Annotated in this window: 42 protein-coding genes and 1 pseudogene (1 of these 43 only partly in view); 13 read left to right on the top strand and 30 right to left on the bottom strand. The window is 53.1% G+C overall.

Annotation, left to right across the window (positions count from 1 at the left end; translation table 11 throughout):
- Window positions 1–226: the beginning of a tRNA/rRNA methyltransferase gene (locus V6944_RS12590; protein WP_185668276.1), read on the bottom strand. The gene continues 461 nt to the left of window position 1, outside the view; 226 of the gene's 687 nt are visible here — the first part of the coding sequence; the start codon lies at window positions 224–226; its stop codon lies off the left edge, out of view.
- Window positions 227–626: 400 nt separating this feature from the next.
- Window positions 627–768, bottom strand: a pseudogene (gene yjjY / locus V6944_RS12595) (protein YjjY).
- 96 nt (window positions 769–864) lie between these two features.
- Between yjjY and arcA the strand changes: the two are divergent.
- Entirely contained in the window at window positions 865–1,581 is a 717-nt protein-coding gene (arcA, locus tag V6944_RS12600) for a two-component system response regulator ArcA (protein ID WP_333499198.1), read from the top strand.
- Window positions 1,582–1,626: 45 nt separating this feature from the next.
- Here arcA and creD read toward each other — a convergent pair whose 3' ends face one another.
- The 4 genes from creD to creA are packed head-to-tail and all read right to left on the bottom strand — an operon-like array spanning window position 1,627 to window position 5,636.
- Entirely contained in the window at window positions 1,627–2,979 is a 1,353-nt protein-coding gene (gene creD / locus V6944_RS12605; RefSeq protein ID WP_333499199.1) for a cell envelope integrity protein CreD, read from the bottom strand.
- A 57-nt stretch (window positions 2,980–3,036) separates the two neighbouring features.
- A complete protein-coding gene (creC, locus tag V6944_RS12610) occupies window positions 3,037–4,461 on the bottom strand; it encodes a two-component system sensor histidine kinase CreC (RefSeq protein WP_333499200.1) in 1,425 nt (474 codons plus the stop codon).
- Entirely contained in the window at window positions 4,461–5,150 is a 690-nt protein-coding gene (gene creB / locus V6944_RS12615; RefSeq protein WP_333499201.1) for a two-component system response regulator CreB, read from the bottom strand. The genes creC and creB overlap by 1 nt, the downstream gene beginning before the upstream one ends.
- Before the next feature lie 12 nt (window positions 5,151–5,162).
- Window positions 5,163–5,636 carry a protein CreA gene (gene creA / locus V6944_RS12620; RefSeq protein WP_333499202.1) on the bottom strand — a complete coding sequence of 158 codons (474 nt, stop codon included), beginning with the start codon at window positions 5,634–5,636 and terminating at the stop codon, window positions 5,163–5,165.
- 211 nt (window positions 5,637–5,847) lie between these two features.
- Here creA and robA point away from each other — a divergent pair, with 211 nt between their 5' ends.
- Entirely contained in the window at window positions 5,848–6,717 is an 870-nt protein-coding gene (gene robA, locus V6944_RS12625; protein WP_333499203.1) for an MDR efflux pump AcrAB transcriptional activator RobA, read from the top strand.
- Here the strand turns inward: robA and gpmB are convergent.
- Complete coding sequence (gene gpmB / locus V6944_RS12630; RefSeq protein ID WP_333499204.1) at window positions 6,714–7,361, bottom strand: 2,3-diphosphoglycerate-dependent phosphoglycerate mutase GpmB; 648 nt, start codon at window positions 7,359–7,361, stop codon at window positions 6,714–6,716. The genes robA and gpmB overlap by 4 nt on opposite strands.
- Window positions 7,362–7,414: 53 nt before the next feature.
- Between gpmB and yjjX the strand changes: the two genes are divergently transcribed.
- A complete protein-coding gene (gene yjjX, locus V6944_RS12635; protein ID WP_333499205.1) occupies window positions 7,415–7,933 on the top strand; it encodes an inosine/xanthosine triphosphatase in 519 nt (172 codons plus the stop codon).
- Between the two features lie 16 nt (window positions 7,934–7,949).
- On the opposite strand, the gene trpR is transcribed toward yjjX, so the two are convergent.
- On the bottom strand, window positions 7,950–8,273 hold the full coding sequence (trpR, locus tag V6944_RS12640) for a trp operon repressor (protein ID WP_333499206.1): 324 nt from the start codon (window positions 8,271–8,273) through the stop codon (window positions 7,950–7,952).
- Window positions 8,274–8,336: 63 nt separating this feature from the next.
- Complete coding sequence (sltY, locus tag V6944_RS12645) at window positions 8,337–10,274, bottom strand: murein transglycosylase (protein ID WP_333499207.1); 1,938 nt, start codon at window positions 10,272–10,274, stop codon at window positions 8,337–8,339.
- Window positions 10,275–10,495: 221 nt separating this feature from the next.
- Here sltY and ettA point away from each other — a divergent pair, with 221 nt between their 5' ends.
- From ettA to V6944_RS12670, 5 genes are all read left to right on the top strand, one after another.
- A complete protein-coding gene (ettA, locus tag V6944_RS12650; protein ID WP_333499208.1) occupies window positions 10,496–12,163 on the top strand; it encodes an energy-dependent translational throttle protein EttA in 1,668 nt (555 codons plus the stop codon).
- Window positions 12,164–12,654: 491 nt separating this feature from the next.
- Window positions 12,655–13,710 carry a capsule biosynthesis protein gene (locus V6944_RS12655; protein ID WP_442910739.1) on the top strand — a complete coding sequence of 352 codons (1,056 nt, stop codon included), beginning with the start codon at window positions 12,655–12,657 and terminating at the stop codon, window positions 13,708–13,710.
- 30 nt (window positions 13,711–13,740) lie between these two features.
- Window positions 13,741–15,414, top strand: coding sequence for a polysaccharide biosynthesis/export family protein (locus V6944_RS12660; RefSeq protein WP_333499210.1), 1,674 nt, complete (start codon window positions 13,741–13,743; stop codon window positions 15,412–15,414).
- Window positions 15,415–15,481: 67 nt separating this feature from the next.
- Complete coding sequence (locus V6944_RS12665; protein ID WP_333499211.1) at window positions 15,482–17,503, top strand: capsular polysaccharide biosynthesis protein; 2,022 nt, start codon at window positions 15,482–15,484, stop codon at window positions 17,501–17,503.
- Window positions 17,504–17,518: 15 nt separating this feature from the next.
- Window positions 17,519–18,784, top strand: a complete 1,266-nt coding sequence (locus V6944_RS12670) for a capsule biosynthesis protein (RefSeq protein WP_333499212.1) — start codon at window positions 17,519–17,521, stop codon at window positions 18,782–18,784.
- Here V6944_RS12670 and V6944_RS12675 read toward each other — a convergent pair.
- From V6944_RS12675 to serB, 7 genes are all read right to left on the bottom strand, one after another.
- Window positions 18,781–20,295, bottom strand: a complete 1,515-nt coding sequence (locus V6944_RS12675) for a stealth conserved region 3 domain-containing protein (protein WP_333499213.1) — start codon at window positions 20,293–20,295, stop codon at window positions 18,781–18,783. The genes V6944_RS12670 and V6944_RS12675 overlap by 4 nt on opposite strands.
- A complete protein-coding gene (locus V6944_RS12680; RefSeq protein WP_333499214.1) occupies window positions 20,288–21,307 on the bottom strand; it encodes a galactosyltransferase-related protein in 1,020 nt (339 codons plus the stop codon). The genes V6944_RS12675 and V6944_RS12680 overlap by 8 nt, the downstream gene beginning before the upstream one ends.
- Before the next feature lie 3 nt (window positions 21,308–21,310).
- Window positions 21,311–21,976: an ABC transporter ATP-binding protein gene (locus tag V6944_RS12685; protein ID WP_333499215.1), complete on the bottom strand. Its 666-nt coding sequence runs from the start codon at window positions 21,974–21,976 to the stop codon at window positions 21,311–21,313.
- Window positions 21,973–22,749, bottom strand: coding sequence for an ABC transporter permease (locus V6944_RS12690; RefSeq protein WP_333499238.1), 777 nt, complete (start codon window positions 22,747–22,749; stop codon window positions 21,973–21,975). Before V6944_RS12690 ends, V6944_RS12685 begins: the two co-directional genes overlap by 4 nt.
- A 480-nt stretch (window positions 22,750–23,229) precedes the next feature.
- Complete coding sequence (gene nadR / locus V6944_RS12695) at window positions 23,230–24,456, bottom strand: multifunctional transcriptional regulator/nicotinamide-nucleotide adenylyltransferase/ribosylnicotinamide kinase NadR (protein ID WP_333499216.1); 1,227 nt, start codon at window positions 24,454–24,456, stop codon at window positions 23,230–23,232.
- A gap of 118 nt (window positions 24,457–24,574) precedes the next feature.
- Window positions 24,575–25,957: a DNA repair protein RadA gene (gene radA / locus V6944_RS12700; protein WP_333499217.1), complete on the bottom strand. Its 1,383-nt coding sequence runs from the start codon at window positions 25,955–25,957 to the stop codon at window positions 24,575–24,577.
- A 10-nt stretch (window positions 25,958–25,967) separates the two neighbouring features.
- Window positions 25,968–26,939, bottom strand: coding sequence for a phosphoserine phosphatase (gene serB / locus V6944_RS12705; protein WP_333499218.1), 972 nt, complete (start codon window positions 26,937–26,939; stop codon window positions 25,968–25,970).
- 106 nt (window positions 26,940–27,045) lie between these two features.
- Between serB and V6944_RS12710 the strand changes: the two genes are divergently transcribed.
- Both V6944_RS12710 and lplA read left to right on the top strand, forming a co-directional pair.
- Window positions 27,046–27,678: a YtjB family periplasmic protein gene (locus V6944_RS12710; RefSeq protein WP_333496063.1), complete on the top strand. Its 633-nt coding sequence runs from the start codon at window positions 27,046–27,048 to the stop codon at window positions 27,676–27,678.
- A gap of 18 nt (window positions 27,679–27,696) precedes the next feature.
- On the top strand, window positions 27,697–28,713 hold the full coding sequence (gene lplA, locus V6944_RS12715) for a lipoate--protein ligase LplA (protein ID WP_333499219.1): 1,017 nt from the start codon (window positions 27,697–27,699) through the stop codon (window positions 28,711–28,713).
- 5 nt (window positions 28,714–28,718) lie between these two features.
- Here lplA and yjjJ read toward each other — a convergent pair whose 3' ends face one another.
- From yjjJ to deoC, 5 genes are all read right to left on the bottom strand, one after another.
- Window positions 28,719–30,047, bottom strand: coding sequence for a type II toxin-antitoxin system HipA family toxin YjjJ (gene yjjJ / locus V6944_RS12720; RefSeq protein WP_333499220.1), 1,329 nt, complete (start codon window positions 30,045–30,047; stop codon window positions 28,719–28,721).
- 229 nt (window positions 30,048–30,276) lie between these two features.
- Window positions 30,277–30,996 (bottom strand): purine-nucleoside phosphorylase, encoded by a 720-nt coding sequence (gene deoD / locus V6944_RS12725; protein ID WP_035894565.1) that lies wholly within the window; start codon window positions 30,994–30,996, stop codon window positions 30,277–30,279.
- 57 nt (window positions 30,997–31,053) lie between these two features.
- Window positions 31,054–32,277: a phosphopentomutase gene (deoB, locus tag V6944_RS12730; protein WP_333496065.1), complete on the bottom strand. Its 1,224-nt coding sequence runs from the start codon at window positions 32,275–32,277 to the stop codon at window positions 31,054–31,056.
- Window positions 32,278–32,329: 52 nt separating this feature from the next.
- Entirely contained in the window at window positions 32,330–33,652 is a 1,323-nt protein-coding gene (gene deoA / locus V6944_RS12735) for a thymidine phosphorylase (protein ID WP_333499221.1), read from the bottom strand.
- A gap of 137 nt (window positions 33,653–33,789) precedes the next feature.
- Window positions 33,790–34,569 carry a deoxyribose-phosphate aldolase gene (gene deoC / locus V6944_RS12740; RefSeq protein ID WP_333499222.1) on the bottom strand — a complete coding sequence of 260 codons (780 nt, stop codon included), beginning with the start codon at window positions 34,567–34,569 and terminating at the stop codon, window positions 33,790–33,792.
- A gap of 258 nt (window positions 34,570–34,827) precedes the next feature.
- Between deoC and V6944_RS12745 the strand changes: the two genes are divergently transcribed.
- Complete coding sequence (locus tag V6944_RS12745; protein ID WP_333499223.1) at window positions 34,828–36,378, top strand: YjjI family glycine radical enzyme; 1,551 nt, start codon at window positions 34,828–34,830, stop codon at window positions 36,376–36,378.
- Window positions 36,350–37,213 carry a YjjW family glycine radical enzyme activase gene (locus V6944_RS12750; RefSeq protein WP_333499224.1) on the top strand — a complete coding sequence of 288 codons (864 nt, stop codon included), beginning with the start codon at window positions 36,350–36,352 and terminating at the stop codon, window positions 37,211–37,213. The genes V6944_RS12745 and V6944_RS12750 overlap by 29 nt, the downstream gene beginning before the upstream one ends.
- Here the strand turns inward: V6944_RS12750 and V6944_RS12755 are convergent.
- From V6944_RS12755 to V6944_RS12795, 9 genes are all read right to left on the bottom strand, one after another.
- Window positions 37,208–38,485 (bottom strand): NupC/NupG family nucleoside CNT transporter, encoded by a 1,278-nt coding sequence (locus tag V6944_RS12755; RefSeq protein WP_333499225.1) that lies wholly within the window; start codon window positions 38,483–38,485, stop codon window positions 37,208–37,210. The genes V6944_RS12750 and V6944_RS12755 overlap by 6 nt on opposite strands.
- Before the next feature lie 147 nt (window positions 38,486–38,632).
- The gene (locus V6944_RS12760; RefSeq protein WP_333499226.1) at window positions 38,633–39,412 is read right to left on the bottom strand and encodes a metal-dependent hydrolase; all 780 of its coding nucleotides are present in this window, start codon (window positions 39,410–39,412) and stop codon (window positions 38,633–38,635) included.
- Window positions 39,409–40,467 (bottom strand): patatin-like phospholipase family protein, encoded by a 1,059-nt coding sequence (locus tag V6944_RS12765; RefSeq protein WP_333499227.1) that lies wholly within the window; start codon window positions 40,465–40,467, stop codon window positions 39,409–39,411. The genes V6944_RS12760 and V6944_RS12765 overlap by 4 nt, the downstream gene beginning before the upstream one ends.
- A 121-nt stretch (window positions 40,468–40,588) precedes the next feature.
- Window positions 40,589–40,750 (bottom strand): DUF1328 domain-containing protein, encoded by a 162-nt coding sequence (locus V6944_RS12770; RefSeq protein WP_064547200.1) that lies wholly within the window; start codon window positions 40,748–40,750, stop codon window positions 40,589–40,591.
- A 128-nt stretch (window positions 40,751–40,878) separates the two neighbouring features.
- Complete coding sequence (osmY, locus tag V6944_RS12775) at window positions 40,879–41,475, bottom strand: molecular chaperone OsmY (RefSeq protein ID WP_333499228.1); 597 nt, start codon at window positions 41,473–41,475, stop codon at window positions 40,879–40,881.
- A 402-nt stretch (window positions 41,476–41,877) separates the two neighbouring features.
- Window positions 41,878–43,467: a peptide chain release factor 3 gene (gene prfC / locus V6944_RS12780; RefSeq protein WP_333496073.1), complete on the bottom strand. Its 1,590-nt coding sequence runs from the start codon at window positions 43,465–43,467 to the stop codon at window positions 41,878–41,880.
- 93 nt (window positions 43,468–43,560) lie between these two features.
- Complete coding sequence (gene yjjG / locus V6944_RS12785) at window positions 43,561–44,241, bottom strand: pyrimidine 5'-nucleotidase (protein WP_333499229.1); 681 nt, start codon at window positions 44,239–44,241, stop codon at window positions 43,561–43,563.
- 14 nt (window positions 44,242–44,255) lie between these two features.
- Entirely contained in the window at window positions 44,256–44,702 is a 447-nt protein-coding gene (rimI, locus tag V6944_RS12790) for a ribosomal protein S18-alanine N-acetyltransferase (RefSeq protein ID WP_333499230.1), read from the bottom strand.
- A complete protein-coding gene (locus V6944_RS12795) occupies window positions 44,671–45,084 on the bottom strand; it encodes a DNA polymerase III subunit psi (protein ID WP_333499231.1) in 414 nt (137 codons plus the stop codon). The genes rimI and V6944_RS12795 overlap by 32 nt, the downstream gene beginning before the upstream one ends.
- Before the next feature lie 102 nt (window positions 45,085–45,186).
- On the opposite strand from V6944_RS12795, the gene rsmC reads away from it, so the two are divergent.
- Entirely contained in the window at window positions 45,187–46,218 is a 1,032-nt protein-coding gene (gene rsmC / locus V6944_RS12800; RefSeq protein ID WP_333499232.1) for a 16S rRNA (guanine(1207)-N(2))-methyltransferase RsmC, read from the top strand.
- Window positions 46,219–46,497: the final 279 nt, after the last annotated feature.

The raw sequence follows: 46,497 nt of genomic DNA on the forward strand, positions 1-46,497 counted from the left end.
CAACAGTGAAGTCCACGTCGTGCAGCGCTTCCGCAAGCGTTGGGTAGCAAGTGATGTCATCAATGATATCGGTCGAACCGTGAGCCACCCAGCGGGTCGCTGGCTCGAGGTGCGCAACGCTATCCACGATCCGTAAATCGTGGAATCCCATGGTCTTCATTGCTCGGGCGGCAGCGCCGATATTTTCGGCTCTTGCTGGAGAAACCAGCACAATAGATAAGCGCATTTAAAGTTCTCTTAATTTCCTGTCATCGGGCAATAATGTGATGTACTTCAACATATTGCGCAGCGCGAATTTACAAAAATGCAACAAAAATCAATGAAATGATGTTTCATAACACATAAAAGAAGCTAAACTATTCAGGGCGAAATTATCAATTAGTTATGTTAACAGAAGTGATATATCTCTATGTTTATACGAACTATTTCCATTACCATTGAACAATAACAATTGGATTCACCACATTTATCAGTTAACCTGTGCAACTACTTGAGTTGTGGAAAAAATGTGATAGGCGTTATCATTCCGGAGTGATGATTTCACCGAACTGTTAACGTGCTACAATTGAACTTGATATATGTCAACGAAGCGTAGGTTTATTGGCGGTCTGGTGCCTCTTTACCTGTTATGTTGCTGTTAAAATGGTTAGGATGACAACCGTTTTTGACACTGTCGGGTCCAGAGGGAAGAGTACCCACGACCAAGCTAATGATGTTGTTGACGTTGATGGAAAGTGCATCAAGAACGCAATTACGTACTTTAGTCATGTTACGCCGATCATGTTAATTTTCGACATGCATCAGGCAGGTCAGGGACTATTGGTACTTCCTGTTTCGATTTAGTTGGCAATTTAGGTAGCAAACATGCAGACCCCGCACATTCTTATCGTTGAAGACGAGTTGGTAACACGCAACACGTTAAAAAGTATTTTCGAAGCAGAAGGCTACGATGTGTTCGAAGCGACCGATGGCGCGGAAATGCATCAGATCCTGTCTGAACATGACATCAACCTGGTGATCATGGATATCAACCTGCCAGGTAAAAACGGCCTTCTGCTGGCGCGCGAACTGCGTGAACAAGCGAACGTCGCTCTGATGTTCCTGACCGGTCGCGACAATGAAGTCGACAAGATCCTCGGTCTGGAAATTGGTGCAGATGATTACATCACCAAACCGTTCAACCCACGCGAACTGACTATCCGTGCGCGTAACCTGCTGTCCCGTACCATGAACCTGGGTACCGTCAGCGAAGAGCGTCGTAGCGTAGAAAGCTACAAGTTCAACGGTTGGGAACTGGACATCAACAGCCGCTCTCTGGTGAGCCCGAACGGTGAGCAGTACAAGCTGCCGCGTAGCGAATTCCGCGCAATGCTGCACTTCTGCGAAAACCCAGGCAAAATTCAGTCTCGTGCTGAACTGCTGAAGAAAATGACCGGCCGTGAGCTCAAGCCACACGACCGTACGGTTGACGTAACCATTCGTCGCATCCGTAAGCATTTCGAGTCTACGCCGGATACCCCGGAAATCATCGCCACTATCCACGGCGAAGGTTACCGCTTCTGCGGCGAGCTGCAGGACTAAGACAACAAAACGGCGCATTCAGCGCCGTTTTTTTATGTCTCCGTTTTACTTCCAGATACGAAGCTCATCATCCTTCGGTTGAGCTTTCTCGGGCGCGTCAGGTGGAGTGGGTTTAGCGACAGAAAGCGCATACCAGTCCAGATGACGCGTCAAGAACATCACCGCACAGAGCGCCAGCAGTAATATCCCCGATCCCATCAGCAGCGAACTCTCCTCAGAGCGTAGCAGCCCCCACATTACGCCATCCAGTGCCAGAAGAGCCAGCGTAAACGGCACCGCGCGCTGCCACCCTTTGAATACCGCCTGCAGATATACGCCGTTCATCAACGCCCCGACCAGGCTTGCCACAATCCAGGCGGGCGTAAAGCCAATATGCTCGGACAGCGCCAGCAGCAGCAGGTAAAACATCACCAGCGAGAGCCCCACCAGCAGGTACTGCATGGCATGCAAACGCAGCCCCGTCAGCGTCTCAAAGACGAAGAAAGAGACGAACGTGAGTAAAATCAACAGGACAGCATATTTTGTTGCCCGGTCGGTCAGCTGATACTGGTCGGCCTGAGTGGCAACGGCCACGCTGAATGAAGGCAGCGCACGCCAGGAAGCTTCCTGCTCGAAGCTGTCGCCCAGGTTATTGGCAAACCAGCTGCTTTGCCACTGCGCCTGGTATCCCGTTTCGCTGATTTCACGTTTACCGGGCAGGAAGTCCCCTAGGAAGTTTGGATGCGGCCAGTTGCTGGTCAGCCGCATTTCGCTGCTGCGTCCTACGGGTACCACCGAGAAGCTGCCGGTGCCGCTTAAATTAAGCGACATGCTCAGATCCAGATTCTGCCGCCAGTTATCCGGCAGCGGGATGTGAATCCCCTCTTTGTTTTGTGCCAGCCCCGTTCCCGGTTCGGCAACCAACGTCGTCCCATTCATCTGTGGCGCCTTCACCACGCCAATACCTCGCGCATCGCCAACGCCCACCACCATGAACGGCTTACCAAGCGTGATACCCGGCTTATCCAGTTCACTCAGGCGGGATGCGTCAAATTTGGCGTTGATGACCGTATCGGTATGCCACACCTGGCCTTGATAAATACCAATCTGCCGCGCTTCTACGTTCTGATGACCTTCCACCATCAGCGACTCCGGCAGCCAGAAATGGATAACATTACGCTGTCGCGTCACCTCTTTATCATCTTCCATTCGGGTGTACAGCTCGGTGGCAGGAATCGCAATCAGCGGCCCCACCACTTTTTGCGGCCCGCTGGTGCTTTGGCGGATCGAGTCCTCCACTTCACCGCGGTAATCAGCCCGCTCGACGATAACCTGTCGAATCATCATCAACGGAATTAACAACAGCACCATCGCGCCACCCAGGGTGACAATTTTCCAGAACAGGGGGGATTTCAACATAGCCTTCTCCTTTGCAATAATCGCAAAGTACGTCAGCTATGTGGGGATAATTTGAAGCTATGTGAAGTGACGGTGAAGTCTTAAAGCGGCTTCTGTCCCTCCTTCCGGGCGGTTACGTAGGGTGATTTCACCGTTGAAGAGCCGGGCAACTTCACGAACGAACGCCAGACCAAGGCCGCTGCTTTTCAGGCCATTTTCGCGCGGTAGCGAATAGAATCGTTCGAAAATACGCGGCAACGCGTAGTCAGGAATACCGCTGCCGCTGTCGGTCACGAGAAGCAGTACCTGCTCACCCTGCGGCTGTACGCTCAGGGTGATAGTGCCGTTTTCTGGGGTAAAGTCGATGGCATTATCCAGTAGGTTCCCCAGCGCCTGCTCCAGCAAGGCGGCGTCCGCCGCCACATGCAGCGGCTGGGCATCAATGGTCACGGCAATGTGCTTCTCCGCAAGCTGCACGGTACGCGCCTCAACAATTTTCGCCAGCAGCGCCTCGACGGCTACCGGCACCAGCACGACCTCCTGGCGATTCTCCAGTCGCGCCTGGCGCAGCAGCGTTTCCACCAGAAGCTGCATACGGGCATTCTGACGCAGAATATTATCGGTAAAACGTGCCACCACGCTGGGTGGTGGGCCTTCTCGCAGAATCTCCGCCGCGCCGCGAATCGCCGCCAGCGGGCTTTTCAGCTCATGGGTCAACGCATAGACGTACTGCTCAATATAGTTCTTCCCCTCCAGCTTCAGGCGCATGCTTTCCAGCGCCTGCGCCAGCCGACGGAGCTCACTGCTGCCAAGCGACGGCAGCGCCACCGGCTGGTCTTCGGTGATGGCGTCAGCGTAGCGGGTGAGTTTGGCAATCGAGCGGTTAATCCACCAGACCATACCGGCCCCAATCACCAGCGCGATCCCTAATAATACTGTGCTCGCCCACAGGATCCGCCGCTCACTGCGTTTGATCACCGGCGCCATCGCGGCGTTCGGTTTCCCGACGCTCAGTACGCCGATAGTCTTTCCGCCGTCAATAATCGGCGCGGCGACATACATCACCGAACTTTCAGGATCGGCAGGATCCCGCAGCGTGCTTCGCGCACCGTATTGCCCCCGCAGCGTAAGCCAGACATCATTCCAGCGAGAATAGTCCTGCCCTACGGCTTGTCCCGCAGAATCAAACAGCACCTTCCCCTGCGCATCCGTCATATAGACATGGTATTCGTTACGAACTTTGCTAATACCGCCGATATTGGCACGAAACGGAGAGTTATGCAGACGCGCAAACGCCCTGGCCAACTGGCCATGAGCCGCATCTTCAGAGAGCAAATCGTCGCGCGCTACCGATGCCAGCAGCGTAGCGGTATCGATAAGCGTCCCTTCCGTGGCGCGACGAACTCCTGGCTTAATTTCCTGGACAAAGATCGACAGCACAAACCAGGCGGCCACGGCAACAATCAGAAAGTAGCCCAGCAGCAGCCGCATGCCTATGCGCATCAGAGGATCCTCAGACTGTATCCCATGCCGCGATGGGTATTGATCGGCGAAAGATCGGGGTTCACGGCGCGTAACTTAGCGCGCAGCGTTTTGATATGGGTATCCACCGTTCGATCGAAGCTCTCCTGCGCGTCGGCCCAGACGATGTCCATTAGCTGCTGGCGGGAATAGACGCGCCCTGGAGAGGCCAGCAGCGTTTTCAGCAGCAGAAATTCGTAGCGCGTCAGCGGCAGCGGCGTATCAAACCAGCTCACCAACGCCGCCGGTTCGTTAAGCTCAAAATGACCGGCGCGCATCACCGGCGAGGGAGTAGAAAACTTGGTCACGCGCCTGAGCAGCGTGCGGACTCTGGCGCACACTTCGCGGGGGGAAAACGGTTTGGCGACATAATCATCCGCGCCAATCTCCAGCCCCAGCAGGCGATCGACCTCGTCGCTGCGGGCGGTAAGAAACAGAACAGGCAGCGCCGGAAACCGTGCCAACAGCTGTCGGCACAGTTCAAACCCACTGATATCCGGCAACCCAACGTCGAGAATCACCACGTCAGGCTGGCAGTGGCGCGCTTTTTCCAGCGCGGGCAGGCCGCGCTCAAATGCTTCAACGCTAAATCCTTCCTGTTGCAGCATGTAGATAAGCGTATCTGCAATTCCCTGTTCATCTTCAACTAACCAGACCACTGCCTGTTGCATATAGCGTCCCTGTTATTCGCGCCACGGCATAATAGGCACTGCGCTGATGGCATTTTTCGGCGATCCGTCAACCACCTTGTCGGAATAGGCAAGGTAAGCCAGCGTATTACGTTTTGCATCGTAGAAACGAACGACCTGCAGTGATTTAAACACCAGCGACGTCCGCTTCTTAAAGACCACCTCACCTTCCGCTTTGCCGTTCTTAATTTTATCGCTCAGCTCCACCGGCCCAACCTGCTGGCAGGAGATAGCAGCATCGGAAGTATCTTCCGCCAGACCCAACCCGCCTTTGATGCCACCGGTCTTGGCACGGCTGACGTAGCAGGTCACGTTTTTGACATCCGGATCGTCAAAAGCTTCCACCACGATTTTATGATCGGGGCCAAACATTTTGAAAACCGTATCAACAGAGCCAATCTGCTCAGCGTGAGCGCCCAGGCTAGAGAGACTTAATAACAGGCCTGCCATTAATTTCTTGTATTTCATATTGTTACCATTTTCATCGATTGCATTGAAGAATTATTCAACATCAGCCAGGAAAGTATTTAAAGATCACAGCTTTACAAAAATCAGCCTTATTTCTAATGTAAAAACGCACTTATGCATAAAAAAAACACTGAATGCTAAAACAGCAAAAGATGCTATTATCCGCTACTTTGGTAACAGGCACCTACGAAATTAAGGATGAGGGCATTTTATGGATCAGGCTGGAATTATTCGCGATCTCCTCGTTTGGCTGGAAGGGCATTTAGATCAGCCTTTATCGCTGGATAATGTGGCGGCAAAAGCGGGTTATTCCAAGTGGCACCTGCAACGTATGTTCAAGGACGTGACTGGCCATGCTATCGGCGCTTATATCCGCGCTCGCCGTCTGTCTAAATCTGCCGTTGCGTTGCGTCTGACCGCGCGCCCTATCCTTGATATTGCGCTGCAGTATCGTTTTGATTCCCAGCAAACCTTTACCCGTGCGTTTAAGAAGCAGTTTGCATTGACGCCCGCGCTGTACCGCCGTTCTCCGGACTGGAGTTCGTTCGGGATGCGTCCGCCGCTGCGTCTGGGTGAGTTTGCGATGCCGAAATACGAGTTCATCACGCTGCCGACCACCCACCTGGTAGGGGTAACCCAGAGCTACACCTGTAAACTGGAAGAGATTTCCGATTTCCGCCAGCAGATGCGCGTTCAGTTCTGGACCGACTTCCTCGGCAACTCGCCGTCAATTCCGCCAATGCTCTACGGCCTGCATGAGCCGCGCCCAAGCCTGGAAAAAGACGATGAGCAAGAGGTGTTCTACACCACGGCGCTGACGCCGGAGCTGGCAAACGGCCATATCAACAATGCGCATCCGGTGACCCTTGAGGGCGGCGAATACGTCATGTTTACCTATGAAGGGCTGGGAACAGGCCTGCAGGAGTTTATCCTGACCCTGTACGGCACCTGCATGCCGATGCTGAATCTGACGCGCCGTAAAGGCCAGGATATCGAGCGCTTCTTCCCTCAGGATGAAGCCCGGAATCAGGAACCGCCGATTATGCTGCGCTGCGAGTACCTGATCCCGATTCGTCGTTAACGCTGTAGCTCATCTAACGCAGGGGTATCCAGATGCGAGATATCCCCTGCCGTTTCAACCACCCATCCCGGCGCCAGCCACAGGCTTTCCTGATAATCCACCCTTGAGATAGAGCAGTTACGCAGGCGTAGGCGGCGTTCCGCATGGGCAGGCAGACCCAGGATCGTACCAACCAGGCAGCCAAGCGCAATGCCGTGACTCACCAGCAGCGGTCGACTGCCAGCAGGCAGATCGAGACAAGCGTTCAACGCGGCGCGCATGCGCACGCTCAACTCCTGCATCGACTCGCCTTCAGGAATACGTCCGTCCGGCGTACCGTTGACCACCAGCCGACGCCACGCTTCTTCTTCCGCACTTAGCGAGTCGAGATGACGCTGCTCCAGCACGCCCATATCAAGCTCACGCAGACGCGCATCGAACGTCACGCCACAACCACAGGCATCCGCAATGATCTCGGCGGTACGGCGCGTACGGCCCAGATCGCTGGCAATGACATGCGTAATGCCGTAGGTGCGTACGCGGTCGCCGACCTGTACAGCTTGCTGTTCTCCTTTAGCCGTCAGCGGGCTATCGGACTGGCCTTGAATACGCCGTTCGGCGTTCCACTGCGTTTCGCCATGGCGAACAAGATATACCTGTAACATGTTTTTTATCCGTTATACTGCGATGACATTTTTTTAGCTGAGTTGTGTAGATTATGCATCAAGTTGTCGCTGCTACCACCAATCCTGCCAAAATTCAGGCGATTCTTGCCGCATTTGACCAGATTTTTGGTGAAGGATCCTGCCAAATCACTCCTGTTTCCGTCGATACCGGTGTACCCGAGCAGCCGTTCGGAAGCAGTGAGACGCGTGCCGGTGCACGTAACCGCGTCGCCAACGCACGCAAAGCACATCCGAACGCGGAGTTTTGGGTTGCCATTGAGGCCGGAATCGATGAAGGCGCCACCTTTAGCTGGGTGGTGATTGAGAATGGCGAACAGCGTGGGGAAGCCCGCTCCGCCACCCTACCGCTGCCAGAAGCTATTCTTGAGCAGGTTCGCGCCGGGGAAGCGCTGGGGCCGGTGATGTCGAAGTACACCGGCATTGATAAAATTGGTAATAAAGAAGGCGCTATCGGCGTATTCACCGCGGGCGTACTGACGCGCAGCAGCGTCTATCACCAGGCGGTGGTGCTGGCGCTTAGCCCCTTCCATAACGACCTGTATCGTCGGTAACCTGCCGGATAGCTGATTAGGTTTTTGGCAGGGTTTGTTCCAGCCACTGGCGCAATTCTACCGGCGCCGATTTCAGGCTGTTCGATCCGCGGGTGATCGTCGCGATCCCCGCGCCCAGCTCATTTTTCAGCTCACGCTGGCTCATCTCACCGCGCAGTAGCTCTTCAATAATGCGCACGCGGGTTCCCAGGGCTTCACGCTCGTCCGGGGTCATCATCAGATTGAGTAACGGCAGCGCAAGCTCATCGGTATACGCCTGACGCAGAAGCTCCACAAAGCGAAGCCACTCCTGGTTGCGCTGCTCCGCCGCCGTGGCGGAATAAGGGGATTGTTGGGTCATGTCGGGCCACCATGTTATGCTTGTACTCTTAAACGAGTACAAGCATAACACAGGTCTTACGCATCAGTAACGTCGTTGCCACTCATTGCTGCTGAGCACATCCTCTTTTTGCCCCATAAAGTGACGATAGTAAGCGTCATAGGCCAGCACGTTCTTCACGTAGCCGCGAGTCTCAGAGAACGGAATGCTTTCGATAAACGCCACCGCATCGATCCGCCCAGCGCTGTTGCCAAGCCAGGTTCGTACTCGTCCCGGCCCGGCGTTATAGGCCGCAGAGGCGAAGATACGGTTGTTTTCAAACTGCTGATAGACGTACTGCAGATAGCTGGTACCAATATTGATATTGGTTTCCGGGTCCAGCAGTTGCACCGGATTACTGTAGCCCGGCAGGTTAAACATCTTCACCGTATGGGTCGCGGTACCCGGCATAATCTGCATCAGGCCACTCGCCCCGACCGGGGATTTTACCTTCGGATTCCACGCGCTCTCCTGGCGAGCAATCGCCATCGCATAGCTTTGAGGCACGTCTTTCCCCGACGTGTAGCGAACAAACAGGTCGTTATAGGCTAACGGGAAACGTTCCTGCAGATTGTCCCATAGCTTGCCAGCAATGGTGGCCTGCACGCTGAGATCCCACCAGCGCTGATCGAACGCATAGCGCGCCAACTGGGCCTGCTCGGTCTGGCTGCGACTACTCACCAGGTTCGCCCATTCGCTACGAGCGGTGTTGTCCTGATTCCAGTACATCAGCTCACGCACGCGTGCCATTTCCGCGCCACCGGTTAGCGTCGACGAGATAGTGCCCGGCGCTTTCTCAACTCGTAGCGGGTAAGGTTCACCCAGACGTTGCGCAGCGACCATCGGGTAGAAACCACGCTGCTGCATTAACGCAAGTAGGATAGATCGCGCTTCATCATCGCGTCCGCGCTCCATCAGCAGGTCGGCCTGCCAGTAGCGCCACTCATCTTTATCTTTGGCCTCCATCGGCAGCCGCGCCAGCCAGGTGTTAAGCCCACTGCGGTCGCCCGTGCCTAACGCCATGCGCACACGGCGTTCAACCAGCGACGTTGACTGCGAACGCATGATGGCATCATCACGCCAGCGCGCCTGCTCATCGGTCACGTCGTTGCCCATCAAGCGCCAGGCGACGATATCGCGCAACGCCTGCGTCTGATCGTCATTAAGCTGCTGCGCCTGCACCAGCACGGGGATCATCAGGCGTGCATTTTCAACGTCCTGACGCGCCACGCTGCTGAAGGCGACCGCCGCCAATTGACGGGTAAAATCGGTCGCGCCGGTGGTACGGGCAAAGTTCAGCACGTTATTCGGATTATTGGCGAGATCGGTAATTGCCGAAGCAATGGTCTGGTACTGCGACGGCATTTGCGACGCCAGCGCTTTCACCAGGCTGGTGTTTCCCGCCGTCATCGCGAGTCGAATACGTTCAAGGTAAGCCAGAGGATCCTGAGTACCGGAAGCACGCCAGGCACCAAACAGCTTATCGCAGGCGTTCGGTCGGTTTTGCCCCGTCAGCCACAGCGTTTTTGCGCCATCCCAGGCGCCCTGAGTATCGCCCACGGCGTATTTGGCATAGTAGTAGTTACACTGGGCTTCCACCGTACCCGGCTTCTCCGGGCTGAACGCCAGCAGCCCACGCCAGTCTTCCCGGCGGGCGAGTTCATTCACAAAGCGGTTTCTTAAGGTGCGCGCTGGCGGAAGCGTAGGGTTAGCCTGCACGAAGTTGGTCACCGCCAGCGCCGGCGTATTCATCAAGTCGCCCGACAGCTGCCGATACTCCAGATAGGGGTACAGCGGGTAATCACGTAGGGTCGGCATCAGTTGATCGACCACATCCATCTGGCGGTTATCCCAGGCCTGCTTGATTTGCGCATAGCGGCTACGCTGCTGATCCAAGGTATCTGCGCGGGCTACGCTGCTCACCGTCAGCAAACAGACTCCTGCCGCCAGCAGACGCCACGTCATTTGTTTGGCTTTTTGCACAAGCTCTTCCTCGTTGTCACGTTACGTCAGTACAGCATCATGCCGCGTAATAAATTGATGCTAACGACTGATCGGCGAATACGCCACGCCATGAACACTTTTTTACGTTTTATATGCGACGTAGCACACCTGAATTTGCCTGCTGGGATTGAACGTTGAAAACAGCTACACTTCGCCTTTGAAAAACTCTATTCACCACTATAAAAGAGGCGAAGTCCAACGTGGCTCAATTCGTTTATACCATGCATCGTGTCGGCAAAGTGGTTCCGCCGAAACGTCATATTCTTAAAAACATCTCGCTGAGCTTCTTCCCTGGCGCAAAAATTGGTGTTCTGGGTCTGAACGGCGCGGGTAAATCTACCCTGCTGAAAATTATGGCCGGTATCGATACCGATATCGAAGGCGAAGCTCGCCCGCAGCCGGGTCTCAAGATTGGCTACCTGCCGCAGGAACCAAAGCTGAACCCTGAACATACCGTTCGTGAATCGGTTGAAGAAGCCGTTGCCGAAGTGGTTAACGCGCTGAAAGGCCTGGACGAAGTGTACGCGAAGTACGCTGAACCAGACGCCGACTTCGACAAGCTCGCCGCCCAGCAGGGTAAGTTCGAAGAAATTATCCAGGCGCACGACGGCCACAACCTGAACGTACAGCTGGAGCGCGCCGCTGATGCGCTGCGTCTGCCGGACTGGGACGCGAAAATCGAAAAACTCTCCGGTGGTGAACGCCGCCGCGTCGCGCTGTGCCGTCTGCTGCTCGAAAAGCCAGACATGCTGCTGCTCGACGAACCAACTAACCACCTGGATGCAGAATCTGTGGCCTGGCTGGAACGCTTCCTGCACGACTTCGAAGGCACCGTTGTGGCGATTACCCACGACCGTTACTTCCTGGATAACGTTGCCGGTTGGATCCTCGAACTCGACCGCGGTGAAGGTATTCCGTGGGAAGGTAACTACTCCTCCTGGCTGGAGCAAAAAGATCAGCGTTTGGCTCAGGAAGCCTCTCAGGAAGCGGCTCGCCGTAAATCCATTGAGAAGGAACTGGAGTGGGTACGTCAGGGCGCGAAAGGCCGTCAGTCCAAGGGCAAGGCCCGACTGGCTCGCTTTGAAGAGCTGAACAATACCGAGTACCAGAAGCGTAACGAAACCAACGAACTGTTTATTCCACCTGGCGCACGCCTGGGCGATAAAGTCGTTGAAGTGAGCAATCTGCGTAAATCCTACGGCGATCGCGTACTGATTGACGACCTGAGCTTCTCAGTGCCGAAAGGCGCTATCGTCGGCATTATCGGTCCGAACGGTGCGGGTAAATCTACCCTGTTCCGCATGATGTCCGGTCAGGAACAGCCTGATAGCGGCACCATCACCCTGGGTGAAACCGTGAAGCTGGCGTCCGTTGACCAGTTCCGTGACGCGATGGATAACAGCAAAACCGTGTGGGAAGAAGTCTCCGGCGGGCTGGATATCATGAAAGTCGGCAACACTGAGATGCCGAGCCGTGCGTACGTGGGCCGCTTTAACTTCAAAGGCGTTGATCAAGGTAAACGCGTAGGCGAGCTGTCCGGCGGTGAGCGTGGTCGTCTGCACCTGGCGAAGCTGCTGCAGGTTGGCGGCAACATGCTGCTGCTCGATGAACCAACAAACGACCTGGATATCGAAACCCTGCGCGCGCTGGAAAACGCCCTGCTGGAGTTCCCGGGCTGCGCGATGGTTATCTCGCACGACCGCTGGTTCCTCGACCGTATCGCCACCCACATTCTGGACTACCAGGATGAAGGTAAAGTCGAGTTCTTCGAAGGTAACTTCACCGAATACGAAGAGTATAAGAAACGCACGCTGGGCGCCGACGCGCTGGAGCCGAAGCGTATCAAATACAAACGTATCGCCAAGTAATCTTTATCAGGCGAATAACTTCGGTTATTCGCCGTTTTATTCAGCTTTCATATAAATACTCGCACTTATATTTTCAATCCATTTAATACCACATTCAGATATGATTATTATCATTCACGGCATTTCTTTCTCGCCAGGATTGAGATAGTTTTATAGCTGTGTTAAAAATACCCCTTCGAACAAAATCGATATTTTTATCTTTTATTTATTCACGAAGCAAATCTGCAACAAGAGTACCATTTAAACAATAAATCAATGACATTCATAAGGAATTGACATGTCTTATTTTATCTATATATATCGCTACGCGTGATAGTAAACCTATTATTCATAATAACTATTTTATATCTATTGAAAAGGTTTAAATCAGCAACGCTATGAAAATGATTTCTCCGCGCATATCGGCGATATTACTCACAACAGCAACAGGCTATCGCAAGGTAGTAGGCCGGTTGCAGCATATTGAAATACAGCGTCATCTGTGGCGGATTATGGTCGCTGCTCCCATGTTGCTTCTGCTCGTCTATCTGCTTATTTTTAGCCAGCCACGATTTGTCAGCGAATCAAAAGTAGCCGTCAAACGGCCTGCGGATATTGATAGCGCTAGCCTGAACGTCGGCCTTTTATTAGGCGGCTCCACCTCATCATCCGCTGAAGATTCGCTGTATCTTAAAGAATATATAAATTCTCCAGATATGATGCATATTCTCGATAAAAATCTAAATTTCCATCAGGCATTTGGCGAGAGCGGCTTAGATATTTTTTACCATTTACCAGAACAGACCACGAACGAACGGCTACTGGACTATTATCGCCAGCGTATTTCAGTGAACTATGATGAAAAAAATGGCCTGCTGACCATCCAGACCCAGGGGTTTACGCCTGAATTCGCCCTTCAATTTAACCGTGCGGTGCTGCAAGAGTCGGAGCGTTTTATCAACGAACTGTCTCACCAGATATCCCGCGAGCAGATGACGTTCGCTGAAGAACAGTTACAGCAGGCAAGAACCCGATTAAATGCCAGTAAACAGGCGTTAATCACTTATCAGAATAACCACAATATTTTGGATCCACTGGCCTCTGCGGAAGCCGCCACAACGTTGGTTAACACCCTGCTGGCCAAAAAAATTGAGATGGAGGCGGATCTACGCAACTTGCTGACCTATCTGCGCAGCGATGCGCCGCAGGTCGTTAGCGCCAGAAACGCCATCACCTCGCTGCAATCTCAGATCGATCAAGAACAAAGCAAGATCACCGCCCCTGAAGGTAAAAAGCTCAACAGTATGGCGGCCGATTTTGAAGAGATGAAATCCCAGGCCGTTTTTGAAGGTGACCTGTACGCACTCGCGCTCAAAGCCTTTGAAAAAACACGGGTTGAAAGCGCCAGAAAGTTAAAAACGCTCGCCACCATCAGCACGCCGCAGCGGCCACAAGAGTCAGCATTTCCCAACATCCCTTACCTGCTGATGAGCTGGCTGCTGGTCTGCTGCCTGCTGTACGGGGTAGCCCGATTACTGCTGACCATTATTGAAGATCACCGTGACTGACGCTAACGCCAATACTGAATCGGATTCTCTATGAAACGAGCTACACTCATTTTCTTATCTCTGTTACTGCAATCGGGCTCCTCTTTTGCCGTTGGCGTGACGGCAGACCCTGAACTCACCGGCGCGGCCCCGCTCCCTTCGGTGCTGACACCGCAAAATGGTAGCGCTGCCGACGCCAGTGGTTTTGATAACACCCCGCAGCCGCCGCGGTTACCCACCGACAGCCGGATGTTCGGTGCCCAACTCTTTACCGGCATTTCAGCGGATAGCGGGGCCAGCATCGGCTTTAACCCGAACTACGTCATTGGTCTTGGTGATACCGTGCAGGTTCGCCTCTGGGGCGCGTTTGCTTTCGACGGCGCGCTGACGGTCGATCCTAAAGGCAACATTTTCGTGCCGAATATTGGTCCGCTTAAAGTTACCGGGGTCGCCAACAGCCAGCTCAACAGTCTGGTCACCGCTAAAGTGAAAGAGGTGTACCAATCTAACGTCAACGTATACGCCTCTTTGTTGCAAGCTCAGCCGGTAAAAGTCTTTGTCACGGGGTATGTCAAAAATCCAGGACTTTACGGCGGCGTAGCGTCTGACTCACTGCTCTCCTATCTGAGCAAAGCCGGAGGTGTGGACAGTGAACGCGGCAGCTACGTCGATATCGCGATCAAACGCGGAAAATCCACGCGTACCCGCGTTAATTTGTACGATTTTCTGCTCAACGGCACGCTCGCGCTTTCGCAGTTTGCCGACGGCGATACCATCGTGGTTGGTGCCAGAAAACAGACCTTTAGCGTTGAGGGCGACGTTTATAACGGCTACGACTTCGAGTTTTCGGAAAGCGCGATTCCGGTTCAGGAGGCCCTGCGCTGGGCACGTCCTAAACCAGGCGCCACCCACTTCACCATCGTGCGCCAGCAGGGTACGGTCAAGCGGACAGAATACTACCCGCTAGGAAGCGCCGCCGGGAGAAGCCTGCAGGATGGCGACAAGCTGATCATCAGCTCTGACCGCTATGCGGGCACAATTCAGGTGCGTATTGAAGGTGCGCATTCCGGTGAGCACGCGCTGGTGCTGCCTTATGGCAGCACGATGAAGCAGGTGCTCTCGCAGATCAGAACCAACAGCATGTCCCGAATGGACAGCATCCAACTGTATCGCCAGTCCGTCGCTCTGCGGCAAAAAGAGATGCTCGACCTCTCCTTGCAAAAGCTAGAGGAAGCGTCTCTCTCCTCGCAGTCCGCGACCCAGGAAGAAGCACGTCTGCGCGTTCAGGAAGCACAGCTGGTCAGCCGCTTTGTGGCCAAAGCCCGCAGCGTCGTTCCTAAAGGCCAGGTCGTTCTTAATGGAAGTAATCTCGATTCGGTAATGCTGGAAGATGGAGACATCATCACCATCCCAGAGAAAACGTCGCTGGTGATGGTACACGGTTCGGTGCTGTTTCCCAACGCAGTTAGCTGGCAGGAGAGACTTGATGTCGATGATTACATTAAAAAATGTGGCGGCCTGGCGCAAAAATCCGGGCAGTCGAAAATCATCGTTATTCGCCAGGATGGCGAAGCGTTGAATGCCGACGATGTTGATACCATCAAAGCGGGCGATGAAATTATGGTTCTGCCGAAGTATGAATCGAAGAACATCGAAGTCACACGCGGCATTTCTACCATCCTTTACCAATTGGCCGTTGCGGCAAAAGTCATTTTGGATCTGTAAACCCTATAAGGACGGCGGGCTCCCTCGCCGCCGCGACCTCATCATAGCGATAGAGAATGTAATCAGGATGATTGGCATTTATTCATCAGGCATCTGGAAGACGCCGCACCTTGAGGCGTTTCTCGGTGAACCCGGCATCAAGCTGACGCCCCACAGCAACCTCGCGTCAATCCGCCTTCGCGCCATTGCGGTGTGGGGGGAGCGCCCTTCGGCACAGCGTCCTATCAAGCTGGCTCAGCAGGCCGGCGTTCCCATTCTACGACTGGAAGATGGTTTTACCCGTTCTCTAGGGCTCGGCGTAAATGGCGCACCGCCGCTGGCGATGGTGGTAGATGATTTGGGCATTTACTATGACGCACGCACGCCTAGTCGGCTGGAAAAACTGATTCAGATAGCCGCCGCCGATCCCTATCAGGAAGGCGACGCGCTGCGCGCTATCGCCATGATGGTTAATGACGATCTCTCAAAATATAACCATGCCCCACCCTTTTCAGAGCGTTTAACGGGCAAAGAGATCGTACTGGTTATCGAGCAGACCTTTGGCGATATCTCCGTAAAACTGGGGGGGGCAGACGAGCAGCAGTTTTCAACCATGCTTTCCAGCGCTTGTCGCGAACATCCGCAGGCCGAAATCTTGGTCAAAACCCACCCCGACGTTCTCAGCGGGAAAAAACGTGGCTATTTCAATACGTTGCCAACCAACCCACAAGTCCGGCTGTTCGTCGACGATGTCAGCCCACAGTCTTTGCTACAACACGTCTCCACGGTCTACACGGCAACGTCTCAGTACGGCATCGAGGCGCTGATGGCCGGGAAAAAGGTCGTCTGCTTCGGGCTTCCCTGGTACGCCGGATGGGGACTAACGGACGATCGACACCCCGATGCACCAGCGCTTGCCGCACGGCGTGGTTCTGCACCGCTAACGGCGCTGGTCAGCGCTGCCTGGCTCCGCTACACCCGCTATATTGATCCCGACACCGGCGAGCGAGCCACACTTTTTGACGTGCTGGAGTATCTACACCTTAATCGGACCCATCTGCTTGCTCGACGGGGGCATTTATGGGCACCGGGCATGACGCTCTGGAAAAGCAGCATCGTGAAGCCTTTTTTGCGTACAGCGGATAATCAGGTCAGTTTCTCCCGCCACTGCAAAGCGGCAACGGCGTGTATTGTTTGGGGAATTAAGGGGGAGACTCGCTGGAAACATAAAGCAGCAGAACGCAACCTCCCTATCTGGCGAATGGAAGATGGCTTTCTGCGTTCCTCAGGCCTTGGTTCAGACCTCTTGGCCCCACTATCATTAGTGCTCGACAAAACAGGGATTTACTACGACGCAACTCGTCCCAGTGACCTGGAGCAGTTGCTCAGCCATTCCCTCCTGAGTGTCGAACAGAATCAGCGAGCGACGCAGCTTCATCAGCATCTGGTGGCAAATAAGCTCAGCAAATATAACCTCGGTAAGCGCTGGCAGTGCCCACCGACCGGGAATAAACGCGTACTGCTGGTTCCGGGTCAGGTAGAAAACGATGCGTCGATCGCGACGGGGACGCTCAGCATCAATACCAATCTGGCGCTCCTGCATACCGTACGTGAACGACACCCAGACGCATTTATTATTTACAAACCGCACCCCGACGTACTCACCGGCAACCGTCCCGGGCATATTGCAGAGGAAGAGATGTCGCGCCTGGCAGACTGCGTAGCTCTTGATGCCGATATTATCGAGTGCATTCAGCAGGCAGATGAACTCCACACCATGACGTCGTTATCCGGGTTTGAAGCACTGCTGCACGGTAAGCAGGTGTACTGCTACGGCCAGCCGTTCTACGCCGGGTGGGGGCTGACCGTGGATGAACACCCCAACGCTCGTCGTCAGCGGTCGTTGACGCTGCAGGATCTCATCTACCAGACCCTTATTGCCTACCCAACCTATATCCATCCACATGACCAGCGCGTCATCACGGTCGAAGCGGCTGCCGCATGGCTGATGACGCAAACCCGTCCCGAAATGGCGGCAAAGAAAAAAGCCAACCGCTTGGTACGCCTGGGCCGCAAAGCCATCAATTTTTATCGCGTAAAATTTAAATAAGAATCAGGAGGGTGCATGGAAAGCACCGCAATGAACAACCTGCTGGCAGGTAAGCGCTATTTGCTTTTACAAGGCCCCATGGGCCCCTTCTTTGCTGAACTGGCCAGTTGGCTGGAAAGCAAAGGGCGTGAAGCCGTCAACGTTGTCTTTAACGGTGGTGACCATTTTTATTGCCGCCAGCGTTCCGTGCTGCACTACACCCAAACACCAGCACAGTTTGCCCACTGGTTAAAAGAGGTCTGGCAAACTTATCCCTTTGACACGCTAGTGTGTTTTGGCGATTGTCGGCCTTTGCACCAGGCGGCGCGCCAGTGGGCTAACGCAAAGGGGCTGCGCTTCCTGGCATTTGAAGAAGGCTATCTACGCCCTCACTTCATCACGCTCGAGGTGGGCGGCGTTAACGCCTACTCTTCCCTCCCGCAGGAACCCGACTTTTATCGCCAGTTGCCGGAGATGCCGCCGCGCATGATTCAATCGCTGAAGCCCTCAACGCGCCTGCGTTATTGGCATGCGACCTGGTATTATCTGATTGGCTGGTATCACCAAAAACAGTTCCCGCACTACCGGCACCACAAGTCGTTCTCTCCGTGGTATGAGATGCGATGCTGGATCCGAGCGTGGAGGCGTAAATACTGGTATACCTTCAGTGAACGGCATGTGCTCCCGCGCTTGCAAAACCAGCTGGATAATCGTTATTACCTGGCCATTTTACAGGTCTACAACGACAGCCAGATTCAGCAGCACAGTCCATATAACGACGTACGCGAGTATATTAATGATGTGATTTACTCTTTCGCAACCAAAGCGCCAGCGACAAAATTCCTCGTGTTTAAACACCATCCGATGGATCGCGGCCACCGTTTGTATGCCCCCTTGATTAAGCACCTCAGTAAAAAATATGGGGTGCAGAATCGTGTGCTTTACGTGCACGATTTACCAATGCCGGAAATGCTGAAGCATGCAAAAGCGGTGGTGACGATAAACAGTACGGCGGGTCTGTCCGCGCTGATACACAATAAATCGCTGAAGGTAATGGGCGATGCCCTGTACGACATGAAAGGGTTGACGTATCAGGGACATCTGCACCAGTTCTGGACGGCGGGCTTTCGCCCGGATATGAAGTTATTGGGTAAGTTTCGTGGGTATTTGTTGGAAACGACGCAAATTAATGCAGTATTTTATGGGAAAGAGAATATGTATATCAAGAAGAACATTCTTCCACCGGAAGAAATAGCGAGTAAAAAAATCTCTTTCGACAATAACAGAATATATAAAAATTAATCACGAATTTCTTTTTCCCACGGGGCAGGCTCACTGAATCGCCTATTGAGGTAATCTTTCGTGACAGCCTTATAATTTTTATTCATCGCACTGCCTGCGCCATCATTAAAACACATTATTTTATGAGAAAATGCTTGCCCATCAACAATCCTTTTAATATTGGATGGCCTTATAATGATGTTTTTAATATCACCAGAAACAGACTCTTTAGTTATAAAGGAGTAATGATGATATAAAAAAGATGTTAAATTAACATCAGTATCGCTCCTTATTTTTGAATGTCTTGTTCTATTAATATCAACATTAAAACATTCATCAATACGCTGTAACACAGATTTTTTCAACGCATGAGGAACATGCCTTGTTAAGTTTCTAGCACTATACTCCGGAGCAATTTTTTTTAGCAGTCGACATGAATTTATAGATGCCTTCATATAATCTGGAATATTTTCTCTTATAGATCCATCATAAACCATCCCATAAGACTCGTAATATGAAATAGATCTACCGATATCGTCAAAAAAATCTGATTTAAGACACGGCTGTCCTAAAACGACATCATCATTAAAATAAATAAAATGCTCACTTAAATTATTAATGTTATGCAAGCAACATTCTATTGAATGTGAGTTAAATGTTGGAAGCATATTTTCACTCGGATATATTTCATTATGAAACACCCATTCTATTCGAGGATTATTTTTCAACCAAGAGGGTTTTGAGCAATTAGAAACTATATATATTTTATTTATCCACTTGGCATATTTATTTATTGACCTAAGAGAATATTTTAATTCATCATTATCCGTAAAGCGGTCAGGATCAAACTCACTTTCAGGGAATGTATCTAACCATTTACGTTGCCATTCAAGGTCAGCCTGGTTTACCCACGTATATACAGCATCAACGCTGAATCCATCTCGTTCATTTTTATTATAGATCATATGCATTTCATCTACATGAAATTTTTTCGCCAACACATATCTTGAACGCACAGTAGCCAAACCATCAGAATCTACATCATAAAGATAAACATTAAAAACATAACTCTCATTAATCTGATTAGATAACTCAACCACAAAATCAGATCGTTTTGATAGTGCCAAAATTATTTTCCTAATATTAAAATCAACATCAGCATCCGTTTCCACATGATAACCGCCATTTAATGTGTATATTTTCATAGACATAGATGACATCTTCTTTAATACACTAACTATATTTACAAGTAAGGTTAAGTGTCCACTCCATATAATAACACTATCATAATCATGTTCATTTCTGACACAACACCCTGCATTGAGATTATATCTAAAATAATTCACAATACCATGTTTTACGATTTCATCATAATTTATACTATGCTCAACACTGTATGCCACCTCTAACTTTTGATTACAGGCATTGACTCTATTCCCCAATCTCTTTCTGAATAAATCATAAAAAAAGAGATTTGGATCCTTTATAAGTTTATTAATCTTTTTTATGGAACAAAAATCCAACTTATCCATTTAATAAAAACCTCAATCTTCGTTTAAATGTATCCAATCTATCAACATGACCAGGTTTATTCTCAAAATAAATAGAATAATCATGAATAGAACAATTATTCTCCGATACATAATTGATAAATTCAGAAATCAACGTGTCATTAACTCCACTAACTTCATTTTTAAAAAAAACATAATGTTCACTTTTGAAAAGAGAAAAATTATTCATTTTATGTTCATGATAACTATCATTCTCACACTGGTGTTTATCATGATACATATGAAGCAGTATTTCTTTATTTAACAACTTAGAGAAACATAATCGACCTAGAAATCGTCGATACCCAATAGCAAACAAGGGTGACCTTGATGGTTTGTCGATAAAAGAATCTGTATCTTCAGGTAATATTGAGTAAAACTTACAAAGACGTATTAGAAAATCAAAATCTTCATATCCGTGCCCTATATAATGCTCATTAAACCCACCAATTTCTTTATATGCACTTCTTTTCATTAAAGTAATTGATGATGGGCTAGCTAAATGCAAGAAATACACACGATAAAATAAAAAATATCTCCCCAGCAGATCCGATATGCTAAGTTTATTATTTGTTAAAGATTTACTCCCAAACTTACTCAAATACAAACAAGGGTATATTATAAAATTATTATTTTCATAATACCTATTCTTAATCTCTTTTATGAAAAGACTAAAATCAGGGTAAATATCAACATCCAATAAAACTATATCGTCTGTACTAACATTAGTGAATGCCGCGTTTCTAAGTGAAGATAAATTAACTTCTTTTTTCGACTTTACTAATTCAATAACAACATTTGGGAAAGTGCTCATTTTTTTAATAAATAAGTTTTCATATCTATCATTCGAATAATTAAGACCAAAAGAAATATTTACATCATCTTTCATAGCTGCCATAGAAAGGTTAAAAGCCCTAGATATAATATCTTTTGGCCTTCTTCTTAAATCAATAGGTACAATACAAGTCAGAACCTCATTATTTTTCTCATACATATCTTATATTAACTCTTCATTATTATAACGTTGTATACCGACATTGATATCGTTAAACAAATGAGCATGTCCATTCTTATCAAAATACAACGCTAGATCACAATACTCTTTCAAATTACTCAAACTATGCGACACCATTAAAAAACTCGACTCTTTATGCCGCGCATTAAACATATCCGCACACTTCTGCTTAAACCTGGCATCCCCCACTGCGGTAACCTCATCAACCAGGTAATAATCGAACTTAAACGCCATGCTTAAACCAAACCCCAGTCGCGAGCGCATCCCTGATGAGTAGGTTTTAATTGGCATATCAAAGTATTTCCCTAGCTCGGCAAACTCTTCGACAAAAGCGACCTTCTCTTTCAGTTCGCCTTTTTGTGCATACAGTCGAGCGACAAACTTCACGTTTTCACGTCCAGTCAGGCTTCCCTGAAAACCACCGGAAAGACCCACGGGCCATGAAATGGTGCTATTAGTAACGATCCTACCGCTATCGGGTCGATCTATTCCGCCAATCATGCGTAACAGCGTCGATTTCCCAGCCCCGTTGCGGCCAATGAGCGCCACGCTTTTTCCGCTCGGTAGTTCGATATTGAGGTTTTTAAAGACATAGTGTCGCCCCTGGGGCGTACGATAGGATTTGGTGAGATTCTCGACGCGGATCATGATGTCAACATAGCCTCTTCGCGCAGGCGATACAGCGCAAGCCCGACAAACAACATAAGCAACGTGCAGAAGGCCAGATAAGGCAGACTCACCCCCTGACTCACGTAACCCGCCACCACACATTCGCGGCTCAGTTCAACGATATGCACAATGGGGTTCCAAAGAAGATAGGGCCAATAATCACGCGGTACGGCGTGCAGCGGGAACATGATGCAGGAGACGAAATAGAGCGGTTTTATCAGAATAGGCAGAAACTTTTCCATTTCCGGAAACGTCTTCCCTACCACCATAAACACCATGCCCAGCCCGCAGGAAAAGAGAATCAACAGCAGCCATGTCACCACCAGGGTGATGAGCTGCGTTACGCTAAACGCCTCACCGGCAATACCGACCACACACATCAGGACAATATAGACGCAGCCGTATATCAAGCTTTCGAGCAGCGCTCTGGCCAGAATCGTATCGATTGGCTTTACCGGCCGATAGTTAAAGAGCCCCTGGTTCGCGTCGATTGCGCTGATGGAGCGCGTAGCAATATGGCTAAAAAGGAAATAGGGGATGATGCCGTTTATCAAAAAAACGGGAAATGAAATATCCGGCATCGTGCGGTGCATAACAAAACCAAATACCGCAAGCATGACCAACATATGTGCAGCAGGTTCAAGAATGGCCCAGCAGTAGCCAAGCCGGTACTTGCCGAAACGTGTTTTAATCTCACGTAAAAATAGTGCGCAAACCGCCGCACGTTGGACATCGATACCGCTTCTGGTCATATGATGTAACTTCCATTCAGGCATGCTACCGCCCTGGCCTTGTGCGACCATAGCGATTGAAAAAATCTCAGGGGATGGACATCTTCAGGGAGTGAATAATAGAGAGTGAAACACTAATTAAAGCGAATTATAAAAACCATAAATAAATACAGCTACATCATTCCCTTGATGTATTCCAATGATATAAATTGGAGAGTGGAATTTAGCTTTTAATGATCATAATAACCAGCAGCATCTCATTTAATTAAACTTAAAGATCTATTCAGTATAAATAAAATGAAATGTTTTTCTTTTTAATCATGGCGTTATTAGGGGTAATAAGAAGATAAGAAATACGATTTTATAAAACCATCATTTAAAGCAACAGCAATAAAATAAAAACAAATTTTCTTATTATATTTTCGGAGTGATGACAACCGACAAAAACATTAATCGTAATTATGTAGCAGCACGGCACCACGCAGGCACCGTGCCGAAGGTTTAATCGCCCATAAGATCTTTAACCAGCTCCACGCAGCGCAGGAACCGGGAATCGTAGTCGGATTCTTCAACATGCACGAATTCGATATTGTTCTTTTCTAGCATGGAGACCAGCAAGTTCTGAAACTCCTTGCGATCAACCGAACTGCCGAGGCTACGCAAACCATCAGCAACCCACGGCGTGTTGTTTTCCAGAAGGATAACCAGGTCGAAACGATATTCATCGATCAGCGCCTGCACAAATGGATGCTCACGGCCTTCATACTTCTTACAAAATGCCTGGGTGCTGACAAAATCGGTGTCGATAAACGCGACCTTGTTGGCATACTTCACCGCAAAATCGATGTACTGAGCGTGCCCAAGGGCAATTTTGTCGTAGTCGGAATACTGTAGCGCCATCTCGTCGCCCCCCAGATGCGAGAAGACGTAGTCTCGCCCATATTCCCAGGCACTGGTGGTGTTGAAGATGTTCGCCAGCTTGTTCACCAGCGTCGACTTACCGCTGGACTCACCGCCGAGAATCGCCACCGTACGCACGAAGAACGGCTTTACTTCCGTTGGGATGTAATCCCAGTAGCGGAATGGGTTCTCACGAATCTGCGCCCCGCTGATGCTCATGAAAGTCCGTTTCGGGTCAATCAGTACCGTTTCAATCCCGAGATGCTCGAGATACTGCGGCGCATCGGCTTCTTCAGAGGAGTAAATCCAGTTGGGCTCGATGCCCTTTTCTTCCATAAACGATTTTATGCCCGCGCTCCACACGTCCCAGCCGTGCGGGTACGGTTCCATGCCCTCTTCGTTAAAGGCATGAATGCGAATGTTCTTTTGGTATTTAAAGGTTTGCAACAGCCAACGCAGACGGTCAGATACGGTAGGCTGCTGCGACATGGCGCTATCTTCAAACAGCGCGCGGTCACGTGTGTCGTCATAGCCCATAATGATATGCAGTTCATCAACCTGGCTACAGGCGCGCTGGATCAGGTAGATATGGCCAGTATGCAGCGGATAAAATTTCCCGAACACCACGCCGATATTTTTCTGCTGACGCGGAAACTCCAGCCCGAGAAAGCGGTGCAACGCCTCGAGTTTTTGCGCGCTAGGGCTCTTAATTTTGGCGTTGAGAAGCTGGCTTAAATAACCCTTGGTCATGCCGCTAGCGTCTGCGACCTGCTGCAACGTACAGCCTTTCTGACGAATTGCGGTTTTAAGATAGTCGAACGACGACACAAGAGCCTCCTGCTGAATTGGGGTAAACCATCTACCCATTATACAAAAAACCCGGATGTACTCACGGTACTATCCGGGGAAAGAGACCGGCGACGCAGTATGCCGCCGGGATCGGACATTATAGTTCGTCAAAAACGTTCAGCGCATCGGCAAGTTTCTTAACACCAAATACCTTCATGCCTTCTGGTATTTTCTTTGGCACGTTTGCCGCCGGCACGATAGCACGACGGAAACCGTGCTTAGCGGCTTCCGAAATACGCTCCTGCCCGCTAGGTACCGGACGAATTTCACCAGCCAACCCCACTTCACCAAAGACCACCAGATCCTGCGGCAGCGGCCTGTCGCGCAGGCTGGAGACCATCGCCATCAGCAGCGCCAGGTCGGCGCTGGTTTCGGTCACCTTCACGCCGCCCACCACGTTCACAAACACATCCTGGTCCGCCATCTGTAGCCCGCCGTGACGGTGCAGCACCGCCAGCAGAATCGCCAGACGGTTCTGCTCAAGGCCAACGGCAACGCGGCGTGGGTTGCTCATCATAGAGTGATCCACCAGCGCCTGGATCTCGACCAACAGCGGTCGCGTACCTTCCCATACCACCATTACCGAACTGCCGGAGGTCACTTCATCACCGCGACTCAGGAAGATGGCGGAAGGGTTGCTCACTTCACGCAGCCCCTGCTCGGTCATCGCGAACACGCCCAGTTCGTTCACCGCACCAAAACGGTTCTTATGGCTGCGTAGCGTACGGAAGCGCGAATCAGCGTCACCGTCGAGCAGTACCGAGCAGTCGATACAGTGTTCGAGGACCTTTGGCCCCGCTAGCGAACCGTCTTTGGTCACATGTCCAACCATGACAATCGCCACGCCGCGCGTTTTTGCAAAGCGCGTGAGGTAGGCTGCGGTTTCGCGCACCTGCGCCACACTACCCGGCGAAGACTGAATATCCGCCATGTGCATCACCTGGATGGAGTCGATAACCATCAGCTTCGGCTGTTCTTCTTCCGCAATCTGGCAAATCTGCTCGATGCTGGTTTCCGAAAGCATATTCAGGTTAGCCGTGGGAAGGCCCAGACGGTGTGCGCGCATCGCAACCTGCTGTAACGACTCTTCACCGGTGACGTACAGCGTTTTCATCTGTTCAGCCAGTTTGCACAGCGTTTGCAGCAGCAAGGTGGATTTCCCCGCCCCTGGGTTACCACCAATCAGAATGGCGCTACCGGGCACGACGCCGCCGCCCAGTACACGGTCAAACTCTTTAAAGCCGGTGGAAAAGCGCGGCAGCTCTTCCAGGCTGATGTCCGACAGTTTTTGCACCTTTGCGATGCCAGCATTACCCGCATAGCCGCTCAGGCGCTCGTTACGTGCGACCGTAGGGGAAGCCGCAACGCGCACTTCGGTGATGGTATTCCAGGCATGGCAGGCGCTGCATTGCCCCTGCCAGCGCGGGTAATCCGCACCGCACTCATTACACACAAATGCGCGTTTAGGAGCTTTCGCCACGTTAACCTCTTTATTTCTGATTCATGCTGCCGGAGAGAATGCAGAACACCCCCATCAAATCGGCATGACGGATAGTGACTTCCGTCTGTTCGTTCACTTTTGGTTTGGCATGATACGCAATCCCCAGCCCGGCTTTCTTGATCATCGGCAGGTCGTTGGCACCGTCGCCAATCGCCACCGTTTGGGCGTGGGGAATTTCATGTTTCTCAGCCAGTTGCAGCAGGGTTTTCGCCTTATACTGCGCGTCGACGATATCACCAACGACTTCACCGGTCAGCTTGCCGTCGCGAATACCCAGCTCATTGGCAACCGCTGCGGTTAAGCGCAGCTTATCGCGCAGGTGATCGGCGAAGAAGGTGAAACCGCCGGAGGCAATCGCCACCTTCCAGCCCAGCGCTTCAAGCTTGAGCACCAGCTGAGTCAGCCCCGGCATCAGCGGCAGCGTCTCGCGCACCTGACGCAGAATGTCGGCATCGGCATCTTTCAGCGTAGCGACACGCTGGCGCAGGCTGGCGCTGAAATCGAGCTCGCCGCGCATCGCGCGTTCGGTTACTTCCGACACCAGTTCACCGGTACCGGCCAGCTTGGCGATTTCGTCTATGCACTCAATCTGGATCGCCGTGGAGTCCATATCCATCACCAGCAGACCCGGCGTACGCAGATGCGGGATTTTACCCAGCGGGGCAACGTCCAGACCCGCATCGTGGGCCAGGCGCGTGGCGCGTGGCGTTAGTGACCCCGCCAGACGAATAACCTGATAGTCTTCAACGCACCAGGCCGCCACAATCACCATCGCCGCCCCCAGCTTACGCTGATAGGTGGTGAGGCTCGCTTTATTCAACCCGCGGCCATACAGCAGCCAACCGCTGCGACCGGCGTGGTAATCCAGCGGCATGACCTCATCACCGCTCAGGGAAAGCGGCAACCCAGGCCACTGGGAGACATCTTCTGACAGATCGCACCAGGTCAAACTGTTTGGCATTACAGCTCCAATCTTCACTATATTAAGCCCAGGAAAATAACGCATGAGGCTACCTTGTAACCAGCGCTTCTGGCAACATTAAGCTGTAAATTTTCAAAGGTGGAATATGGTTCGCGCAAAACTGAAATTTCGACTGCATCGCACCGCGATTGTCCTGATCTGTCTCGCTCTGTTGGTGGCATTGATGCAGGGTGCATCCTGGTTCAGTCAACAAAGCCAGAAACAACGAAATCCGCAGCTGGAAGAACTGGCCAGAACCCTGGCATTTCAGGTCTCGCTGAACCTCGCGCCGATGATGAAAAGCGAAACGCCGGACGAGAAAAAGATCGGTCAGTTGCTGAAACAGCTAACCGACAAAAGCCGTATTCTGGACGCTGGGGTCTATGATGAGCAGGGTGACCTGATCGCCCGCGCCGGGGAACAAGTCGATCTCCGCGACCGTCTGGCGCTGGATGGCAAAAAAGCGGGCAGCTACTTCAATCAGCAAATCGTTGAGCCTATTCAGGGGAAAAACGGCCCCCTTGGCTACCTGCGCCTGACGCTGGATACCCACACCATCGCCACCGAATCCCGTCAGGTGGATAACACCACCAACATTCTTCGCCTGATGCTACTGCTGTCGCTGGCTATCGGCGTAGTGCTCGCCCGCACGCTGCTGCGCGGCAAACGCACCCGCTGGCAGCAGTCGCCGTTCCTGCTTACCGCCAACAAGCCGGTGCAGGACGAAGATAAAGATTAATCAGAAAAGGAAATCGTCATGTCAACGCTGCGCCTGCTGCTTTCAGATTCTCACGACCCGTGGTTCAACCTCGCCGTCGAGGAGTGTATTTTTCGCCAGATGCCCGCCACACAGCGGGTGCTGTTCCTGTGGCGTAACGCCGATACGGTCGTCATTGGCCGTGCGCAGAACCCGTGGAAAGAGTGCAACACCCGGCGCATGGAAGAGGACAACGTCCGTCTGGCTCGCCGCAGCAGCGGCGGCGGCGCGGTGTTTCACGACCTCGGCAACACCTGCTTTACCTTTATGGCCGGCAAGCCCGAGTACGATAAAACAATCTCCACGGCCATTGTGCTCGAGGCGCTGAATTCGCTGGGCATTACGGCTGAAGCCTCCGGGCGTAACGATCTGATCGTAAAAACCGAGGAAGGCGACCGTAAAGTCTCCGGCTCCGCCTACCGGGAGACCATCGACCGTGGCTTCCACCACGGCACGCTCCTGCTCAATGCCGATCTTAGTCGTCTGGCTAACTACCTGAACCCTGATAAGAAAAAGCTTCAGGCTAAAGGGATTACTTCGGTGCGCGGGCGCGTAGCAAATCTGGTCGAACTGCTGCCGGATATCACCCATGAACAAATCTGCGAAGCCGTCACCGAGGCGTTCTTCCGTCACTACGGCGAGCGGGTTGAAGCAGAAATTATCTCTCCGGATAAAGCACCGGATCTGCCGAATTTTGCCGAGACGTTTGCCCGTCAAAGCAGCTGGGAGTGGAATTTCGGTCAGGCCCCAGCGTTCAGCCATCTGCTGGACGAGCGTTTTACCTGGGGCGGCGTAGAGCTGCATTTCGACGTGGAGAAAGGCGTTATCACCCGCACGCAGGTGTTTACCGATAGCCTGAACCCCGCACCGCTGGAGGCGCTGGCAGCACGTTTACAGGGCTGTCAGTATCGTGCAGATGTGCTGCAGCAAGCCTGCGAAGGGCTGAGAGAAGCGTTCCCGGAGCAGAGTAATGAACTGCGAGAGCTATCGGGCTGGCTGGCGGGAGCGGTGCGCTAACACCGCTAGGCGAGCCGCTCGATAATCGCGGCGGCTGACGTTAATTTTTTCAGCATAGCACGAGCAATATCATGGAAACCCGCGCTAATACGCGGGTCGTCCTGAACCCGCTGCCAGAACTGTTCCGCAAGCGGTAAAGCAAACGCCCATGCAGCTTTGCTGACGGTAGGATCCACTTTAATATCGACAGCCTCACTACGCATCGCGCCAGAACTGGACGGGGCAAACGACATTGGCAGCATGTCATACACCGGGGCAATAATCATTGGCGTGGCAGATAAATAGAACGAGAGATTACCTGCGTGCATATCACTGTTGGCAATTAAGCGCCCAAATGCCCAGATTTTCGCGGTTTGCTGATGGGAATATTCAGCAATAATGCCCTGTGCGGAAAGTTGGCCTGTTACGGTAGGCCAGGCCCCCGGAGAAGAAACGAATTCACTTTGTAGGGCTTCCAGAGAGACGATTTGCCGTCTGCCGTGAACGCCTACACAATCAAAACGGAGACTTTCGAGAAATACCTGCCCTTCATCGCTGCAGATCGCCGTGGCATGGCTCGCATCAATGTCCGTAGCGGACAATACCGATAACGCAATAGACTCAGCAATCAGCAGGTCACCCCAGCGCTCGGAAACCATGTTCTGTTCTCGGGCACTAAATTTGACCAATACGTTTTGATTGCCTTGCGCTGTTTGCACATAACAGCCAAATTTAGGCTGCTCCCCTCCTGCAGAGGACCCGACAATATCACCCGCGATGGCTTCTTCTGCGAGCCTGGCGTAGTAGCTGGTTTTATCACATTGTGCGACGGCAACCCGCTCTGGCGCGATAAGCCATCGTTGATAGTTCTCTTCACCAATAAGCCATCCACCTGCATTTTCACCCGTATACGCACGCAGTCCGTATAGCACTTCACCTTCCTGCCATAAGCGGATATCGTCTGGCAAATGAGTCTGAGTAGCAACCGCCCTCCCCCAGGCTCGCCCTAAAAATCCCTGAGGCCGAAGATCGGTCAAATACCACGGAAGGCCATCAAACCACTGCCATTCCCCTGACGACAATGCAACCAGACAACTGCCCTGTGGCCAGCATGGATACAGCACGCCAAATTGGCGAGCGTTCCCCTGCTCATCCACCTGCCAAAGCGGAAACGTTGATATACCGCGAATCGGTTTAATGAGGGCATAGCGAGTGGCGCGCGCCTTACCAAACTGCAGCACCTCATCATGGGCTGACACAAGTCGCGAGAAGGTCGCCTGGCTTATCGCCAGTACCTGTCTCAGTTCAGGGGCGGAACGCGGCCCTTGCAGAAGCAAATCGGTTAATGCGCTCATGAGTGAATAGATTTATGAATAGATATATGAATACATTTAATAGCATACTTGCTTGAATTGTACACATAAAATGGAATTGAAGAATGGAGGTGTGAATAGATTATCAGTATTACGAAGGTATCCCAGCCGAACAACGCAGCGCTGGGATTCAGCGCTGCGCGGCCCCGGAGTCGGCGCTGGCGCACCTCGTCCGGGCTACGATATAACGAACGCTACGCCGGGAATCGGCTTACGCTTTATCGCCCAGCAGAACAGATTCCAGCGCGATTTTGATCATGTCGTTGAAGGTCGTCTGACGTTCAGCGGCTGTGGTCTGCTCGTGGGTACGGATATGGTCGGATACGGTGCAGATGGTCAGCGCTTTCGCACCGAATTCTGCGGCTACGCCGTAGATACCCGCGGCTTCCATTTCCACGCCCAGGATGCCGTATTTTTCCATCACGTCGAACATGGTTGGATCTGGGGTGTAGAACAAGTCAGCGGAGAAGATGTTACCTACGCGAGCATCAACGCCCAGCGCTTTAGCCGCATCAACCGCGTCACGCACCATGCCGAAGTCAGCGATAGCCGCGAAGTCGTGATCTTTGAAGCGCAGACGGTTCACTTTAGAGTCGGTGCATGCGCCCATGCCGATAACCACGTCACGCAGTTTCACATCAGCACGTACCGCGCCGCAGGAACCCACGCGAATGATTTTCTTCACGCCGAAGTCGGTGATCAGCTCTTTGGTGTAGATGGAGCAGGATGGGATGCCCATACCGTGACCCATGACGGAGATCTTACGGCCTTTGTAAGTCCCGGTGAAACCTAACATGCCGCGAACGTTGTTTACTTCGCGCACATCTTCGAGGAAAGTCTCAGCAATGTGCTTCGCACGCAGCGGGTCGCCCGGCATCAGCACAACATCAGCGAAATCGCCCATTTCAGCGTTAATATGTGGGGTAGCCATCGTAATTTCCTTTATTTTTCAAATAGACGAAGGGCGGGAATCCCCCCGCCCAAATAATCACAGCATGTTTTTACCGTACGCCATTGGGGACGTACCGAAGTAGGTCGCCAGCGTCTGTCCGATATCCGCGAAGGTTTCGCGATGACCCAGCGAGCCCGGTTTCACTTTCGGGCCGTAGATCAGCACCGGGATGTGCTCACGGGTGTGGTCAGTGCCGGTCCAGCTTGGGTCACAGCCGTGGTCAGCGGTGAGGATCAGAATGTCATCTTCACCCACCAGCTCCATCAACTCTGGCAGACGACGGTCGAACAGTTCCAGGCCAGCAGCGTAACCCGCGATGTCGCGACGGTGGCCCCATGAAGAGTCGAAGTCAACGAAGTTGGTGAAGACGATAGTCTCATCACCCGCTTCCTTCATCTCTTTGATGGTGGCGTCGAACAGTGCGTCGAGGCCGGTGGCTTTCACTTTTTTAGTGATACCGCAGTTGGCATAGATGTCCGCAATCTTACCGACAGAAACCACATGACCGTGTTTTTCATCAACCAGTTTCTGCAGAACGGTCGCCGCCGGTGGCTCAACGGCCAGGTCGTGACGGTTACCGGTACGCTGGAAGTTGCCCGCTTTGTCGCCCACAAATGGACGCGCGATAACGCGGCCAATGTTGTAGCCGCCTTCGGTCAGCTCTTCACGGGCGATTTCACACAGCTCGTAAAGTTTATCCAGGCCAAAGGTCTCTTCGTGGCAGGCGATCTGGAACACCGAGTCTGCAGAGGTATAGAAAATCGGCTTGCCGGTTTTCATATGCTCTTCGCCCAGTTGATCGAGGATCACGGTACCAGAAGAGTGGCAGTTGCCGAGGTAGCCCGGCAGGTTGGCACGCTTAACCAGTTTATCCAGCAGTTCCTGCGGGAAGCTGTTTTCGTGGTCGCTGAAGTAGCCCCAGTCGAACAGAACTGGCACACCGGCGATTTCCCAGTGACCAGACGGCGTATCTTTACCGGAAGAGAGCTCATGCGCCCAGGCGTATGCGCCCACCACTTCCGCGTTGCCGTCCATGCCGGCAGCAATTTTACCGGTTGAACCTTCATGTGCTTTCACCAGACCCAGACGAGTCAGGTTAGGCAAATTCAGCGGGCCCTTACGGCCATTGTCAGCCTCGCCTTTGGCGCAGGCTTCTGCAATGTGGCCCATCGTATCTGCGCCGACATCGCCAAAGCGGTCCGCGTCTTCCGTTGCACCAATCCCAAAGGAGTCCAGCACCATAATAAATGCACGTTTCATCTTGTTCTCCATACATCTTGCGCTGCAAAAAAGCGATCAGATCAGTATATAACTATTCGGTGATGCGACGATAGACGGTCGGCGTAATTTCAGGCGCTTTATCGTCCAGTTTAATTGCCGCTTTCACCGCTTTCGCCGCGTCCTGCCAGCTTGATTCATCTTTCGCGTGGATCACCGCCAGCGGGCGCTGTCCGTCGACGCTGTCGCCCAGACGAGCCATGTCGGTGAAGCCGACGCTGTAATCGATGGTGTCAGAAGCCTGGCGACGACCGCCGCCCATAGAAACCACCGCCATACCCAGCGCGCGGGTGTCCATCGCGCTGACAAAACCTTCGGTATCAGCATAGACGGCTTTGCTCAGCATCGCCGTCGGCAGATATTTCGCGTAGTTTTCAACGAAATCTGTCGGGCCTTTCTGCGCCGCGACCATGCGACCAAAGATCTCCGCCGCTTTGCCGTTGTCGAGCACGGCCTGCAGTTTGGCACGTGCGTCGGCGTCGTCTTTAGCCAGCTTGCCGGAGATCAGCATCTCAACGCACAGGGCCATGGTGACATCGAACAGGCGCGGGTTACGGTATTCACCGGTCAGGAACTGCACCGCTTCGCGCACTTCCACGGCGTTACCTGCACTGGAGGCCAGCACCTGGTTCATATCGGTCAGCAGGGCCGTGGTTTTCACGCCCGCGCCGTTAGAAACGCCCACAATGGCTTCTGCCAGTGCCGCAGAGAGTTCGTAGGTCGGCATAAACGCGCCGCTGCCCACTTTCACGTCCATCACCAGCGCATCGAGGCCTTCCGCCAGCTTTTTGGCGAGAATGGAGGCGGTGATCAGCGGAATGGAGTCCACCGTCGCGGTAATGTCGCGGGTGGCATAAAAACGTTTGTCCGCCGGTGCGAGCGAGCTGGTCTGCCCAATAATCGCCACACCCACGTCTTTAATAATTTCGCGGAAACGGTTGTCGTCCGGGAAGATGTCGAAGCCCGGAATGGCTTCCAGTTTGTCGAGCGTACCGCCGGTATGGCCGAGGCCGCGACCGGAGATCATCGGAATATAGCCGCCGCAGGCCGCGACCATTGGGCCCAGCATCAGCGAGGTCACGTCACCTACGCCGCCAGTAGAGTGTTTGTCGACAATCGGGCCGTTGAGGTTGAGGCTCTTCCAGTCCAGGACGGTGCCTGAATCTCGCATCGCCATGGTCAGCGAGACACGCTCCGGCATGCTCATATCATGGAAGAAAATGGTCATCGCCAGCGCGGCAATCTGCCCTTCAGAGATGGTGTTGTCACGAATTCCGTTGATAAAGAAACGAATTTCTTCATCACTCAGCGCGTGACCATCACGTTTTTTGCGAATAATTTCTTGAGCGAGAAACAAGGTACCCTCCTGATTAATCAGGTTAAATGCAGCGGGCTCGCGCCCGCGCTACGTTCCTGTAGCCCGGCCAAGCGTAGCGCCGCCGGGGAGATCCCGGAGTCGGCGCGCATGCGCCTCGTCCGGGCTACGATAATGCATTAATAGCTGCTAGCGCTTTTACCGTCGCCGTGGCCCAGCGCCTTCAGCAGGCTAGCCAGCAGAGAGGAAGCGCCGAAGCGGTAGTGACGGGAGTCAGCCCAGTCCGCACCGAACAGTTCATCAGCGATAGACAGGAACAGCTGCGCGTCTTCTGCGCTGCGAACGCCGCCCGCTGGCTTGAAGCCCACGGTTTTCTGCACGCCCATATCACGGATCACTTCCATCATGATGCGCGCGCTTTCTGGGGTCGCGTTCACCGGCACTTTACCGGTAGAGGTTTTGATGAAATCAGCACCGGCTTTGATGGCGATTTCAGACGCTTTACGAATCAGCCGCTCTTCTTTCAGCTCACCGGTTTCGATGATCACTTTCAGCAGCACGTTTGCCGCCGCACAGGCGTCTTTACAGGCTTTCACCAGGTCGAAACCAACCTGCTCGTTGCCAGCAATCAGCGCACGGTATGGGAAGACCACGTCAACTTCGTCAGCACCGTAGGCGATAGCGGCGCGGGTTTCTGCCAGCGCGATATCAATATCGTCGTTACCGTGCGGGAAGTTGGTGACGGTGGCGATGCGGATATCCGGAGTTCCCTGCTCTTTCAGCGTTTTACGTGCAATCGGAATGAAACGCGGATAGATGCAGACAGCGGCGGTATTGCCCACCGGCGTTTTCGCCTGATGACACAGCGCGATCACTTTCGCGTCGGTGTCGTCTTCGTTCAGGGTAGTGAGGTCCATCAACTGCAGCGCACGCAGGCTGCTTGCCTTTAAATCAGTCATTTTGCTCTCCGACGGCATATTGCCGTGTAAATCGTTACCTTGCGGGTCTGTGACTATTGTAACACCGCCCCGCGTTCACACTTCGACTTTCATCACACTTAGTGAAAACTTCGTACAAATTTGCATAACAATAACGAGACATACATCAAATTTTGAAGCCAGAAACGGTAATTAAAGCACCCGTTCGACCGCTGGGATCAAAGGACAGCCTCATCATTTTTCATACACTTCGCCTATCGCTCGTCTGAGGAACTGAACATGCCAACATCGAATGATTCATCACTGCTGCAACACTGCCAGCACATTGTGACAAGCACCGTGTTAACCCCAGAACAGAAACGTCATTTTCTGGCGCTGGAGGCCGAAAACGCTCTGCCGTACCCCGAACTCCCGGAGGCTGCGCGGGCGGCGCTGGACGACGGCGTCATTTGCGATATGTATGAAGGGCATGCACCGTATAAGCCACGCTACGTCCTGCCGGACTACGCGCGCTTTCTGGCTAACGGTTCTGAATGGCTAGAGCTGGAGGGAGCCAAAGATCTGGACGATGCCCTTTCGCTGCTGACCATCCTCTACCATCACGTCCCTTCCGTGACGGCGATGCCTGTGTACCTCGGCCATCTTGATGCGCTGTTATCGCCTTATGTTAGAATTCTAACACAAGATGAAATTGATATTCGAATAAAACGTTTCTGGCGCTATCTCGATCGCACGCTCCCTGATGCGTTCACGCACGTCAATATTGGCCCGCTTGATACGCCAGTCACCCGCGCAATACTACGCGCAGACGCAGAGTTAAAGCAGGTCGCGCCAAATCTGACCTTTATCTACGACCCGGAAATAACCTCCGATGATTTACTGCTGCAGGTAGCACAAAATATCTGCGAGTGCAGTAAGCCGCACATCGCCAACGGGCCGTTAAATGATAAAATATTCACAAATAGTCAATATGGCATCGTAAGCTGTTACAACTCGCTGCCGCTTGCCGGTGGCGGCAGTACGCTGGTGCGCCTGAACCTCCAGCAGGTGGCGCTGCGCAGCGAATCTATCGATAACTTCTTCGCGAGAGCGCTACCACACTTCTGCCAGCAGCAAATCGATATCATCGATGCGCGCTGCCGCTTCCTCTACGAGCAGTCGCACTTCTTTGAGAATAGCTTCCTGGTGAGTGAAGGGTTGATCGACCCGGATCGTTTTGTGCCGATGTTCGGCATCTATGCGCTCGCCGAAGCAGTCAACACCTTATGCGAGCGCGAAGGGCTTAGCGGGCGATACGGTAAAGACGAGCAGGCGAATCAGCTGGCCTACCGCATCAGCGCCGAGCTTGCCGCCTTCGTCGCCCGTACGCCGGTACAGTACGGCTGGCAGCAGCGCGCACTGCTCCACGCGCAGTCCGGCATCAGCTCAGATATTGGCACCACACCAGGCGCACGTCTGCCATACGGCGACGAGCCGGATCCGATTAACCACCTGCTCACCGTCGCGCCGCATCACGCCCACTACACCGCGGGGATCAGCGATATTCTGACCCTGGATGAAACCGTGAAACGTAACCCGCAGGCTGTCATGCAGCTCTGCCTCGGCGCGTTTAAAGTCGGTATGCGTGAGTTCAGCGCCAACGTCAGCGGCAACGATCTGGTGCGCGTCACCGGCTATATGGTGCGCCTGTCCGACCTGCAAAAATATCGTGATGAAGGTTCCCGCACCAACACCACGTGGCTGGGCGAAGAAGCCGCACGCAACACGCGTATCCTGGAACGTCAACCTCGTGTCGTGAGCCATGAACAGCAGATGCGCTTTAGTCAGTAAAATCATCCCGTTCTCCTGCGTCGACGGGCCCGGCAGTCGCCTGGCCCTGTTTCTGCAGGGCTGCAACCTGCGCTGCAAAAACTGCCATAACCCGTGGACGATGGGGCGCTGCAACGACTGCGGTGAGTGCGTGTCGCAGTGTCCGCACCAGGCGTTAAGCGTGCACGACGGGAAAGTCAGCTGGCAAGCGGACGTGTGCCAGCAGTGCGATACTTGTCTGCATATGTGCCCGCAGCAGGCCACGCCGATGGCGCAAACCATGAGCGTGGAACAGGTGATGCAGCAGATAACGCATGTCGCACCATTTATTGAGGGCATTACCGTCAGCGGCGGCGAAGCCACCACGCAGTTGCCGTTCATCACCGCGCTCTTCCAGGCGCTGAAGTCTACGCCTTCACTGGCACACCTGACCTGCCTTGTCGACAGCAACGGCGAGCTGCCGATAAGCGGTTGGCAGAAGCTGCAACCGGTGTGTGACGGGGTGATGGTCGATTTAAAATCCTGGGATAGCGACCGCCATCTGGCGCTGACCGGGCGCGGTAACGCGCGTATTAAACAGAGCATTCAGTGGCTTGCCCAGCACGGCATGCTGACGGAGCTACGGCTGCTGGTCATCCCGGGGCACAGTGATTATCTGGAGGAAGCGGAGCCGCTGGGCGCGTTTATCGCCGCATTGGGGGATATTCCCGTGCGTCTCAACGCCTTTCACGCACACGGCGTTTACGGTGAAGCAAAAGCGTGGGGTAGCGCCGGGCCAATGGATATTGATGCCGTCGGCCAGGCGCTACAGGCCAGAGGAATAACGAGGCTTATCCCTCCGGCGCTGTACTTATAGGGCGAGGAACAGGCCCGCGATGGTGGCGCTCATCAGGTTGGAGAGCGTCCCGGCGGCCACGGCTTTCAGACCGAGCTGCGCAATATCCTGACGGCGGTTTGGCGCCATGCTGCCCAGGCCGCCAATCAGAATGGCAATCGAGGAGAGGTTCGCAAAGCCGCACAGGGCAAAGGAGATGATCGCTTTGGTGTGGTTGGAAATCACCTGCAGACCGGCCGCAGCCACCTCAGCATCCGCCTTCAGGTATTCGCCGAAGTTCATGTAGGCCACGAATTCGTTGATCACCAGCTTCTGGCCGATAAACGAGCCCGCCACCGTCGCTTCACTCCACGGTACGCCAATCACCCACGCCAGCGGTGCAAACAGCCAGCCGAGAATCAGCTGCAGCGACAGTTCAGGGTGGTTAAACCAGCCGCCAATGCCGGAGAGCATCCCGTTCAGCAGCGCAATCAGCGCGATAAACGCCAGCAGCATCGCCCCCACGTTCAATGCCAGCTGCATACCGGATGCCGCACCCGATGCCGCAGCATCCAGTACGTTTGCCGGTGCGTCCGGGTTCTTGGTATCTTTCTCGAGCGTTGGGGAGTCGTGCGGCGTTTCCGTTTCCGGCACGATAATTTTGGCAAACAGCAGGCCGCCAGGCGCCGCCATAAACGAGGCCGCAATCAGGTATTCCAGCGGTACGCCCATCTGCGCATAGCCCGCCAGTACGGAACCCGCCACCGAGGCTAGCCCGCCGCACATCACGGCAAACAGTTCGGAACGGGTCATGGTGGCGATATACGGACGAACCACCAGCGGCGCTTCGGTCTGACCGACAAAGATATTTGCCGTGGCAGAGAGCGATTCCGTGCGCGAAGTTTTCAGCACTTTACGCAGCGCACCGCCCAGAATACGGATCACAAACTGCATGATGCCGATGTAGTACAGCACCGCAATCAGTGAGGAGAAGAAGACGATAACCGGCAGCACGCGCAGCGCAAACACAAAGCCACCGCCGCCAAAGACTTCAAACATCTTGTCGGAGACCAGGCCGCCGAACAGGAAGCCGATCCCTTCGTTGCCGTAGGCAATCACGTTGGCCACGCCTTCGGACATCGCCAGCAGGACTTTACGCCCGGCAGGTACATAGAGGATGAGTGCACCAATGCCTATCTGCAAAAGCCAGGCACCCAGTACGGTTCGGTAGTTAATCGCTTTACGATTGCTGGAAAGAAGTAAGGCTATGGCGAGCAACACCACCATGCCGATGAGTCCCATGAGGATTTGCATACAGAGTCCCTGTGTATTGAAAAACATAATAATTACGGCAAACCAATCGCGGCGATTATAACGCTACGTAATTATCTTTTTTGCAAAACGTCACATGTTTTACGCAACAGTAACAGATGAATAGCCAGTAATGAGATCTACGTCACTTCAGGAGAGTGAAAAGAGTGCGTGTGTATTCGCCAACAGCGCTGCAGCAATCTCTTCCGGGGGTTCGTCTCGCAGCGAACAGAGGTGCGTGAACACATCAGCAATCCGCTCCGGGCGGTTCGGCTGCCCCTGATAGCCGTTGAGCGGCATATCCGGCGCATCGGTCTCCAGAATCAGCGATGAAAGCGGCAACTGCGCCATCACGTCGCGGGTTTTACTGGCACGAGGATAGGAGATCGTTCCCCCCACGCCGATTTTATAGCCCAACTGGACGAAGCGTTCCGCCTGCTGGAGGCTACCGGCAAAACCGTGTACCACACCGGTTCGCGGCAGGTTATGTCGTTTCAGGTGCAGCGCCAGCTTGTCGTGAGTGCGTCGCGAATGGAGGATCACCGGCAGATCGTAACGCTTTGCCAACCGCAGCTGTTCATCCAGCAGGTACTGCTGGCGTTCAAACTGCGGGTTCTCCCGGTAGAGATCGAGTCCAATCTCCCCCACCGCCACCAATTTTTCTGGCCTTAGGGCGATTGCCGCTTCCAGTTGCGCCAGGCTCTCATCGCCATGACGCTCGACTACGATCGGGTGAAGCCCAATCGCGGCATACAGCTGAGAAAACCGTTCGGCCAGCGCCAGTACACGAGGAAAATTGTCGGCCTCGGTGGCCGGAATGATTATCTTGCTAACGCCAGCGGCGGCCGCACGCTGAATACTCGCCTCTTCATCGCCGGTAAAGGGAGGAAAATCGAAGTGGCAATGGGTCTCAATAAAACGGCCGTTCACGCCAGATCCTTATCATCAAAGAGTGTATCGTTTACGGGTGGTACGTCGTTCATCGCGACGTTGGGCATATCTTCCACCACGGGAACCGGGGGAATAGACTGGCCTTGTTTGAGGTGGCGCACTAGCGGTGGAGTCGAAGCCAACAGTTTACCAATGGTCGCCAGAAAGTAACGGCCGCATAAGCGCCCTGTCTTGTAGTCCTGACGCAGTGCGGGGATGCGGCTGCCTAGCGCCATACTCAGTAACGGTTTCGGCGGGTAGATTTCAATAATACGCAGCTTACCCGGCGGGTTCTCAATAAATTGCTGGGTTTCACTGTAGGTCGTTTCATGGTGCTGCACCAAATTCATCAGCGGTTGTAGGCTACTTTCGCCCAGCCAACGCTCCATACGTTTAAACCACTGCGGCGTGTAATACATTTGCGATGGAACGGTACGGATCACCACCAGCGTTTTGGCCCCTTGCTTTGCCGCCTCGCGCACCGGAATCGCATCGCTCACGCCACCATCAAGATAACTGACGCCATCCAGCGCCACGCCGGGGCGATAGAAGCCAGGAATCGCGCTGGACGCCCGAATAATATCAAGCCAGTTCTGCCTGGTGGGCGAAAAATAGCTGGGCGTATAGTCATCGCTTCGGCAAGCACAAATATAAAAGGCTTTTCCCGACGCAAACAGGCGTTCGGCATTTTCCATCGCCAGCGGCATCTGGCCCGCAGTAGACCCGACCAGCCAATCGAGGTCGATAAGATTACCGCCGCGGACAAAACGTACCGGGTCGAAAAACTCCCGCCGGGTGGTGTAGCGCATAATGACTTTGCGCCCGTACCCTGGTTGATTACACAGATAGGCGGAAAGATTTTGCGCGCCCGCCGAGGTGCCATAGTAGAGATCGAAGGGGTTGAACTGTGCCCGCATAAACTCATCAAGCACCCCTGCGGTGAAAATTCCCCGCTGTCCTCCCCCTTCACAAACCAGTGCCGTGCGGCCAGGTTTGAAACGACTCAGCGATAATGGCGCAATATTGCCAAGCGTGACGGGTATACGCTGCCCCACCTCTGCCTACCTGTTTTTTATTCACCAGACTGACAAAGTAGCCTAATTTCCGCTCGGCTAAAACTAATAAAGCCAGTCCGCTGGACTGGCTTTGGTGTCATGCTAGTTAACGCGTGGGGTTCTAGGGCCGTTTACGCCCGGTAAACAGGCTCACCAGGAAGATAATAATCCCGACAACGAACACGATTTTTGCTGCCCACGCAGCCGTACCTGCCAGTCCACCAAATCCTAATGCGGCGGCAATTAACGCGATAACCAGAAATATAATGCCCCAACGAAACATAAGCTTCTCCTTTACCATAGTTAATGTCGACCGCTTGCTATGAGCCTTCAAACCACTCATATGCACTGTTTTTAGTGTGGTGCACATTTTGCCTCCTGCCAAATAGCAGCAGACAAAATCACCACTTATTACTGCGTTTTCAGATCATTTTTGACGCTTTTCACACCATCAACCGCTTTGGCGATACTTTCAGCACGATCGCTCTGCGCCTGAGATTTCACGGTACCCGACAGCTGAACAACCCCATCGGTGGTCTCCACTTTCACATCGCGCGAGGGGACGATGTCATCAGCCAGTAGTTTTGCTTTGACTTCACTGGTTGTTGCCGCATCGCCGGCGTAGCCTTTCATCGAGCTTTCTTTACTGTCGCGGACGTGGAGTTTGTCACTCACTGAAGCGACGCCCTCAACCGCTTTCGCCGCCGCAACGGCCGCTTCGGCCTGAGCCTGGCTGTGCACAAAGCCACTCAACGTCACGACTTTTTTGTCCGTTTTCACCGAGATATCGGTACTCTTCACACTCTCGTTATCTACCAGCGCGGCTTTTACTTTCGCCGTGATGGTGCTGTCATCCATAAAGTTACCCACTTTACTTCCTGCGCTTTCAGCACTCGCCTGCGCCTTATCCATTGTCGTGGTTTCGGCATTGGCCGCACCGGTGGCGACAGCGGAGGTCAGCATCACGGCGAGCAGCGTTTTAGAGATCGTCAGTTTTTTCATCGTCATCAATATATTCCTGTATGTTTTGCTCATCATCCGAGCACTAGCAACACGCAGGTTGCATTGCTGAATAGGGTCAAGAATCCCTGCTCGCAGACTTCTCACGGCTCCCCGAGTCCACCAGGGCCATCAAACACCGCGAAATTGCGCTCTGAGCCAGTTATTAATATTGCGACAGAAATAAACGTTAGCTTTAAGAGCTTAACCAGGACGTATTATCAGCATTTAAAGCCAACGTAGATGTCATCGCTTTGTTAAATATAGATCACAATTTTGAAACCGCCCGCTTCGCTGTTCAAAAAACAGACAGTTAGCGGAAAAAGAGGGGGAATTAAGAACTTTCCGTAAGCGGCTAATTAGGAAGGAAAAGCGTCAGGGTGCAGCGGATGCCGCACCCTGAAGGGGTTTTTAGTGCTCGCGAGTTTTGCGGAACTCAACTTCAGGATAACGTTCCTGAGTCAGATTCAGGTTCACCATGGTTGGGGCGATATAGGTCAGGTTATCACCGCCATCCAGCGCCAGCTGAACTTCGTTTTTACGTTTGAACTCTTCGAATTTCTTCACGTCTTTGCTCTCAACCCAACGGGCCGTCGCGACGTTCACCGATTCGTAGATAGCTTCCACGTTGTATTCGCTTTTCAGACGCGCAACAACCACGTCAAACTGCAGCACGCCCACCGCGCCGACGATCAGATCGTTGTTGGCGATCGGACGGAACACCTGCACCGCGCCCTCTTCGGACAGCTGAACCAGCCCTTTCAGCAGCTGTTTCTGCTTCAGCGGATCCTTCAGGCGAATGCGACGGAACAGCTCCGGCGCGAAGTTCGGAATACCGGTGAACTTCATCATTTCGCCCTGGGTGAAGGTATCACCAATCTGGATGGTACCGTGGTTGTGCAGACCGATGATGTCGCCCGGGTAGGCTTCTTCAACGTGAGAACGGTCGCCCGCCATAAAGGTCAGCGCGTCGGAAATCACCACGTCTTTACCGATACGTACCTGACGCAGTTTCATGCCCTTCTCATATTTCCCGGACACCACGCGCATAAATGCGACGCGGTCGCGGTGTTTCGGGTCCATGTTGGCCTGAATTTTGAAGACAAAGCCGGTGAACTTCTCATCCTGCGCTTCCACCAGACGGGTGTCGGTTTTACGCGGCATTGGCGCCGGCGCCCACTCCACCAGACCGTCCAGCATATGGTCAACGCCGAAGTTACCCAGCGCGGTACCGAAGAATACCGGGGTGATTTCACCGGCCAGGAACAGCTCTTTATCAAACTCGTTGGACGCGCCCTGAACCAGCTCCAGCTCATCACGCAGCTGCTGTGCCAGGTCTTCACCGACGGCGGCATCCAGTTCCGGATTGTTTAAGCCCTTAACGATGCGCACTTCCTGAATGGTGTGGCCTTTACCGGTCTGATACAGATAGGTTTCATCTTTATAGAGATGGTAAACGCCTTTGAACAGCTTGCCGCAGCCAATTGGCCAGGTGATTGGCGCACAGCCAATTTTCAGCTCGCGCTCAACTTCATCCAGCACTTCCATCGGATCGCGGATGTCACGGTCGAGTTTGTTCATAAAGGTCAGGATCGGTGTATCGCGCAGACGGGTTACTTCCATCAGCTTGCGGGTACGATCCTCGACGCCTTTCGCGGCATCGATAACCATCAGACAGCAGTCCACCGCCGTCAGCGTACGGTAGGTATCTTCGGAGAAGTCTTCGTGCCCCGGGGTGTCCAGCAGGTTCACCAGACAGTCATGGTACGGGAACTGCATCACGGAGGTGGTAATGGAGATACCACGCTGCTTTTCCATCTCCATCCAGTCAGATTTAGCATGCTGGCTGGAGCCACGGCCTTTTACCGTACCGGCGGTCTGAATAGCCTGTCCGAATAACAGCACTTTTTCAGTGATTGTCGTTTTACCGGCATCCGGGTGGGAAATAATGGCAAAAGTGCGGCGTTTGGCCACCTCTTGCAAATAAGGAGACAACGTCATAATTCAATCTTCTTGAGTAAGCACGGCTTCACACCGCGCATGTTGAATACGAAAAAATTGCGGCTATTTTACCCATCAAAGGGGGGCTGGCAATCACTGTTTACACAGGAGTAACTCCAGTTCAGGCAATGAGGTCACTGTCCAGTCAGGCGTAATGCCTTCCGGCAGTGGACGCTGATGCGCGTTCAGCCAGCAGGTTGCCCACTCGGCGTTCATCCCACCGCGAATATCGGACTCGGCGGTATCGCCGACCATCAGCACGCGGGAACGGTCCGGATTACCGGCCTGTTCCAGGGCATAGTCAAAGATCCGGCGATCCGGTTTTGCCACGCCCACTTCTTCAGAAATAATCAGCAGATCAAAGTGTTCGCGAAGCCCGGTGCGTTCCAGACGAATTTGCTGTAGCGATGTAAAGCCGTTGGTGATGATACCCATCTTCACCTTGCCCTTCAGGGCATTCAGCAGCGATACCGCGCCCGGCAGCGGGGCGCAGATTTCCGCCATCGCGTTCATAAAGGCATCGTTCAGGTCGCCTGGTTTCACGTTCAGACGCTCCGCCCAGCTGGTAAAACGTTGGTGCTGAAGCTGCAGCGAGGTGATCGCGCCATTCTGATAGTCGACCCACAGCGGCTGATTGACCGCCTGGTAGTCCTGGAAATCTTCCGCGGTAAAGGTCACGCTATAGTCGAGAAACATCCGCTGTAAGCCGCTAAACGAGTCAAACGTAAACAGCGTTTCGTCGGCATCGAAGAAAATCCAGTCCCACTTCTTCATCTTTTCACCTTGTCTTACATACTGAGGGGCAGCGCCATAATGATGGCGTCCTCACGGCCGTCCGCCGTGGGGTAATAATTGCGACGGATTGTCGCCTCATTGAAGCCTAAGCTTTCATACAGCGCGATGGCCGCGTGGTTCGAGGCTCGCACTTCCAGCCATAGCGTCACCACGCCCTGCACGTCTAGCGCATCAATGAGATGTTCCAGCAGTTCACGTCCCAGACCACGGCGCTGATACGCGGGGTCAACGGCAATGTTGAACAGCGTGGCTTCGTCCAGCACGACCTGAGTAATGGCAAACGCGGCCATTTCACCGTCGACGGACAGCTGGAGGTTCAGATAGCGCTCGCCCTGGTTGCTGGCGAAGGTTTTTTCACTCCAGGGAAACGCATGCGCGCGCGTTTCGATTTGAAAGGCGCGGGGTAAATCAGTCGTGCTGAGGGTTGAAATCGTGTTCATGGGCGCAAATTTGTTGCCACAGCGCGGCGCGGGCTTGCGCGCTAGCCTGTAGTTCATTAAACGGAGGCGTCGAAATCACCGCCCCTTCCAGCGTCACCGGCGTATCGTTGCCAAGACGCCAACAGTGGCAGCGGCTGTCCTGCGGCAGCATCGCCACCCGGTCAGGCGTCAGCGGTAAAACCTGGTCTGGCGTCAGGCGCAGCGCGCGGAGAATATCGCTAATCAACGGCTCGGTGAGCGGCGGTAACGCCTCGGCCACCATCACCAGCTTGACATGCGGCGGAAGCGTAATCGCAATTTCACCCTGCAGTGCCCCAGGGCGACGTAATGCCCACTGGGTGATACCCAACTGTTGTAATTGCCAGTCTCGCCGGGATGTCATGTGAAACGCTCCTGTCTATCAAGGGCGCAAATATAGCAAATTCATCGAAACTGCGCCAATTACACACTATAATCCCCGCCTAAGTTTATTGAGGAATAATTCATGTCTGCTTTTACCCCGGCAAGTGAAGTCTTGCTGCGTCACAGTGATGATTTCGAACAGAGCCGTATTTTCTTTGCCGGCGATCTGCAGGATGACCTGCCCGCACGTCTGGAAACCGCGGCAAGCCGCGCGCATACCCAGCAGTATCACCACTGGCAGGTGCTGAGCCGCCAGATGGAAGACAACGTTCGCTTTAGCCTGGTGGCTAAGGCAGAAGACGTGGCGGATTGCGATACCCTGATCTACTACTGGCCGAAGAACAAGCCGGAAGCCCAGTTCCAGCTGATGAACATTCTTTCTCTGCTGCCGGTTGGTACCGATATTTTTGTCGTCGGTGAAAACCGCAGCGGCGTACGTAGCGCCGAGCAGATGCTGGCTGAATATGCGCCACTGAATAAAATCGACAGCGCGCGTCGCTGTGGTTTGTACCACGGCCGTCTGGAAAAACAGCCAACCTTCGACGCAGAACGTTTCTGGGGCGAGTACCAGTTGGATAACCTGACCATCAAGACCCTGCCTGGCGTATTCAGCCGCGACGGTCTGGATGTCGGTAGCCAACTGCTGCTTTCTACCCTTACCCCGCACACCAAAGGCAAAGTGCTGGATGTCGGCTGCGGCGCTGGCGTGCTGGCGGCAACTCTGGCCAGCCATTCACCGAAGGTGCGCTTGACCCTGTCTGACGTGAGCGCCCCGGCGGTCGAAGCCAGCCGCGCCACACTTGCGGCGAACGGTGTCGAAGGTGAAGTCATTGCCAGCAACGTCTTCTCTGAGATTAACGGTCGTTTTGACATGATTATCTCCAACCCACCGTTCCACGATGGGATGCAGACTAGCCTGGATGCAGCCCAGACTTTAATCCGCGGCGCGGTCCGCCATCTGAACAGCGGCGGCGAGCTGCGCATCGTAGCGAACGCCTTCCTGCCGTATCCGGCGGTGCTGGATGAAACCTTCGGTTTCCACGAAGTGATTGCCCAGACCGGTCGTTTTAAAGTGTACCGTACCGTTTTGACCCGTCAGGCTAAAAAAGCCTAATCAGATCGCGTGTAGCCCGGCCGAGCGCAGCGACGCCGGGGCTTACACCCAGGCATTTCCCGGCGTCGCTACGCTCGGCCGGGCTACATAAACTCCCCATAACCGAAGAAACGCCTTTTTTTTCGGCAATCGCGCCGAGTTCGATAATTAACTATTGACGCCCAGCGTAAAATCTCTAGAATTCGGCCCCGTGGTAATGATTCTTTCATAAAGAGTCAATGGTATGCGAAGGTGGCGGAATTGGTAGACGCGCTAGCTTCAGGTGTTAGTGTCCTTAGG

It is taken from the genome of Kluyvera sp. CHPC 1.2972 (genome assembly GCF_036759925.1).
Classification (GTDB): Bacteria; Pseudomonadota; Gammaproteobacteria; order Enterobacterales; family Enterobacteriaceae; genus Kluyvera.

Bases quoted from the DNA above. Each gene is read 5' to 3' on its own strand.
- arcA (WP_333499198.1), top strand. From the start codon at position 865: ATGCAGACCCCGCACATTCTTATCGTTGAAGACGAGTTGGTAACACGC.
- creD (WP_333499199.1), bottom strand. From the start codon at position 2,979: ATGTTGAAATCCCCCCTGTTCTGGAAAATTGTCACCCTGGGTGGCGCG.
- creC (WP_333499200.1), bottom strand. From the start codon at position 4,461: ATGCGCATAGGCATGCGGCTGCTGCTGGGCTACTTTCTGATTGTTGCC.
- creB (WP_333499201.1), bottom strand. From the start codon at position 5,150: ATGCAACAGGCAGTGGTCTGGTTAGTTGAAGATGAACAGGGAATTGCA.
- creA (WP_333499202.1), bottom strand. From the start codon at position 5,636: ATGAAATACAAGAAATTAATGGCAGGCCTGTTATTAAGTCTCTCTAGC.
- robA (WP_333499203.1), top strand. From the start codon at position 5,848: ATGGATCAGGCTGGAATTATTCGCGATCTCCTCGTTTGGCTGGAAGGG.
- gpmB (WP_333499204.1), bottom strand. From the start codon at position 7,361: ATGTTACAGGTATATCTTGTTCGCCATGGCGAAACGCAGTGGAACGCC.
- yjjX (WP_333499205.1), top strand. From the start codon at position 7,415: ATGCATCAAGTTGTCGCTGCTACCACCAATCCTGCCAAAATTCAGGCG.
- trpR (WP_333499206.1), bottom strand. From the start codon at position 8,273: ATGACCCAACAATCCCCTTATTCCGCCACGGCGGCGGAGCAGCGCAAC.
- V6944_RS12655 (WP_442910739.1), top strand. From the start codon at position 12,655: ATGGTCGCTGCTCCCATGTTGCTTCTGCTCGTCTATCTGCTTATTTTT.
- V6944_RS12660 (WP_333499210.1), top strand. From the start codon at position 13,741: ATGAAACGAGCTACACTCATTTTCTTATCTCTGTTACTGCAATCGGGC.
- V6944_RS12665 (WP_333499211.1), top strand. From the start codon at position 15,482: ATGATTGGCATTTATTCATCAGGCATCTGGAAGACGCCGCACCTTGAG.
- V6944_RS12670 (WP_333499212.1), top strand. From the start codon at position 17,519: ATGGAAAGCACCGCAATGAACAACCTGCTGGCAGGTAAGCGCTATTTG.
- V6944_RS12675 (WP_333499213.1), bottom strand. From the start codon at position 20,295: ATGGATAAGTTGGATTTTTGTTCCATAAAAAAGATTAATAAACTTATA.
- V6944_RS12680 (WP_333499214.1), bottom strand. From the start codon at position 21,307: ATGTATGAGAAAAATAATGAGGTTCTGACTTGTATTGTACCTATTGAT.
- V6944_RS12685 (WP_333499215.1), bottom strand. From the start codon at position 21,976: ATGATCCGCGTCGAGAATCTCACCAAATCCTATCGTACGCCCCAGGGG.
- V6944_RS12690 (WP_333499238.1), bottom strand. From the start codon at position 22,749: ATGACCAGAAGCGGTATCGATGTCCAACGTGCGGCGGTTTGCGCACTA.
- serB (WP_333499218.1), bottom strand. From the start codon at position 26,939: ATGCCAAACAGTTTGACCTGGTGCGATCTGTCAGAAGATGTCTCCCAG.
- V6944_RS12710 (WP_333496063.1), top strand. From the start codon at position 27,046: ATGGTTCGCGCAAAACTGAAATTTCGACTGCATCGCACCGCGATTGTC.
- lplA (WP_333499219.1), top strand. From the start codon at position 27,697: ATGTCAACGCTGCGCCTGCTGCTTTCAGATTCTCACGACCCGTGGTTC.
- yjjJ (WP_333499220.1), bottom strand. From the start codon at position 30,047: ATGAGCGCATTAACCGATTTGCTTCTGCAAGGGCCGCGTTCCGCCCCT.
- deoD (WP_035894565.1), bottom strand. From the start codon at position 30,996: ATGGCTACCCCACATATTAACGCTGAAATGGGCGATTTCGCTGATGTT.
- deoB (WP_333496065.1), bottom strand. From the start codon at position 32,277: ATGAAACGTGCATTTATTATGGTGCTGGACTCCTTTGGGATTGGTGCA.
- deoC (WP_333499222.1), bottom strand. From the start codon at position 34,569: ATGACTGATTTAAAGGCAAGCAGCCTGCGTGCGCTGCAGTTGATGGAC.
- V6944_RS12745 (WP_333499223.1), top strand. From the start codon at position 34,828: ATGCCAACATCGAATGATTCATCACTGCTGCAACACTGCCAGCACATT.
- V6944_RS12750 (WP_333499224.1), top strand. From the start codon at position 36,350: ATGAACAGCAGATGCGCTTTAGTCAGTAAAATCATCCCGTTCTCCTGC.
- V6944_RS12755 (WP_333499225.1), bottom strand. From the start codon at position 38,485: ATGCAAATCCTCATGGGACTCATCGGCATGGTGGTGTTGCTCGCCATA.
- V6944_RS12770 (WP_064547200.1), bottom strand. From the start codon at position 40,750: ATGTTTCGTTGGGGCATTATATTTCTGGTTATCGCGTTAATTGCCGCC.
- osmY (WP_333499228.1), bottom strand. From the start codon at position 41,475: ATGACGATGAAAAAACTGACGATCTCTAAAACGCTGCTCGCCGTGATG.
- prfC (WP_333496073.1), bottom strand. From the start codon at position 43,467: ATGACGTTGTCTCCTTATTTGCAAGAGGTGGCCAAACGCCGCACTTTT.
- yjjG (WP_333499229.1), bottom strand. From the start codon at position 44,241: ATGAAGAAGTGGGACTGGATTTTCTTCGATGCCGACGAAACGCTGTTT.
- rimI (WP_333499230.1), bottom strand. From the start codon at position 44,702: ATGAACACGATTTCAACCCTCAGCACGACTGATTTACCCCGCGCCTTT.
- V6944_RS12795 (WP_333499231.1), bottom strand. From the start codon at position 45,084: ATGACATCCCGGCGAGACTGGCAATTACAACAGTTGGGTATCACCCAG.
- rsmC (WP_333499232.1), top strand. From the start codon at position 45,187: ATGTCTGCTTTTACCCCGGCAAGTGAAGTCTTGCTGCGTCACAGTGAT.